At 49.8% G+C, this 56,111-nt stretch carries 61 protein-coding genes (1 of these 61 running past the window's edge); 33 read left to right on the forward strand and 28 right to left on the reverse strand.

Annotated elements, in window-relative coordinates; genetic code table 11:
- The coding region (locus tag NR177_RS20470) for an IS30 family transposase (RefSeq protein WP_256853503.1) at positions 1 to 269 on the forward strand (269 nt) is incomplete at its 5' end.
- 329 nt (positions 270 to 598) lie between these two features.
- On the opposite strand, the gene NR177_RS20475 is transcribed toward NR177_RS20470, so the two are convergent.
- Positions 599 to 1,507: a LysR family transcriptional regulator gene (locus NR177_RS20475; RefSeq protein ID WP_256853504.1), complete on the reverse strand. Its 909-nt coding sequence runs from the start codon at positions 1,505 to 1,507 to the stop codon at positions 599 to 601.
- A gap of 98 nt (positions 1,508 to 1,605) precedes the next feature.
- On the opposite strand from NR177_RS20475, the gene NR177_RS20480 reads away from it, so the two are divergent.
- The gene (locus NR177_RS20480; RefSeq protein ID WP_256853505.1) at positions 1,606 to 2,328 is read left to right on the forward strand and encodes an SDR family oxidoreductase; all 723 of its coding nucleotides are present in this window, start codon (positions 1,606 to 1,608) and stop codon (positions 2,326 to 2,328) included.
- 226 nt (positions 2,329 to 2,554) lie between these two features.
- On the opposite strand, the gene NR177_RS20485 is transcribed toward NR177_RS20480, so the two are convergent.
- Complete coding sequence (locus tag NR177_RS20485) at positions 2,555 to 3,286, reverse strand: sulfite exporter TauE/SafE family protein (RefSeq protein WP_256853506.1); 732 nt, start codon at positions 3,284 to 3,286, stop codon at positions 2,555 to 2,557.
- A gap of 99 nt (positions 3,287 to 3,385) precedes the next feature.
- On the opposite strand from NR177_RS20485, the gene NR177_RS20490 reads away from it, so the two are divergent.
- Complete coding sequence (locus NR177_RS20490; RefSeq protein ID WP_172897639.1) at positions 3,386 to 4,279, forward strand: LysR substrate-binding domain-containing protein; 894 nt, start codon at positions 3,386 to 3,388, stop codon at positions 4,277 to 4,279.
- 39 nt (positions 4,280 to 4,318) lie between these two features.
- The gene (locus NR177_RS20495; protein ID WP_241536681.1) at positions 4,319 to 4,528 is read left to right on the forward strand and encodes a DUF6434 domain-containing protein; all 210 of its coding nucleotides are present in this window, start codon (positions 4,319 to 4,321) and stop codon (positions 4,526 to 4,528) included.
- 128 nt (positions 4,529 to 4,656) lie between these two features.
- Here NR177_RS20495 and NR177_RS20500 read toward each other — a convergent pair whose 3' ends face one another.
- From NR177_RS20500 to NR177_RS20515, 4 genes are all read right to left on the reverse strand, one after another.
- Positions 4,657 to 5,688, reverse strand: a complete 1,032-nt coding sequence (locus tag NR177_RS20500) for a methionine synthase (RefSeq protein ID WP_096012433.1) — start codon at positions 5,686 to 5,688, stop codon at positions 4,657 to 4,659.
- A gap of 25 nt (positions 5,689 to 5,713) precedes the next feature.
- On the reverse strand, positions 5,714 to 6,697 hold the full coding sequence (locus NR177_RS20505) for a DUF1852 domain-containing protein (RefSeq protein ID WP_063879237.1): 984 nt from the start codon (positions 6,695 to 6,697) through the stop codon (positions 5,714 to 5,716).
- A 379-nt stretch (positions 6,698 to 7,076) separates the two neighbouring features.
- Complete coding sequence (gene yajD / locus NR177_RS20510) at positions 7,077 to 7,424, reverse strand: HNH nuclease YajD (protein ID WP_063879236.1); 348 nt, start codon at positions 7,422 to 7,424, stop codon at positions 7,077 to 7,079.
- Positions 7,425 to 7,627: 203 nt separating this feature from the next.
- Positions 7,628 to 7,918, reverse strand: coding sequence for an AraC family transcriptional regulator (locus NR177_RS20515; RefSeq protein WP_256853507.1), 291 nt, complete (start codon positions 7,916 to 7,918; stop codon positions 7,628 to 7,630).
- 39 nt (positions 7,919 to 7,957) lie between these two features.
- On the opposite strand from NR177_RS20515, the gene NR177_RS20520 reads away from it, so the two are divergent.
- The 4 genes from NR177_RS20520 to NR177_RS20535 all read left to right on the forward strand — a co-directional run bounded on the left by NR177_RS20520 (position 7,958) and on the right by NR177_RS20535 (position 10,091).
- A complete protein-coding gene (locus tag NR177_RS20520; RefSeq protein WP_256853508.1) occupies positions 7,958 to 8,353 on the forward strand; it encodes a hypothetical protein in 396 nt (131 codons plus the stop codon).
- Between the two features lie 208 nt (positions 8,354 to 8,561).
- Positions 8,562 to 8,957 carry a VOC family protein gene (locus tag NR177_RS20525; protein WP_256853509.1) on the forward strand — a complete coding sequence of 132 codons (396 nt, stop codon included), beginning with the start codon at positions 8,562 to 8,564 and terminating at the stop codon, positions 8,955 to 8,957.
- Between the two features lie 172 nt (positions 8,958 to 9,129).
- Positions 9,130 to 9,564, forward strand: coding sequence for a bifunctional diaminohydroxyphosphoribosylaminopyrimidine deaminase/5-amino-6-(5-phosphoribosylamino)uracil reductase RibD (locus NR177_RS20530; protein ID WP_256853510.1), 435 nt, complete (start codon positions 9,130 to 9,132; stop codon positions 9,562 to 9,564).
- Between the two features lie 278 nt (positions 9,565 to 9,842).
- Complete coding sequence (locus tag NR177_RS20535) at positions 9,843 to 10,091, forward strand: DUF2543 family protein (RefSeq protein WP_063879232.1); 249 nt, start codon at positions 9,843 to 9,845, stop codon at positions 10,089 to 10,091.
- 69 nt (positions 10,092 to 10,160) lie between these two features.
- Here the strand turns inward: NR177_RS20535 and NR177_RS20540 are convergent, their stop codons facing one another.
- Entirely contained in the window at positions 10,161 to 10,328 is a 168-nt protein-coding gene (locus tag NR177_RS20540) for a hypothetical protein (RefSeq protein ID WP_218996094.1), read from the reverse strand.
- Between the two features lie 70 nt (positions 10,329 to 10,398).
- Positions 10,399 to 11,979: an APC family permease gene (locus NR177_RS20545; protein WP_096012428.1), complete on the reverse strand. Its 1,581-nt coding sequence runs from the start codon at positions 11,977 to 11,979 to the stop codon at positions 10,399 to 10,401.
- A 1,239-nt stretch (positions 11,980 to 13,218) separates the two neighbouring features.
- Between NR177_RS20545 and NR177_RS20550 the strand changes: the two genes are divergently transcribed.
- The 8 genes from NR177_RS20550 (at position 13,219) to NR177_RS20585 (ending at position 19,591) form a co-directional block, all read left to right on the forward strand.
- Positions 13,219 to 14,076: a MurR/RpiR family transcriptional regulator gene (locus NR177_RS20550; RefSeq protein WP_218996096.1), complete on the forward strand. Its 858-nt coding sequence runs from the start codon at positions 13,219 to 13,221 to the stop codon at positions 14,074 to 14,076.
- A gap of 129 nt (positions 14,077 to 14,205) precedes the next feature.
- Complete coding sequence (locus NR177_RS20555) at positions 14,206 to 15,534, forward strand: aspartate aminotransferase family protein (RefSeq protein WP_256853511.1); 1,329 nt, start codon at positions 14,206 to 14,208, stop codon at positions 15,532 to 15,534.
- On the forward strand, positions 15,534 to 16,085 hold the full coding sequence (locus NR177_RS20560) for a carboxymuconolactone decarboxylase family protein (RefSeq protein ID WP_063879227.1): 552 nt from the start codon (positions 15,534 to 15,536) through the stop codon (positions 16,083 to 16,085). Before NR177_RS20555 ends, NR177_RS20560 begins: the two co-directional genes overlap by 1 nt.
- A gap of 126 nt (positions 16,086 to 16,211) precedes the next feature.
- A complete protein-coding gene (gene glnH / locus NR177_RS20565) occupies positions 16,212 to 16,964 on the forward strand; it encodes a glutamine ABC transporter substrate-binding protein GlnH (protein WP_063879226.1) in 753 nt (250 codons plus the stop codon).
- 50 nt (positions 16,965 to 17,014) lie between these two features.
- Positions 17,015 to 17,671, forward strand: coding sequence for a glutamine ABC transporter permease GlnP (glnP, locus tag NR177_RS20570; protein ID WP_063879225.1), 657 nt, complete (start codon positions 17,015 to 17,017; stop codon positions 17,669 to 17,671).
- A gap of 2 nt (positions 17,672 to 17,673) precedes the next feature.
- Positions 17,674 to 18,396, forward strand: coding sequence for a glutamine ABC transporter ATP-binding protein GlnQ (gene glnQ / locus NR177_RS20575; protein ID WP_256853533.1), 723 nt, complete (start codon positions 17,674 to 17,676; stop codon positions 18,394 to 18,396).
- A 21-nt stretch (positions 18,397 to 18,417) separates the two neighbouring features.
- Positions 18,418 to 19,437, forward strand: a complete 1,020-nt coding sequence (locus NR177_RS20580; protein WP_256853512.1) for a C45 family peptidase — start codon at positions 18,418 to 18,420, stop codon at positions 19,435 to 19,437.
- Entirely contained in the window at positions 19,409 to 19,591 is a 183-nt protein-coding gene (locus NR177_RS20585; RefSeq protein WP_256853513.1) for a hypothetical protein, read from the forward strand. Before NR177_RS20580 ends, NR177_RS20585 begins: the two co-directional genes overlap by 29 nt.
- Before the next feature lie 304 nt (positions 19,592 to 19,895).
- Here NR177_RS20585 and NR177_RS20590 read toward each other — a convergent pair whose 3' ends face one another.
- From NR177_RS20590 to NR177_RS20600, 3 genes are read right to left on the reverse strand one after another with little or no spacing between them, the layout of a single operon-like run.
- On the reverse strand, positions 19,896 to 20,999 hold the full coding sequence (locus tag NR177_RS20590) for a M20 peptidase aminoacylase family protein (RefSeq protein ID WP_256853514.1): 1,104 nt from the start codon (positions 20,997 to 20,999) through the stop codon (positions 19,896 to 19,898).
- A gap of 17 nt (positions 21,000 to 21,016) precedes the next feature.
- Entirely contained in the window at positions 21,017 to 21,484 is a 468-nt protein-coding gene (locus tag NR177_RS20595) for a YjiG family protein (protein WP_063879222.1), read from the reverse strand.
- Positions 21,477 to 22,160, reverse strand: a complete 684-nt coding sequence (locus NR177_RS20600; RefSeq protein ID WP_063879221.1) for a nucleoside recognition domain-containing protein — start codon at positions 22,158 to 22,160, stop codon at positions 21,477 to 21,479. The genes NR177_RS20595 and NR177_RS20600 overlap by 8 nt, the downstream gene beginning before the upstream one ends.
- Positions 22,161 to 22,535: 375 nt before the next feature.
- Between NR177_RS20600 and NR177_RS20605 the strand changes: the two genes are divergently transcribed.
- Positions 22,536 to 23,432 (forward strand): LysR substrate-binding domain-containing protein, encoded by an 897-nt coding sequence (locus tag NR177_RS20605; RefSeq protein ID WP_063879219.1) that lies wholly within the window; start codon positions 22,536 to 22,538, stop codon positions 23,430 to 23,432.
- Positions 23,433 to 23,470: 38 nt separating this feature from the next.
- Here the strand turns inward: NR177_RS20605 and NR177_RS20610 are convergent, their stop codons facing one another.
- The 5 genes from NR177_RS20610 to NR177_RS20630 form a co-directional block, all read right to left on the reverse strand.
- On the reverse strand, positions 23,471 to 23,629 hold the full coding sequence (locus NR177_RS20610) for a hypothetical protein (protein ID WP_256853515.1): 159 nt from the start codon (positions 23,627 to 23,629) through the stop codon (positions 23,471 to 23,473).
- Positions 23,630 to 24,707: 1,078 nt separating this feature from the next.
- Positions 24,708 to 25,424, reverse strand: a complete 717-nt coding sequence (locus NR177_RS20615) for a cyclase family protein (RefSeq protein ID WP_256853516.1) — start codon at positions 25,422 to 25,424, stop codon at positions 24,708 to 24,710.
- 1 nt (position 25,425) lies between these two features.
- Positions 25,426 to 26,775 (reverse strand): MFS transporter, encoded by a 1,350-nt coding sequence (locus tag NR177_RS20620; protein ID WP_256853517.1) that lies wholly within the window; start codon positions 26,773 to 26,775, stop codon positions 25,426 to 25,428.
- A 447-nt stretch (positions 26,776 to 27,222) separates the two neighbouring features.
- The gene (locus tag NR177_RS20625) at positions 27,223 to 27,681 is read right to left on the reverse strand and encodes a GNAT family N-acetyltransferase (protein WP_096012422.1); all 459 of its coding nucleotides are present in this window, start codon (positions 27,679 to 27,681) and stop codon (positions 27,223 to 27,225) included.
- 198 nt (positions 27,682 to 27,879) lie between these two features.
- Positions 27,880 to 28,302, reverse strand: coding sequence for a GNAT family N-acetyltransferase (locus tag NR177_RS20630; RefSeq protein WP_241536697.1), 423 nt, complete (start codon positions 28,300 to 28,302; stop codon positions 27,880 to 27,882).
- A gap of 1,150 nt (positions 28,303 to 29,452) precedes the next feature.
- On the opposite strand from NR177_RS20630, the gene NR177_RS20635 reads away from it, so the two are divergent.
- Genes NR177_RS20635 through NR177_RS20655 form a run of 5 tightly spaced genes read left to right on the forward strand, consistent with a single transcriptional unit; the run spans position 29,453 to position 34,515 of the window.
- Positions 29,453 to 29,638, forward strand: coding sequence for a hypothetical protein (locus NR177_RS20635; protein WP_241536698.1), 186 nt, complete (start codon positions 29,453 to 29,455; stop codon positions 29,636 to 29,638).
- 59 nt (positions 29,639 to 29,697) lie between these two features.
- Positions 29,698 to 31,221: a type 2 lanthipeptide synthetase LanM gene (locus NR177_RS20640; protein ID WP_256853518.1), complete on the forward strand. Its 1,524-nt coding sequence runs from the start codon at positions 29,698 to 29,700 to the stop codon at positions 31,219 to 31,221.
- The gene (locus tag NR177_RS20645) at positions 31,199 to 32,056 is read left to right on the forward strand and encodes a hypothetical protein (RefSeq protein ID WP_241536700.1); all 858 of its coding nucleotides are present in this window, start codon (positions 31,199 to 31,201) and stop codon (positions 32,054 to 32,056) included. The genes NR177_RS20640 and NR177_RS20645 overlap by 23 nt, the downstream gene beginning before the upstream one ends.
- Positions 32,049 to 33,836, forward strand: coding sequence for an ABC transporter ATP-binding protein (locus NR177_RS20650; protein WP_256853519.1), 1,788 nt, complete (start codon positions 32,049 to 32,051; stop codon positions 33,834 to 33,836). The genes NR177_RS20645 and NR177_RS20650 overlap by 8 nt, the downstream gene beginning before the upstream one ends.
- Positions 33,820 to 34,515: a DsbA family protein gene (locus NR177_RS20655; protein WP_241536702.1), complete on the forward strand. Its 696-nt coding sequence runs from the start codon at positions 33,820 to 33,822 to the stop codon at positions 34,513 to 34,515. The genes NR177_RS20650 and NR177_RS20655 overlap by 17 nt, the downstream gene beginning before the upstream one ends.
- A gap of 295 nt (positions 34,516 to 34,810) precedes the next feature.
- Here the strand turns inward: NR177_RS20655 and NR177_RS20660 are convergent, their stop codons facing one another.
- Both NR177_RS20660 and NR177_RS20665 read right to left on the reverse strand, forming a co-directional pair.
- Complete coding sequence (locus NR177_RS20660) at positions 34,811 to 35,233, reverse strand: GNAT family N-acetyltransferase (protein ID WP_109716147.1); 423 nt, start codon at positions 35,231 to 35,233, stop codon at positions 34,811 to 34,813.
- 360 nt (positions 35,234 to 35,593) lie between these two features.
- Positions 35,594 to 36,496: a LysR family transcriptional regulator gene (locus tag NR177_RS20665; protein ID WP_256853520.1), complete on the reverse strand. Its 903-nt coding sequence runs from the start codon at positions 36,494 to 36,496 to the stop codon at positions 35,594 to 35,596.
- 394 nt (positions 36,497 to 36,890) lie between these two features.
- Between NR177_RS20665 and NR177_RS20670 the strand changes: the two genes are divergently transcribed.
- From NR177_RS20670 to NR177_RS20680, 3 genes are read left to right on the forward strand one after another with little or no spacing between them, the layout of a single operon-like run.
- Positions 36,891 to 37,553 (forward strand): RraA family protein, encoded by a 663-nt coding sequence (locus NR177_RS20670; protein ID WP_063879211.1) that lies wholly within the window; start codon positions 36,891 to 36,893, stop codon positions 37,551 to 37,553.
- A complete protein-coding gene (locus NR177_RS20675; protein WP_256853521.1) occupies positions 37,553 to 38,764 on the forward strand; it encodes an aminotransferase class I/II-fold pyridoxal phosphate-dependent enzyme in 1,212 nt (403 codons plus the stop codon). The genes NR177_RS20670 and NR177_RS20675 overlap by 1 nt, the downstream gene beginning before the upstream one ends.
- 39 nt (positions 38,765 to 38,803) lie before the next feature.
- Complete coding sequence (locus NR177_RS20680) at positions 38,804 to 40,072, forward strand: cation:dicarboxylate symporter family transporter (RefSeq protein WP_109716144.1); 1,269 nt, start codon at positions 38,804 to 38,806, stop codon at positions 40,070 to 40,072.
- 365 nt (positions 40,073 to 40,437) lie between these two features.
- On the opposite strand, the gene NR177_RS20685 is transcribed toward NR177_RS20680, so the two are convergent.
- Complete coding sequence (locus NR177_RS20685; RefSeq protein ID WP_256853522.1) at positions 40,438 to 42,495, reverse strand: EAL domain-containing protein; 2,058 nt, start codon at positions 42,493 to 42,495, stop codon at positions 40,438 to 40,440.
- An 884-nt stretch (positions 42,496 to 43,379) separates the two neighbouring features.
- A complete protein-coding gene (locus NR177_RS20690; protein ID WP_158086992.1) occupies positions 43,380 to 43,643 on the reverse strand; it encodes a hypothetical protein in 264 nt (87 codons plus the stop codon).
- Between the two features lie 432 nt (positions 43,644 to 44,075).
- Here NR177_RS20690 and NR177_RS20695 point away from each other — a divergent pair, with 432 nt between their 5' ends.
- Complete coding sequence (locus tag NR177_RS20695; RefSeq protein WP_256853523.1) at positions 44,076 to 44,699, forward strand: pyridoxamine 5'-phosphate oxidase family protein; 624 nt, start codon at positions 44,076 to 44,078, stop codon at positions 44,697 to 44,699.
- 240 nt (positions 44,700 to 44,939) lie between these two features.
- Here NR177_RS20695 and NR177_RS20700 read toward each other — a convergent pair whose 3' ends face one another.
- Both NR177_RS20700 and NR177_RS20705 read right to left on the reverse strand, forming a co-directional pair.
- Positions 44,940 to 45,269 (reverse strand): DHCW motif cupin fold protein, encoded by a 330-nt coding sequence (locus NR177_RS20700; protein ID WP_063879204.1) that lies wholly within the window; start codon positions 45,267 to 45,269, stop codon positions 44,940 to 44,942.
- Positions 45,270 to 45,477: 208 nt separating this feature from the next.
- Positions 45,478 to 46,446: a D-2-hydroxyacid dehydrogenase family protein gene (locus tag NR177_RS20705; RefSeq protein ID WP_256853524.1), complete on the reverse strand. Its 969-nt coding sequence runs from the start codon at positions 46,444 to 46,446 to the stop codon at positions 45,478 to 45,480.
- Between the two features lie 328 nt (positions 46,447 to 46,774).
- Between NR177_RS20705 and NR177_RS20710 the strand changes: the two genes are divergently transcribed.
- Genes NR177_RS20710 through NR177_RS20725 form a run of 4 tightly spaced genes read left to right on the forward strand, consistent with a single transcriptional unit; the run spans position 46,775 to position 49,268 of the window.
- Complete coding sequence (locus NR177_RS20710) at positions 46,775 to 47,353, forward strand: cytochrome b (RefSeq protein WP_256853525.1); 579 nt, start codon at positions 46,775 to 46,777, stop codon at positions 47,351 to 47,353.
- 13 nt (positions 47,354 to 47,366) lie between these two features.
- Positions 47,367 to 47,918 (forward strand): tetratricopeptide repeat protein, encoded by a 552-nt coding sequence (locus tag NR177_RS20715; RefSeq protein ID WP_256853526.1) that lies wholly within the window; start codon positions 47,367 to 47,369, stop codon positions 47,916 to 47,918.
- Positions 47,899 to 48,456 (forward strand): sigma-70 family RNA polymerase sigma factor, encoded by a 558-nt coding sequence (locus NR177_RS20720; RefSeq protein ID WP_145394692.1) that lies wholly within the window; start codon positions 47,899 to 47,901, stop codon positions 48,454 to 48,456. Before NR177_RS20715 ends, NR177_RS20720 begins: the two co-directional genes overlap by 20 nt.
- Positions 48,453 to 49,268 carry an anti-sigma factor gene (locus NR177_RS20725; RefSeq protein ID WP_109716138.1) on the forward strand — a complete coding sequence of 272 codons (816 nt, stop codon included), beginning with the start codon at positions 48,453 to 48,455 and terminating at the stop codon, positions 49,266 to 49,268. The genes NR177_RS20720 and NR177_RS20725 overlap by 4 nt, the downstream gene beginning before the upstream one ends.
- Positions 49,269 to 49,300: 32 nt before the next feature.
- Here the strand turns inward: NR177_RS20725 and NR177_RS20730 are convergent, their stop codons facing one another.
- Positions 49,301 to 49,876, reverse strand: a complete 576-nt coding sequence (locus tag NR177_RS20730) for a YceI family protein (protein ID WP_096012410.1) — start codon at positions 49,874 to 49,876, stop codon at positions 49,301 to 49,303.
- Positions 49,877 to 49,997: 121 nt separating this feature from the next.
- On the opposite strand from NR177_RS20730, the gene NR177_RS20735 reads away from it, so the two are divergent.
- Both NR177_RS20735 and NR177_RS20740 read left to right on the forward strand, forming a co-directional pair.
- Complete coding sequence (locus NR177_RS20735; protein ID WP_181377095.1) at positions 49,998 to 50,162, forward strand: hypothetical protein; 165 nt, start codon at positions 49,998 to 50,000, stop codon at positions 50,160 to 50,162.
- A gap of 27 nt (positions 50,163 to 50,189) precedes the next feature.
- Positions 50,190 to 50,747 carry a GNAT family N-acetyltransferase gene (locus NR177_RS20740; protein WP_218996116.1) on the forward strand — a complete coding sequence of 186 codons (558 nt, stop codon included), beginning with the start codon at positions 50,190 to 50,192 and terminating at the stop codon, positions 50,745 to 50,747.
- A gap of 194 nt (positions 50,748 to 50,941) precedes the next feature.
- Here NR177_RS20740 and NR177_RS20745 read toward each other — a convergent pair whose 3' ends face one another.
- Positions 50,942 to 51,370, reverse strand: coding sequence for a hypothetical protein (locus tag NR177_RS20745; protein WP_256853527.1), 429 nt, complete (start codon positions 51,368 to 51,370; stop codon positions 50,942 to 50,944).
- Between the two features lie 383 nt (positions 51,371 to 51,753).
- On the opposite strand from NR177_RS20745, the gene cspA reads away from it, so the two are divergent.
- On the forward strand, positions 51,754 to 51,966 hold the full coding sequence (cspA, locus tag NR177_RS20750) for an RNA chaperone/antiterminator CspA (RefSeq protein WP_063879191.1): 213 nt from the start codon (positions 51,754 to 51,756) through the stop codon (positions 51,964 to 51,966).
- A 178-nt stretch (positions 51,967 to 52,144) separates the two neighbouring features.
- On the opposite strand, the gene NR177_RS20755 is transcribed toward cspA, so the two are convergent.
- From NR177_RS20755 to NR177_RS20770, 4 genes are all read right to left on the reverse strand, one after another.
- Positions 52,145 to 52,330, reverse strand: coding sequence for a hypothetical protein (locus tag NR177_RS20755; protein ID WP_109716136.1), 186 nt, complete (start codon positions 52,328 to 52,330; stop codon positions 52,145 to 52,147).
- 32 nt (positions 52,331 to 52,362) lie between these two features.
- A complete protein-coding gene (gene excA, locus NR177_RS20760; protein WP_306278061.1) occupies positions 52,363 to 53,106 on the reverse strand; it encodes a plasmid IncI1-type surface exclusion protein ExcA in 744 nt (247 codons plus the stop codon).
- A gap of 1,243 nt (positions 53,107 to 54,349) precedes the next feature.
- Positions 54,350 to 55,258, reverse strand: coding sequence for a LysR family transcriptional regulator (locus tag NR177_RS20765; protein WP_063881152.1), 909 nt, complete (start codon positions 55,256 to 55,258; stop codon positions 54,350 to 54,352).
- Positions 55,259 to 55,896: 638 nt separating this feature from the next.
- Positions 55,897 to 56,111 carry the 3' end of a M55 family metallopeptidase gene (locus NR177_RS20770; protein WP_256853529.1) on the reverse strand. It continues 607 nt past the right edge of the window, so 215 of the gene's 822 nt are visible here — the last part of the coding sequence; its start codon lies off the right edge, out of view; it ends in the stop codon at positions 55,897 to 55,899.

The raw sequence follows: 56,111 nt of genomic DNA on the forward strand, positions 1-56,111 counted from the left end.
GGGCTGAAATGACCAGCCACACCCGATTTACTGTAGCGACAGACATTCAGATTTATTTCTGTGATCCACAATCGCCCTGGCAACGTGGCTCAAATGAAAATACGAACAGATTGCTCAGACAATATTTTCCAAAAGGGACTGACTTATCGGTTCACAGCCAGCAAAGACTAAACAGTGTTGCCAGACAGCTCAATGAAAGGCCGAGAAAAACGCTAGACTATGAATCACCCGCAGAGCGGTTTAGCCAGTGTGTTGCATCCATCGGTTGAACTCACAGCCAGAAGCGGACTTAGCAGACATAACTGGCGAACCCACCGTCATGGTAACTACTGGGATTTAAGCGTTTGTTTCCAAAATCCGCAGTCTGAATTGACCCTGAGTTCATCTATCAGAGGAGTTTGTAGAAATAAGGTGGCAGGACATGGGCGTTATATAGAGGAAGTTAAGCAGGACAACAGGACAGCTTGCAACGGTGCATGGAGCCGTGAAGAAAATATGCTTTATCACGTAATACTGGACAAGTCCGCAGCATCTGCATGCGCTAATCTTAGCCTTTACCATGAACTAACTCACTGATTCAAAAATGGAAATGAACCAATCAGAGGGGGCAAGTAAACGTCTGCCGCCATTCTTTGATATGGTCAATCAGAGCACGGAGCTTTGGCGCAATATTGCGGCGCTGGGGAAAATACAGATAGAAGCCTGGAAATTGTGGAAGATACTCATCAAGCACTGACACAAGCTGACCGCCTTTTATATATGGCCTGAATGTTTCTTGAGTAGCCATAGTGATGCCGCCACCAGCCAGAGCCAGTCTTAACATCAGACGCAGGTCATTAGTCGTAATATGCGGTTCAATCGCCAGATCGAAGGCTCTCCCGTTTTCTTCAAATGGCCAGCGATAGGGCTCAACATCCGGGGATGAGCGCCAGCCGATACACTGATGATGAACCAGCTCACGAGGATGACAAGGGCGACTATTGGCTGCAAGATAGGAAGGGGAAGCAACCACCATTTCACGTTGATCACCCGTAAGCGGAACAGCAATCATGTCTTTTTCAATCACTTCTCCGAGCCTGACACCCGCATCGTAGCCTGCAGCCACAATATCAAACTCTTTATCAGTGACAACAATATCAAGCTTCACACTGGTGTTAGCTGCCGCGAAGGAAGCGATTAACGGGCCTGAAAGAAATTCTTCCGCTATCGAGGTCACCGCGATTCTGAGAAGTCCTCTTGGCTTACTGTCAGGAGCAATATTGTCGAATGCAGCTTCGAGACTGGTTAAAGGCAATGAAAGAGATACACGCAACTGTTCTCCCGCTTCCGTCAGATGAACCGAGCGAGTCGTCCGCATGACAAGCATTGTGCCGAAAGCATCCTCGAGCCTTCTTATTCCCTGACTGACCGCCGAACGGGTCACGCCCAGCCGTGCTGCAGCTTTACTAAAATTATGCTCTTCTGCAACCGCAATAAAAACAGGTAAAAGATTGAGATCAATTTTCATTGTTTAGTACTGCTAACCACTGAGTCCAGTGAAAGCAGGATACTGCAACTTATCGTAAAGTTCTATTCTCTCTCCGAAATCAATGACAGGAGAACATCATGGACAAAGTTATATTAATCACTGGTGCATCAAGTGGCATCGGGGAAGGTATTGCCAGAGAACTTGGAACTGCAGGTGCGAAGGTATTACTGGGAGCACGTAGAGTGGAACGTATCGATGCCATTGCAGCAGACATTTGCAGCGCGGGCGGTATTGCTGATGCGCGGGCTTTGGATGTTACCGATCGACAATCCATGTCTGACTTCGTCCAGACAGCACTGGACAACTGGGGCCGTATTGATGTCCTTATTAACAATGCAGGCATTATGCCGCTTTCACCCCTTGCCGCTGGCAATCAGGATGAATGGGAACGAACAATAGACGTTAATATTAAGGGCGTGCTTTGGGGTATTGGCGCTGTGCTACCCGTAATGGAAGCACAGAAATCGGGTCAGATAATTAATATCGGCTCTATTGGTGCCTTTTCTGTCGTACCAACAGCTGCCGTCTATTGTGCATCCAAGTTTGCGGTGCGGGCTATTTCTGAAGGGTTACGACAGGAAAGTCCTAACATACGTGTAACCTGCTTAAATCCCGGCGTTGTAGAAAGTGAACTCGCGTCAACAATTACCCATGAGGAAACCATGGCGCTGATGGATGCCTACCGTTCTGTCGCACTTAAACCCGCTGACATTGCCCATGCTGTAAAGCATGTCATTGAGGCGCCTGAAACCGTTAATACATCTGAAATAACCATAAGACCTACAGCGTCTGCAAACTAGCGTTTCGGCATGGCTTCATGGTCACTTGAAGCAACGACTAAATTCCGCTTTTCGCGCATAGCAGACATTAACCTGACATCAGTCCGCTTTGCGCCATAAGCGGACGTTACCAGCATGGCTTACCCTTCACCGTTATGGCGCAACCACCTGATAAAATCCTGGCGGCGAGAAACGCCAATCTGATTGGCTGTAGTGAAAGCATCAGCCTTGTCCATCTGCAGTAGAATTATTTTACCTGCCAGGCGCTGTATAAAAACCCTGCCCCGGCAATCAACAGCATAACGTCTATCAGGAATGAAAAATGTGTCACCGTGAATCTTCGTACCAAAGCTTTACTGCTGAGGGTTCCGAGCATAATGCCGCCACCGACGAAGAGTCCCATAAGGGCAATGTGTAATGAAAGCGCCCCCTGGAACGAAAAGGTACTGACTTTACTCATGTACAGAAGAAGTGCACTTGCTGCTTCGGTGCCAATAAACGCCCCACCACTCAACCCATATGCCGTAAAAATCGGTACGCTCACCGGGCCTGTTGATAGCACCAGACCGGTCAGGAAACCGACTGTTCCACCACAAAACCCCAACTGCTTTATCGATAATCTCCATCGGTTATTTTTCACATGCCTTCGCATCAGGATCATAACCCAGAAAAAAATGCCTAAAGCACCGTCTATCGTCCATGTGGGCAAAGCGAGCAGGACATGAGCACCCAACGAGGCTGCTGGCACGCCCGGCAGTGCATAAGCCAACGTTGCGCGCCAATCTATCTCTTTCCACCAGGCAACAATACGAGAGAGGTTGCCCAGAATAGCGGCGATGGCCATTATCGGTATGGCTAATTTAGGCCCGAAGGCGCTGACCATGACAGGCAGTAAAAGCAAAGAAGAGCCTGTACCGACTATCCCACTCACCACTCCGGCGAGTATCGCAATTAAGGCTACACACAGATAGATTGCCATGACTTTCCTGATTTTTGACTTCGAAACATGCATCCTACTGTGTGTGTTTAGATCATAATATCGATTAATACTGTCCGTTGATGAGACTAAAAGTCACAGATGAAAAAACGAAACCTACCGCCGTTAAATGCTTTGAGGCTGTTCGAGACGGCAGCACACGCAAGCAGTCTGAGTGCCGCCGCGGAGGAATTAGGGATCACCCACGGTGCCGTCAGCCGCCAAATCAAATTGCTTGAAGAGTGGTTAGGGCAACCCTTATTTGAACGGCAAGGGCAACGCAGTGTTGCGGCCGAACATGCCCGTGCATTTGCAGCCGAAATCAGTGCCGCTTTCGACATTATCAGTGATGCTTCAATTCGCTTCGGAAAAACACAAAATACACGCGTCATAAGAGTAAACGCCCAAACAACTCTGGCGATGCACTGGCTGATACCTCGCTTACCGGAATTCCATCGCCGAAATCCTGACGTGGAAGTCTCGGTGTCCATATCCAACAGCGCGGAGATAAAAGGCCTGTCTGGGTTTGATGTTTTGATTCGACGAGATCCACTGGATAAGTCAGAATGGCGTTATTTTGACAAGCGACCTTTGTTCGAAGAACAACTCACTTTACTTGCTGCCCCGACGCTTTTGTCCAGACAGCCTTTAGCGGAACCTGAAGACCTTTCCAAACATGTGTTCGTCACATCCAATACGCGAGTGGGCGAATGGGAAAGATGGATGAAAGCAGCCAGAATCGACGCGTTGCGCCCACAGCGATTTCAGCGCTTTGAACACAATTATATTAGTCTTCAGGCGGTCATTGATGGTGTTGGCGTCGGTATCGGTGGATTGCCCACACTTAGGCATGTCGTAAAAGAGAAAAGGCTTCTGGCTCCCTTTCCGGTTGGCGTTAAAGGAAGCAAATACGTGGCGCTAATCGCTCCCGATGTTGACAAGTCATCAGCACTAAATCTGTTTCTGGAATGGCTTGAACAGGAAGCATCAAAGTAACGCATCACTCTTTCACCCCGTTTTACATGAGGCAAGCGAATGAGCATTGACTGGCACAGCGCGGAACTGACTCGCATGACGATGGTTGATAAAAACTATAAGAACACGCAAAACGTGCGTCGTTTTATGGTTGCGCAATGCGGGGAGACATTCCGGTTTGATCGGGAGTTTATGGCGTGGATACGCAATGACATTGCCAAAAATCTGGGAGATGTTGTGGATGAGTGGAAGCGCAGGAAAGGCCACTAGCCTGGACTTTACGCCTTTACGAAGCCTGCCGCTGAGGAGGCACAACCTCGCCCGGTGAGTAAAAAAAAGACCCGATCACCGATCAGGTCTCCGTTGATGTGCTTTTACCTAACCGACGACTGACGCGATTATTTAGACAGCAGTTCTTTGCGGACGATTTCAGCACCGGCACTTAAGGCACTCAGCTTGCCCCGGGCAACCTGGCGGGATAAAGGCGTCATGCCGCAGTTGGTCGACGGATAAAGCTTATCGGCATCCACGAACTGAAGGGCTTTACGCAGCGTATCAGCCACTTCTTCTGGCGTTTCGATAGCATTGGTTGCCACGTCGATGGCACCGACCATCACCTTTTTACCGCGAATGAGTTCGATAAGATCCATTGGAACGCGAGAGTTTTGGCATTCCAGCGAAATGATATCGATGTTCGACTTCTGCAGTTTAGGGAACACTTCTTCATATTGACGCCACTCGGTTCCCAGCGTCTTTTTCCAGTCGGTGTTGGCTTTGATGCCGTAGCCGTAGCAAATGTGCACAGCGGTTTCGCACTTAAGACCTTCAACCGCTCTTTCCAGCGCGGCAATGCCCCAGTCATTCACCTCATCGAAAAACACGTTAAATGCCGGCTCATCGAACTGGATAATATCGACACCCGCCGCCTCAAGTTCTTTGGCTTCCTGGTTGAGAATTTTGGCAAATTCCCAGGCCAGTTTTTCGCGGCTTTTGTAATGGCTGTCATACAGGGTGTCGATCATGGTCATCGGACCCGGCAGCGCCCATTTGATCTGTTTATTGGTTAGCTGACGTAAAAATTTGGCGTCTTCAACAAATACCGGCTTCTGGCGCGCCACCTCACCGACAACGGTTGGAACGCTGGCATCATAGCGATTACGGATTTTAACGATCTCGCGTTTTTCAAAATCCACACCGCTGAGGTGTTCAATAAACGTGGTCACGAAGTGTTGGCGCGTTTGCTCGCCATCACTGACGATATCGATACCTGCGCGATCCTGATCGTCAAGAATCAAACGCAGCGCGTCTTTTTTGCCATCGATGAGTTCTTCATTTTCCAGTTTCCAGGGCGACCACAGCGTCTCAGGTTGCGCAAGCCATGACGGTTTAGGCAGGCTTCCCGCCGTCGAAGTCGGTAACAAAATTTTCATAACAGATAACCTTATACTGAGTTAATCAAAGAACGTAATTAGCAGACCATTGCTCAAGAACATGTTTGTAGGGTTTGATGAAGTTCTTCTCAGTAAACTTCCCTTGTTCAATAGCCAGATGGCTACGTTCTTCTCGGTCGTAAACAATTTGCGTTAATGAAAAATCCCGATGGCTCAGGCTCGGTTGATATTCGATACCTGCCGGAGAATTTGCATTATAAATCTCAGGACGATAAATCTTCTGGAACGTTTCCATCGTGCTGATGGTACTGATGAGTTCAAGATTGCTGTAATCACGCAGCAAATCACCCGTAAAATAAAACGCTAAAGGTGCAACGCTGTTTTCAGGCATAAAGTAACGTGCATGCAGGCCCATCTTGCTGAAATATTTATCGGTCAGTGAATATTCATCCTGCTGGTATTCAATGCCCAGTACCGGATGACGGTTGCCGGTGCGCACATAGGTGTTTTTGCTTGAAACGCTCAGGCAAATCACCGGTGTTTTGCTAAAATTCGCTTTGTACGCTTCTGATTTTATGAAGGATTTAAAGATATTGCCATGCAGCTCACCAAAGTTATCCGGGATGTTAAACACGGGATTATTTTTGTTATGCTCTGACAGCAATACGCTGAAGTCGTAATCGCGCACATAAGAGGAGAAGTTATTTCCGACAATACCTTCAATGCGCTCATCGGTTTTTTTATCGACAATATTGGTTTTTAATATTTCGATTACCGGGAAGGCATCACGATTATTTTCGACATTGATATTCATTTCAACAGAAATGATCTCAAGCTCGACAGAATAACGGTCCCCTTTTGGGTTGTCCCAATGCGCCAGGGAATTGAAACGATTATCAATCATCACCAGGGCGTTGTGCAGGTTATCCTGACGGTTCTTACCACGGGCCAGGTTAGCAAAGTTGGTGGTGATGCGCGTATTTTCTGATGGGTTGTAATTCTCATCAAAAACACTGCTCTTAATCGTAAATGTGAAGTTGTTATTCATCGTGTTTTAGATCCTGAATTCTGATGTGAAAACTGCATTGTTCGCCAGAACGGCCTGCTTTTGTCTTGTGGCTTGCGTGTTCGGCAGTCTTCAACGCGTCGGTAATCAATAAGCATATTTTATGCCAGAGTCATGGCATGAGTGAAAGCGACTTAATTTCACATCAACATGAGCCTTCTTCATGTCGTCCTGCCGTTGCTGTACGCGCCGCTTTACCAGCAGAGCGACCGGGGCAAAGCGGGCAACAATGCCCTGCATGAAAAAGAGGCAATAAAGGCTCGCCGCCTGCCCCGCTCACAGCGTGAGACAGGTTTCCGCGCCTTGCGCTTTTCGCTGATAACGACGGGCCGAAATCTGCCAAAAGAGGATATACCCAGCGTTATTTCTTTTTGGTAAGCATCGACTTTAAATCAGCAAAAGGATTGTAGGTGGCTGCACCCACATCGTCCTGCGCATCCTCGCCCGCCACAACGGAGGTGCCGTACTGATCGGCTTCCGTATATTTCGAGTGTTCGTGGTCGTGGCAGTACAGGCACAGTAACTCCCAGTTACTGCCGTCTTCCGGATTATTGGTGTGGTCGTGATCGATGTGGTGAACCGTTAATTCACGCAGGTTCGAATACACAAACTCCCGCGAGCAACGCCCACAGACCCACGGATAGATTTTTAACGCTTTCTCACGGTAGCCACTTTCCAGACGCGTATAGTTTTTGGGGATCAAAGCCATGACCGACGTTACCTGTATGATGAGATATTTTCACTTGTGATAAAGCAGGCTGACCTGCCTGCCGGACTACTTTAACGGGATCTGGGGCCGTCTGGCGATGTAAGTCTGCCAGAACGGGTAAAATATCTTTCTGAAGAAAGAAACGGCCTTCTGTATGGCCCGCCATATCCGCTTTGCCGCTTCACCGGCAAAAAGCACCCACGTTAATCTTTTTCATCTTCCGCAGGCGGCATAACCTCGGTCGAATCAGCCGTTCGCACGGCCTGGGGTGTTTTTCCTGTCCAGGCGTGAAACGCTCTGGCAAAGGAGTTGGCGTCTTCAAAACCGAGCAGGAACGAAATTTCCGCACCCGACATAGCAGTACTGCGCAGATAATGTATCGCGAGAGATTGCCTTACCTTGTCGAGGATCTGCTGAAACGAGGTGCCTTCATTCTGCAGTTTGCGCTGCAGCGTCCGGGAGCTGACTGCCAGCTTGCGACAGACCGTCTGCATTGAGGTTTCGCCAGCAGGCAGACTCTCCAGCAAGATGCAATGTACCCTTTAAGCCATACTCGCCGTTTTATCAAGGTCCGCCAGCCGCTGGCGCAGCGACGGCTCAAAAAATTGCCCGCCGCACGTCCACAATATGTCGTGATTACGCAGACCTTTTCGTGCAGCAAGCATTCAGCGGCAGGATGCGATCCTTTCCCCTTCAGTGTGCCTACAGACGGGCTTTTTCTGACGTTCCCTTTTGAAGGCCAGGTCATGCAACTGATGGAAATGCAGGCCAGGATATATCAGTCAATTCTACCTGCAAGGGCTGAGGTGCGACGAGATGAATATGACCTGCTCACCCTGGCAGAATATCAAGACCCTGCGCTGGACGAGCCTGCCTTCTCTGGCTTTTACCATATCCCTGTCAGTCTGGGTGAAACGTCGAGCCGATGATTACCCCCGAAAGCCTGACAAGACTGTCATCTGTAAAAGCGCGTGTGCGGGTTATGCAGTAGCGGTTATCGCTGTCAGGGTGAGCTGGACTTTGGGGTTTTGTTTAACTCGGCCTCAACAGAGTGAAACCCTCCCAACAGAAAAAGGGGGCTGTTTATGGTAAATGTCTTTATCGGGCAACTTCACCTGAAATCTGACGGAGCAAAAAATGAGAACCCAAAAACGGTGCCTGGGTTATGTCGCCATTGTGGTTGATGACTACGATCGCGCCATTGACTATTACACTGACAAGCTGGGCTTTACGCTTGTGGAAGACACACCGCAGCCGGGTAAACGCTGGGTAGTCGTCACGCCCAATACGGAAAGCGATTGCAATCTTCTTCTGGCCCGAGCTTCCAATAAGCGCCAGGAGAGCGCTATTGGTAATCAGTGCGGTGGCCGCGTTTTTCTGTTCCTGCAGAGCAGCGATTTTTGGCACGACTACAATGCCATGAAAGCCAAAGGTGTGACGTTCTGTGAGGAACCACGCGAAGAAGAGTACGGCACCGTGGTGGTATTTGAAGATATTTATGGCAACCGTTGGGATCTTTACCAGAACAAATAAAATCCAAACTGTTTGCCTGTTAAACATAAAACACAGGGTCAGAAATTAATAATAATGACTCACTTATCCGAACTAAGCGCGGTTGGTGAGTCAACGAAATGGCTGGACATTAATAACAGTAGCCTTAAAGATTGCTGGTTTCAGATCCCAGACATTCAGCAGATAAAATCATATGGATGAAAAGCTCAAATTCATGATGTTGGCGCTTGAATATTCCCGCCGGGCATTGCCAGAATGCAGACCTAATCCCCCTGTCGGCTGCGTTATTGTTCATAACGGCGTTGTCGTTGCTAAGGGTTTTACACATCCACCAGGCCACCACCATGCCGAAATCGATGCGCTCACAAAGCTTACATTCCCCATTAGCGAATGCGAAGTATATGTCACTCTTGAACCCTGCTCTTTTCAGGGCAGAACGCCCTCTTGTGCTTTAATGCTTGCAGAGCTAAAGCCGGGGCACATTTATATTGCCATGGAAGATCCGCACCCTAAAAACAGAGGCGCGGGACTCAATATTTTAAAAAATGCGGGTATCAGCCTTACATCAGGTATCGGAAAACAGGCGGTCGAGACGTTTCTTTTCCCCTATCTGGATAAGTCTTCATGATAAACACCACTTTGTGGTGGCGCACTGTCTGGTTGACCTGGACAGTACTGCCTTCTCAGTAGCAATCGACCTTTTCAATAACCACGCCCATCACGCTTGATCCAGCGCTTCCCCCCTTTTCCGTGCCTGGCCACACATATGTAAACAAGCTCATGCCCATGTGCTACTGACTTTTCCGCCCCAACAGCGCTAACTGGCAGAAAAATCGCTATATGAATGATATGATTACCCCATTCGATTCAGTCAAAAAATACAGGTCGTCACCCTGAGGGCAAGATATGAACAATGAAGTCTCACTGAAATATTATGACATTGCCGATGAGTATTCGTCGGAAACGGAAACGCCGGTAAGCGAATCGGAACGTGACGCGCTGGCGCACTATTTCCAGTTGCTGATTGGCCGTTTAATGAATAATGAAGAAATCAGCGAAGACGCGCAGAAAGAGATGGCCGTTGAAGCGGGCATTAATGAACAGCGCATTGATGAGATAGCGACCTTCCTGAATCAGTGGGGCAACGAGGACTAATTTCGATACATGATGCGCGCTAAGCCGTGCATCATTTTTGCCTATCCGTGGCCTGTCCAGTCTGCTTCCTTACACCAGCTCATCCCCAATATCGTCACTCGTGGAATCCCCCATCGCTAACCGGGTTGATGCGCAGGTATTTTGATCATAGCGATAATGCGCCCTCTGCATGTACACCACGTTATTCGCCTTCTTTCTGCCAAACAGGACTGCGCCATGCCCGGCAAGTGCCGACACGCGCTAATGCGGTTTCCTGGCGTGCGGGAAAGCACCTGTGCCAGGGCACAGGTGCAGGCGATAAACGTTATTATGCGTGTTTGCCAAAGGATGCGGACTCATCGTCCTCATCAGTAATGTTAGGTTTCGACAGGCTGGCTTTAACGCCCCAAAAGTAGCAGACCAGAGACGCGACAATGATGAGGATCATATCTAAGGGTGCACCAATCGCCCCGCTTCCGCCGTAGGTACCGAGCATAGAAATCACCATTACCGCGATGTAATAAGCCAGCAGCCACCATGCGCACCGTAAATCCTGACTGAACTGGCTGTTCTTTTTACCAAAAATCGCATAAGCGACCCAGGCAACAATCAGAATCGGAATGAGGATCTCATTCACGGACCAGCCGCTCCAGTAAATCAAAAGCGTACTGGCTACAAACGCCAGCGGACTGAGAAACGCCGCGACAGGCAGACGGAACGGACGCTGCATATCGGGCAGGTGATTACGGAACGCGCCAAGGGTTATCGGGCCGGGCATGTAGGTAAAGACCGTTGCCGAGGTTACTGCGCCAATTAATCCGCCCCAGACCTGAAACTCAGAGGGCAGCGTCCAGGCAATGGCCAGCACCAGCGATAGCCACAACGCGCCACGAGGTACGCCAGATTTTGCATCCACTTCACCAAACACTTTGAACAGATGACCGTTACGCGCCCAGGCAAACAGCACGCGTGCGGCTCCTGCCAGATAGATGTTGCCGGTCCCGGCAGGCGAAATCACCGCATCGATGAGAATCAGGTTAATCAGCCAGGTCAGCCCCAGGCTGCGCGCCAGGTCGGCATAGGGAGACTGGAATACCTCCTTCAGCCCTGCCCAGCCATGTTGTGACAGTAAATCGGCCGGTACTGCCCCCATAAAGGCATATTGCAGGGCCAGGTAAATCACGAAGCTGACAGCAATGGCAATACCAATTGCCAGAGGCACGTTGCGCTGTGGATCTTTGGCTTCACTGGCAAAATCCACAGCCTGACGAAAGCCGAGGTAGGCAAAGACAATCCCTGCCCCCGTCAGCGAGCTGAAAACACCATGTGCACCGCCAGGTGGTGACGGTGGCACATCAAGGTTCGGCGCATGGAAGTAAAGCAGGAGCGTGATGATAGTCAGCAACGGCACGATAAATTTGAAGGTGGTGACAATGGTATTCACGCGACCAAAGAAGCTGACGCTCCAGTAGTTAAGCAGGAAAAACACCACCAGCAGCCCAATCTGTACAACAAACCCTAACCCCGTAGGGCTGCCGTCCGTGTGCCCCAGCGCGGGCCACCAATAGATTGCATACTGACGCACGGCCTCCACTTCGACGCCGGCAGTGCTGGTATAAGCCAGCAGAGAACTGACACCAATCACGAAGCCGACGATGTTGCCGTGGGAATAATTGGGATAGCGAACAAAACCGCCTGCGCGTGGCAGTGCCGAGGACAGCTCGGCGTAAACCAGGCCAATCATCAGCACGATCACGGCGCCCAGCACCCATGCCCAGCCGGTATGGCTGCCCGCATAACCAGAGCTGTTAAGCGCGGCATATAACCAGCCCGAACCGATCATTGAGCCGATGCCAAGTAATGACAGATCGACCAACCCTAATTTCTTTTTGAGACCTGTAGATGCCATGATATGCCCTTATCTGATTATTAGATGTTGTACGTGGGAATAAAGCATATTGTGTGCCAGCACTATTTTACTGTCGTAACTGTTTATGTAAGAAACATTCTGGATCACAGAACCTGACAGATAAGGGTTTCAGGAAGGCGTTTAAACAGAAATAAAAATATCCGTCGACATTTATAGCGATATTAAGCATGAGATCAGGGTGCAATGCGCACTGCAATGATCCAGAAAATACAACGCGACGCTATTTGAAACATTTCGTCACCAGTGCAAAAGTTGTGACATATATTTGGGCCAAGCCGCTGTCAAAACCGTAGCAAAAAAACGCGGTAATACTGTCATCCTCTGAACAGATACCGGCATTTCGTGGGTCTGCCTCGTCAAAGATCCGATAGATGACATTATGCAAAAAAACGCGCGTGGCTTTCACCCTCCACTATCGCTGCTCACAGGCTGCACGCTCAGGCGCTACAGGTGATGGCGGACACGTTCAGGGTTAAATGAGAACAGCGGCCAGGGCGGATATGGCCGCCGCTGTCCATATTACACCTGATACTATTTTCAGGCTTATTAACGCGTTAATTTCTGAAAATCATTAAAGCCACGGAGAGGGTTATGGATATCAATCCGTCATTTTCAGGAAAAGAATCATGAGAATATCGATTTCTTTGGCACCCATGCTGTCGATTGAGGTGCCTGTTTCTGAGGGTTATGAAAGCCATCAAACCTTTTATCATCGTGCGCCTTAAAAGGTGCAGATATAAACTTTCCTTTGAGCATTGTGTTTAACTGCTCAATTACCTCACAGATGCAGTCAGGGTGTTTACGACTTTCAATCATACCAATGCGAATATGTTGATTAGCCGATTATTCGCCCCATTTCGCCCTTTTCAAATAACGCGTCATGTTCAGCAAGCAGTCGCATTACAGGCGATACAGAAACGCGAGAGCCGTTTCATCCAGATAGCCTGTCGGCGATGATGTCAGCGTTAATAACCTGTTTTCCCTGACCCCGTGATGACCAGCTTAAAAACGTAGCAAGGGCAGAACGGTAACAGCCCGCCCCTGAACACCCTGGCGTGATCAAATACGCCGTAAGAACGCTAATAAAACCTGTACTGCGCTGCGATTAGCCCGCCGTCAGTTATCAGGCGAAGGCATTACGGGGGATTTTCCCGTGTATAGAGTCTCGTTAACAAATGTGTTTAGATACCAGAACTTTAAAGCCTGTGAAACGTGACTATGAATCCAAGGGAAACCATTCTCAGCGAGTTCAATGCGTTGTCTGCTGAACTGCAGCGTGCTGCGGAATACTCACTGCAGAATACCAATCAACTGGTTGTGCAATCGATGCGCACCTTTGCCCTGCAGGCTGGGGTCAAACCTGCCACCCTGCTACGTCTGGCAAAGCGACTGGGTTACAGCGGCTGGGGTGAACTTAAAGATGCTTTCATCGATGATATTGGGCTACGCAATGATACATATGTATCCAAAGCGGAAAAGCTCGTCGCGTCGGGTCCGCAGTCTCAGCTCTACAGCGAGATGTTTCAGGCTCACCAGGCCAATCTGGAATTCACCTATAACCAAAACCGTCCGATGATGGAACAGTCCGTGTCCTTACTGGATGCGGCTGAGAATGTCTACGTCTGCGGTTTCCGCGCCAGTTTCCCCATTGCCTGGTCGCTGTTCTACGTCTACCGGCTGTTTCATCGCAAGGTGTCATTGATTGATGGTCTGGCGAGTAATATCGAAGTCTTTACCCGGGAATTCACCTCTCGGGATTGTGTGTTGCTCATCAGCTTTGCTCCCTACTCGCGTGAATCGCTGGCGGTATTGCGTGCCGCACAACAGGCGGGCGCGAAGATCGTGGCGATTACCGATTCTCTGGTTTCGCCCCTGGCCCAGGCCGCCGACTGTAAAATGTTGTTTTCCATCGACAGCCCGTCCTTTTTCCCTTCCGTTGTTTCTGGCATGGGGCTGGCAGAGTGCTTACTTGCCATGCTGGTCGCGCGCCACGGCCGTGATGCGGTGAATAAAATTGAAAATGCTGAACGCTATTTAATTGAATCGGGTGCCTATGTGGTACAGGGTAAAACCTGACAGAAAGAGACAAATGGATCGGTCATAAGAAAACAGAATACATTTGAATCATAATTTCATTGACCTGATTCAAATGAATCCTGCAAGATGCGCAGAGTGTATACAGCGTATTCAGGAGCAGGGTCCAGCATGAGCCACATCATCCACCGTAGTTTGCGTAGCACGCCCGCCGTGGCAGCGCGCGCACAAGGCGCGTACCTCTATGATACAAGCGGTAAACAGTATCTGGACGCCTGCGGCGGTGCTGCCGTTTCCTGTTTAGGACACGCACATCCCGATGTCCTGGCCGCGATGCATCGCCAGATCGATCAGTTGGCTTACGCGCATACCAGTTTTTTCACCAGCGACACGGTGGAACACCTTGCCGATCACCTGACGCGAAACGCGCCGGGCGATCTTAATTATGCCTATTTTGTCTCTGGCGGTTCAGAAGCCGTGGAGACAGCCCTCAAGCTGGCCCGTCAGTACGTTGTTGAAATCGGTCAGGCTTCACGCACGAAATTTATTGCCCGCAAGCAAAGCTATCATGGCAACACGCTGGGGGCGCTGGCCGTGGGCGGTAATGAATGGCGTCGCCGTCAGTTTGCACCGCTGCTTATCGACGTTATCCGTGTCTCCGCCTGTAATGAGTATCGCGATCGCCTTGCGGATGAAACCCAACAGCACTATACCGATCGCCTGCTCACCGAGCTGGAGCAGGCCATCATAGAAGCAGGGCCGGAAACCATAATCGGCTTTTGTGCGGAAACGGTGGTCGGCGCAACGACCGGCGCGACGCCGCCAACGCCTGGCTATCTGAAAGGCGTGCGCCGCCTGTGTGACAAATACGGCATTCTCTATATCGCTGATGAAGTGATGTGTGGCATGGGGCGTACCGGCACGCTGTATGCCTTTGAACAGGATGACGTGGTGCCCGATTTGGTGACCATCGCCAAAGGACTGGGCGGCGGTTATCAACCCATTGGCGCCGTGCTGGCGAGTGAGAAAATTGTGTCAGCGATCAAGGCCGGTAGCGGGCTGTTCCAGCACGGTCATACGTATATCTGTCACGCCACCGCCGCGTCGGCAGCGCTGGCGGTTCAGCAGGTGATTGAGCGGGATAATTTGCTGGACGCGGTGAAACAGCAAGGTGCTTATCTGCACAACGCACTGCGTGAGGTGCTGGGCGAGTTACCGCATGTCGGCGATACACGCGGCCGCGGTCTGTTTGCCGGTGTTGAGCTGGTCTCCGATAAAGCAGGTAAAACACCTTTTGATCCGGGCCTGAAACTCCATGCGGCCATCAAAGCAAACTGTATGGCACGCGGATTAATGGTCTATCCCATGGGCGGCACGGTGGACGGCCAGTATGGCGACCATATTCTACTCGCCCCGCCGTTTATCGTGACGACCGGCCAGCTTGATTTTGTGGTGGATACGCTGAATACCGTCATTCGTGAAGAGACAGCCAGATTATGATGAACCGTTTACCCCCGCTGAAAGCAGATGAGTGGGACGATGAGCAACGCGTACTGGCTGAAGAGATCATTAACGGTCCGCGCGGCGCACTGCTTCCCCCTTTTGAGCCGCTGTTACGCAGCCCGGAGCTGATGGCGCACGCACAACGCATGGGTGAATATCTCCGCTACCGCAGTGCGCTGGGACAGCGCTTATCTGAGCTGGCGATTTTGATGACGGCTCGGCACTGGTCGCAGCCCGTGGAATGGGCGATTCATGCGCCGATAGCCCGTGAAAAAGGGATTTCAGCGGCAGCCGTGCAGGCCATCAATGAAAAACGTCAGCCCACGGATTTACAGCCGGACGAGTGGGTCATTTACGATTTCTGCCAGCAGTTACATCAGCAGCAAAACGTCAGTGAGACCACCTGGCAGCAGGCCATCGGTTTATGGGGCGAAAAAGGGGTGGTCGATCTGATTGGCATTAACGGTTATTACAGTTTTCTTTCCATGGTCATGAACGGCGCGCAGACGCCGGTGCCCGATTCACGGGATCACATTATTCCTGCGTAAGCTTTGGATTAAATCAGGGCACGTCCTGACCTGCCCTGAATAATTAAATTTTTCCTTTTTTATATCCCGATGCACGCCATCGGGTGTCATTCACTGCACGCTATTACACTGACGCTGAGGGTTATTATGTCTGGATTATTCAATAAGTTAAAAGTTGCATTCGCGCTGATGGCCTGTTCCGCCACCTTTGCTGTGACGGCGCAGGATAAATTAGTGGTCGGGGTTGATACGGCATTTGTGCCTTTTGAATTTAAACAAGGCGATAAATACGTTGGCTTCGATATTGATTTATGGAATGCCATCGCCAAAAAAATGAATGTCAGCTATGAATTACGTCCGATGGACTTTGGCGGATTAATTCCCGGCCTGCAATCCCGCAATCTGGATGTTGCCATGGCGGGCATTACCATTACTGAACCCCGTAAGCAGGTCGTGGATTTTAGTGATGGCTACTACAATGCTGATTTATTGATTGCAGTAAAAAGCAGCAACACGTCAATCACCAAATTCAGCGATTTGGTGGGCAAAAAAGTCGGACTGAAGCAAGGCACTGCCGCCGCCAGCTTTATGAAAGGCAAATATAAGGCAGACTATGTTGAATTCCCCAACATCGATAATGCCTACCTCGATTTACAGGCCGGTAACCTGGATGCTGTCGTGCACGACTCCCCGAATGTCCTCTACTACGTTAAAACCGCAGGCGATGGCAAGATTAAAGCCGTTGGCGAGAATGACAGCATTCTGCCCCAGCAGTACGGCTTTGCCATGCAGAAAAACAGCAGCCTGACACCCAAAATCAATGCGGCCCTTAAGGCACTGCGTGCTGACGGTACCTACAACAAAATCTATGTGAAATGGTTTGCTAAACAACCGAAATAATCCCGCCAGGCCGGTGTACGCCGGCCTCGTTTCGTTCCATGGGTTGAATTATGAACTTTGAAAGTAAATATATTTGGGAATCGCTACCGATTCTTTTGCAGGGATTACAGCTGACGCTGATTATTTCACTGTCGGGGTTGTTGGGTGGTTTTATTATTGGATTACTGGCAGGCACCTGCCGTGCCTTGGGTGGCCGAATAGCAAAAACACTTTCGCTGATTTTTGTCGAAGTTATTCGCGGTACCCCGATCATGGTGCAGGTGATGTTTATTTATTTCGCGCTGCCCATGGTGTTGCCTATTCGTATTGATCCGGTCACGGCAGCCATCGTGACGATTGTGATCAACTCGGGCGCTTATATTGCTGAAATCACCCGCGGTGCCATTCTCTCTATTAATAAAGGCTTCAAGGAAGCAAGTCTGGCCATGGGCTTATCGCAACGGAGTACGCTGTGGCATGTCATCATGCCTTTGGCGCTGCGCCGTATGATCCCTGCGCTAGGTAATCAATGGATCATCAGCATTAAAGACACGTCGCTGTTTATTGTGATTGGCGTGGCCGAGTTAACGCGTCAGGGGCAGGAGATTATTGCCGGGAATTTCCGTGCACTTGAAGTGTGGACCGCCGTGGCGATGATTTATCTGGCCGTCACGTTGTGCCTGAGTTTTCTGCTTAAGCAACTGGAGAAAAGGATGCATATTCTATGAGCATCGTTGAATTTAACGCGGTATCCAAAAACTTTGGCACGACACAGGTCCTGCACGATATCAATTTAAAGATTGAAACCGGTGAAGTGGTGGTCATTATTGGCCCCTCAGGTTCCGGAAAATCCACGCTTCTGCGCTGTATTAATAAGCTTGAGGAGATCTCCACCGGGACGTTGCTGGTCGCCGGAAAACACATTACCGATCCCCATGCCGATGCGTGCGAAATTCGCCGCGAAGCCGGGATGGTGTTTCAGCAGTTTCATCTGTTCCCGCATCTGACGGCGCTGGAAAATGTAATGTTCGGACCGATTCGCGTGCGTAAGCAGAGCAAAGCCGCAGCACGTGAACAGGCGATGGCGTTGCTGGATCGTGTCGGGTTGCGCGAACGCGCCGATCACTACCCTTCTGAACTCTCAGGTGGTCAGCAGCAGCGCGTGGCGATTGCCCGGGCGCTGGCCGTGAAGCCGAAAATGATGCTGTTTGACGAACCTACCTCAGCACTGGACCCTGAACTGCGCCATGAAGTGTTGAAAGTCATGCGCTCTCTGGCCGAAGAAGGGATGACCATGGTCATTGTCACGCATGAGATTGGCTTTGCCCGTGATGTGGCCTCACGTTTGATCTTTATTGATAGTGGCACCATTGCCGAAGATGGCTCACCTGATATGCTGCTCAACGCCAGTAGCAACCCGCGTCTTAAAGAATTTTTGCAGCATGTCTCCTGAACAGAAGTGAATAAAAACGCGATGAAAGCACTCACAGTCCATGGTTCCGCTTTTGCAATCGGTCAACAGCTCGGTGAATTTGGCCGTGAGGCCTGGCACAGCAAACTCACCTTAACGGCGCTATGGCAAACCGTCACGGCGATGAAAGACGCTGAACAGACACAGGCTATGCGCCAGCTGGTTCAGCAGCAGTACCCACTTATCTGGCAGGAGCTGGAAGGCCTTGCAGAGGGTTTACAGGCTCCGGTTGATGAGGTCTTTGCATGGAACTGCCGGGGCGATCTGGTGCGCTCGACCTCTGATGGCTGTACCACGGTGGCGGGAACCAATGCGAAGGGTGAACGGATTATTGCCCACAACGAAGACGGTTTTCCGCAGCTACGGGATGACTGTGCGATGGTCACCGTCATCCCGGAACAGGGCCTGAGATTCACCAGCTTTGCCTATCCGGGTTCGATTTGCGGCCACACCTTTGCCGTGAATGAGAAAGGGATTGTCAACACGGTCAATAACATTCGCGCGGTGCATCGCCCGAAGGGCCTTCCCCGGCAGATACTGGCACGTGCGGCGCTGAATGCGGCAAGCCTGGATGAGGCAATCACTATCCTGACGGCGGCACCGCGTGCGGGTGCGTTTCACCATACCTTAGGGCAACGGGGCGACAGCCGCCTGTTTAGCGTGGAAGCGACCGGTTCCGGCTGTTCTGTCACACCATTGCGCGATGTCTTCGCCCATGCCAATCATCTGATTCATGCAAAACTCGCTACCACTGAACAGGTGATTACTGAGAGCTCCGGCTCACGCCAGCAGCGTTTAAACGAATGGCTGGAGACACAGGCACACCTTGATGGCCCGGCGGCAAAAGCCATCCTCTCGGATCAACATGACGCTGTCCTGCCCATTTATCGTCTGTCACCCGATGATCCGGATGAAGAGAACACGCTTGCGACGGCCGTGTTTATTCTGGATAACGAGAAAACGACCTTGCAGGTTTTTACGCTGGATCGGCACCATGCGGCGCGACAGTACTGGATTGAATGACAGGCTGCACCCCGGCTGGCAGCAGCGCGAGGTAATGCGAGGTCTGACGGCAGGCAAGGTGTGGCACTGGCGACTGAGCGTTTTTAGCAACGTCGATGGATCAATGTTGCCGCTGTATTCGCGCCATCAGCAGGCTGAACATCAAGGTGAGTAGAAGCCTGATGGAGTGAAACTGATGGCGGCGACAGATAGCGTTAACGCCAGGGATAGTCGGAGCCACCGCGCCGCCCCTGTTCGGCGCGGTGGCTGGTCACCTCTTCTCCGCACACCGCCAGAGCCTGTCAGAAAGGCGCATTGGCGATCGCGCCACAGTCAGCGGCCTTCCCGACCAAAAAGGGCCACAATCACGGCTTTTGTCAGGGCCGCACGCCGTGGGACAACATTGTCAGGTCTGTCTCTTCTCCGACACCGATGTCCGACGAGCGCGAGGCGCCTGTCGCGCTGAAAACCCACTATTATCAGCCAAGCACATCCTGCACGCAGGCTTTAAACACTTTCACCCCAAGCGCGAGCGCGTCGCGATCAAAATGCATCTCCGGATGATGCAGGCCGGGCGTCAGGTTAGCGCCCAGCCCCCAGAAGCCGCCTTTGATCTGCGGACGAAGACGCAAATAGTGGAAGAAATCTTCACTGCCCGGCGTTGATTTCGGCGCTGTGAGGCCGGTTTCGCCAAACACACGGCGAATACCTCGTGCGATCACCTCGGTTGCCTCGTCATGGATAATGGCGGCGGGCATCTCTTTCAGAACGCGGATGTCTGCGCGCGCGCCATACGCGGCGGCGCTGCTCTCAATTGCGCGCAGCACCTGCGGCTTGAGGACATCCATCGCTTCGTTTTCTGCCGCACGTAGATCCCAGCACACCTGCGCTTTATCCGGGATCGAATTGGTGACGCCCGCATCGCAGAGAAAACGCGTCGCTTTCGCGCTCCATGTCAGCGACGGTGCAAGATGAATGCCGTTCACCGCCTGCACCGCATGGGCAGCGGCATCCAGCGCATTGACGCCTAAGTGCGGGCGCGCAGCATGGGCCGCTTTGCCATGGAACATCACTTCAACGGTGGCGGACGCCGAGTAGTACATCGCTGGCACGGCCTGCCCCATCGGGCACTCCTCCAGCGGACGCAGGTGGAAGCCGAGCAACATATCGACATCATCCAACACGCCGCCTTCGGTAAGGGCAATTGCCCCGGTGCCCAACTCTTCGGCTGGCTGGAAGATAAACTTCAGCTTGCCGTTTTTCACCAGTCCCTCCGCCATCACCTCCTGGGCGGTAGTCAATACGACCGTGGAATGGCCGTCGTGCCCACAGGTGTGGCGCGCCACATGCTGACCATCAATGATATGCCCCAGCGCATCCATATCGGCGCGCAGCGCCAGCGTCGGACCAGGCTTACCGCTGTCCAGTACGGCAACAATACCGGTGGTGTTATTCACCTCGCGCGTAACCTGGTAGCCCGCCGCCGCCAGCACGTCCGCGATATAGGCGGATGTTTTGTACTCTTCGAACCCCAGTTCCGGGATTTGGTGCAGGTAATTAAAGTGCTCAAGTGTACGTGACACGTCTTACTCCTTAGTGCTCAGGCAATAACGCGCATAATCAGCATGGCGATTACGGCATTGAGAATGCTGACCGCCATCAGTAACGGCCAGTACTTCTTCGGCACATCGGCCACGCCCAGCAGGCGTCCCATGTACTGGAGTTGCGACCCCATCAAAAAGATGGCGGGCGCGAGAATGGTGATCTGCCCCACATCAAGTTGGCCTTTGCTCAGCAGGCTGACTGCCACGCCGGTTCCGGCAGAGGAAGAGAGCCAGGCGGTTAACAGCACGGTGATCGCTTCGCCCGGCAGGCCGAAAAGCCCCATCAGCGGTGCGCAAACGTGCCCAATAATCTGCATCACGCCCAGTAAATTGAGCATTTCGGCGATCACATAGGCCATTAATACATTCGGCATCAAATTGTTAATGGCGATATGAAAACCCTTGCGCGCGCCAATAACGAAAATATCAAACGGATTACTGGAGACTTTTGCTTGATTACTCATTGTCGAAATCTCGCTTATAAACAGTATTTAATGCCAGGCGAACCACGGCTGCGCCAACGAATTTAAGGACGAACATTAAAACCAGCGGAATAATGATCGGGATGGTTAAGGAGGCGAACATTGCCGATCCGATGGAAAAATAGTTATTAATCAACCCGGCCCCGGAATACTGCCATGACCCCATAATCACCACATCTTTGCGGGTGATCTTTTCGCTGTCATAGAGTTCTTTCGTTAATGCCGCACCGGCATCGGTACTTTGCAGATCGGTAATTAATGCCAGACCGGTGTAACCTGGAATGCCGAGCAGCGGTTTTAACAGCGGCGTGAGCAATTTATGCGCCGCACGGATCGCACCGTAATGGGTGAATATTTCCAGCAGGCCGAGCGCCAGCATTACCGTTGGCACCAGCGAGAGCGCAAAAAGAAAACCGGCTTTGGCGCTCAGGCCGCCGCTGCCGATAAAGGTGTTGGTTTCCGGCGTCTTCATCGTGCCGAACGCGCCGCCAAGCGTGGTGAAATCGAACGCGCCCAACCAGGCCATGCCATCCACTTTAAAAAAGAAACCGGAAAAGACCAGCAGCACAATGACCAGTGAAATCCACGCGCCAGGCCCCACTTTCCACTCCTCTGCTGCCTCTTTTTCTGGCTGCTTCAGTGTTTTTGATTCGCTCATATCATCTCTCTTAACATGTATAATGGAAAAGTCCTGATACTAAGCAGGATCCATGCCTGAATAGCCCAGCCGTAAAATAAACGCCTTTCACCAGGCTGATTTTTGCAATAAAACCCCTTCCCGAAAAATAGCGAGAAATTCAAGCGCATTAGCGGGAAAATTATTTCATTGTGCGTGTGTAAAAGCGCAATGAAATACGTTCTCCCCTTTTCTGGGCGCACTTTTGGTGCAGTGAGACTGATTTCCTTTTTCTTTTTTACTGACGCACCAAATTTGGCGGTTAATTTGATTATCACTATTTAAACGGCTTGATAAATAGCCATCAAGTGATGTTATTGTTGCTCTCAGGTCAACAGTAATGAGGGAATGCGGCAGATGTTCCAGGATAAACAGGTGGGTTACCTGTATGAAGTGGGTAACCAAGGCGGTATTCGCCGCGCGGCAGATATCCTTGGCGTTAACGCGTCGGTGGTCAGCCGCCAGATCGCCCAACTTGAACGTGCGCTACAGCTTCCCTTGCTGGAACGGCGCGGGCGTAATGTGGTATTGACCGAAGCGGGACGGCTGCTGGCGGAGGACTATTTTGCCAGCCGCCAGCGGCGCGAAAAGCTGGAGAGCCAGCTTAAAGATCTGCGCCATATGCGCGGCGGAACGCTTTCGGTGCGCATTGGCGGCGGACTGATCACCGCGTTTATCGAAGGAGTCATGCGCGAGTTTGCCCAGTCTTACCCGATGGTGTTTGTCGATATTGTGGTCGGCAGCATGCAGGAGATGATGAACGATATCGTCAGCGGCGAAGCCGATATGGCGCTCGCCTTTGGCCCGATTGGCACACCGGAACTGAAGCGCCACAGTTTCCAGTGGGGGCCGATTTGCGCCGTGGTCGCGCCACAGCATCCTATCGCCGGTCACGCCAGCATCACTATTGAAGAGTTGAACGCTCATCCGCTTATCGCTCTGACGGAGAACTTTGGCTTGCAGCGCCACATGAACGCCATGTTCAAAAGCCAGGGTTTGCAATTTCACCCGGCCTACCGATGCAACCTGTTCTCCACTGCCATGAACCTCAGCCAGGCGGGGCTCGGTGTCTCATTTATGACTGCCTATGCCGCCGCCGACCCCATTCGTCAGGGGACACTTGTCGCCGTCCCGCTCGACCACCCGATCGCCAGTAGCGCCCAGTGTCACCTGTTACGGAACTCGGACAGGCGCTTTACCCCAGCCGCCCATCATATGTGGCGACTTCTGCATAATGCGTTTCGTGACAGATAAAAATAGCGACTCCCGTAAGCGTTGAGCGGCGTGATTTTTTAAATGTCGTCATGCGGGATGGGTGAATCCTGAACCTGGCCTGTAACAGAGATGCGCTCACAAGGCACGGCATCGCCAGTGGTGTGAGCGTCGGGCCTGACAAAGACCGGGTGGCGGGCAACTTTCTGCTGAAGGTGGAGCAAAATGCCTGTGTGCATAATTTCAGCCTGTTAATGAATCGAGGCTTCGGCATCAGTATGACGGGCTTACATCAGTCAGAAGATCAAATTATCGGCATCACAACATGACACGGTCTGGCCCCTTTGTGACTTGCGCGACAGCGGCGGCTGACTCGCTCATTTTGAAAATGCGTTTAACGGAGAGTTGTGCGAGGGGCAGCTAAGAGGGTTAGAGTCGCGGTGAGCGAGGATCGGCCACTGGTTTAGTGCCGGAATGACATTTTTAATTGAACATTACCAAAAAGAACTATTTAGAAAAGCCAGAAAATAAACGCCGCTGCCCCAAAATTTCATTCGGGGAAATCCATTCTCATCAGTGCTTTACTGAACGGGCCGGACAGCGCTAGTGCAGAGTTCCTCCACGTAAAGAAGGAGTAACGCCTGGTTCGGTACAACATATAGCAACACTATCAAATGCAACCAAAACAGGATGAAGTGCCCGGCGCCGTTCAGCAGAGCTGGTGTTTAGCCGGACGACGGGAAAAGACAGTCAAAAAATGTCTGGCAGCGGCCTGTCCAATGTTGTTGCGGGTATTATTAAAGCACCGCAGGGAAACCGGAGCGTTCTACCCTGGTGTCGGCATTTCCGGCTCCCCCGCATTCTCTATAAACACTATCGGCAGCGGAGGGGACTTCTGCAATTAATAAAGGAAATAAACATTTCCTTTATCAGGATTAACCGGGGGAGTCGGTTTCGGTCTTATGCAGGTTCGTGGCCTGGCGAAGCAAAGTACATCTTTTAACGTCCGCTCCTTGTGCGAAGCGGACGTTCACTGTCTAAACATTATTCATACAACCCTGGCTCATCGTAGCTGTAATACCTAAATCACTCATACCAAACCTGAAGCATAAACATCACCATATAACTGTCACGCCAGCTTAGTTGCTTCTGTTTTCACGCTGAGACCAGGATCTTACTCAATCCGCACTGTTAAAATTCATAGGCGGAGCCAGCATGTGGATACCGGTTACTAATCAATATTCCACAGATAAGCTGGCGGAGAATAGCACCTGCTCCCGTTGATTACCCCTGAGCCTCGTTAAAATTGCGTCCTGTTCAGGCAAATTCCGGCACCATTTCCTCTACCAGCGCCACTGCCCGGATTGGCGAAGCCGATGCCCCTTTAATTCTGAGCGGCAATGCCATGAATATAAATTCGGAAGGCAAGGCTTGCAGGTTAGCCAGATTCTCAATGATCAGGCAATCAGAGCCGAGAACGGCAAGATGAGCCGGGTGTGCTTCATTACTATATCTGTCCAGCGACATGGCATCTGTACCGAAAACAGTCACGCCTTTTTTAATCAGATAATGCGCTCCTTCGCCTGATAAGCCCGGCCAGTTTTGCAAAAATGGCGCCTGGTTTGGACGACAGCGCCACTTCTGATCATAACCCGTCCGAAATATCACAATATCTTCTGCAATGATTATTCCTTTATCAGCTTCCCATGACTGGATCATTTCTACAGTGATGTCACTGTTCTCTGCCAGATGTGACATATCCAGGCAGCGTCCCCGTCCGGTGAGCTGGCGCACATCAACCTGCTCAATCGTTTTTCCACCTTGAATGAAATGAACAGGCGCATCCACATGAGTACCGCAATGATCGCCGAGACTGAGCTGACAGTTATAGTTGCCATCACCAGCAATGTAGTCTTCGGCACGGCTGCAGAAGAATTTTCCATGGGTTGGCCAGACTGGCATGAACTCTTCATAGAGATGGCTTAACTCAATAAGTTTATGTTGACGTAATAAAGTGATCAGATCGCCGGTCATATCAGGCCTTTTTTAACATTACGGTTTCTTTAATGAACCAAAGTGGAACACATGAGAGGAGTAATACCGCGACAATCACCAGATAGTGCACGGTGAAACCGTAGCTGTGAATAATCCAACCACTAATGGGCGCGACCAGAATACCGGCGATGCCAACCGCGATGCCGATCATCAATCCCATGCTGGACGCTGCAGCACGAGGAGATGAGTCGATAAGCAAAGCATAAGCCACCGGGTAAGGTGAGTTGCGGAACAGGCCCCAAAAGATAAGAATGGCCCAGCCAAGCGTTGCGGAATGGATGAACATGCATAGCGCCGCTGCCAGAACCCAGCCCGTAATAATGATGCCAAGCGAGCGTTTACGCCCTTTCACATCCGAGAAGCTGCCCCACAAAATCTGCCCAATCCAGCCAGTCAATCCGGATGCACCCGAGATGATTGCTGCGGTCGAGAGATCGAGTCCAACTTCACGCGTCAGTTGCAGCGTCAGAAAGTTAGCTATTCCCATCTCTGCCCATGTAAAACCAAAAATCAGCAGAATACTCAATTGGCAGTTACGGTTTTTCAGACAAGAAGCGGCATTAGCCCATACCGAACTCTTTTCAATGGTGTTCTGCAATGATTCCGTAACGGGCGGCGTCAGCTTGTTATCAACGATCCAGTCATTAACCTTCTGATGATTTTTACGTGTGCCAACGATTAACTGTGCTACCAAAATAACTAAGCCAATCAGTGGAATAAACAAAAATGCTTCACGCCAGGTCGCAAAAGCCAGAATGGCTGCGATCAGGATAGGACCAATAAATTGTCCCAGCGGAAATCCGGTATGATGTACCCCAATAGCAAATCCACGGTTCTCTTTCTGCCACCACTCTCCGAGCAGAGCAACGTTAATTGGTTCTGACCCCCCGGTCCCCATGCCCATGGTGACACGCAGAACCTGAAACGCTCCCAGCGTCTTACAAAAGGCAGTCGCCACTCCTGAGATAATTTCCACAAGCACCGTTACGCACCAGCTGTAGCAGCGCTTATGACCGGCACCTAACCAGTCTGAGAACATACCGAAAACCACAGCGCCAGCTAAAGTCCCAACAAAGCTAAGTGAGTTGAGCCAACCTGCCTGAACTTCGGTCAGGTTAAATGACTGCATAATTGCTGGAAGCAAAGTAGGAAGAATAATCCTGTCAATTGAGTTCATCAGGATCGCAAGCGTCGTAATGACCAGCATCCACCAAGAGAGAGGATGCGCTTTGGGTAGAAAACGATACAGCCCGCTGCGCGGACCGTGTTCACCGGCAGTTGCGGTCACTTTTGATGGTTGTTTTGTCTGTTCAGATGCGGGAGGTGTCATATCTGCTACCTTAGAAAATTATTTATAGTCAGTAACCTACCTGATGCTGTTGGCCAGACCAGGCCATGTTTTGTAGTTACTCTTGTTATGTTTAAAAGGAACGATCAGATCAAAATTTAAACACTTTGCTAACATAGCTATCACGATTACTACCATACAAGTAGCTGGCGATTGATACTCGACCTTGATCACGGTTAGTCAATGATTGAATGAAAAAAGCACAAAAGAGATCACATGAACGTACTAACTTGTCAGGTGATATATAACCAGGCTGTTCAGGTATTAACTTGAGTTTAAAGCCGCAAACTTCGAGTGTCCGCGCCTGGCACAAAGCGGACAGGCTGACTGAGATGACGGTCCGCTATGAGCGAGGAGCGGACGTGTCACTTATGATATGTATCCAACACCTTGAGCATAACTTTCCTGAGTAGCATAAAAAACGTGAAGTTAAGAAAGGTCTTTGCACATAAACACACTCAACGGATCTGCTGCATACGGGGGGAATGCATCGCATATTTCGTACCCGCACTTACGATAAAGTGCGATGGCCGGTTGCTGATTAATCCCCGTTTCAAGCCGTAATAAGCACGGAGTCTTCTCTGAAGCCATCGTCTCGATTGCGCTGATTATCCGCTCTCCGAGCTTCCTGCCCCGGTATTCCGGTCGAATATAAACCCGTTTAATCTCAGCTGAGCCATTTTCCTGGAATAGCAAAGCACCACAACCCGCAGGTGCGCCGCCTTCATCACGTACGATAACGCAGCGGAGCTGCTCGTCATTAACGGTTGAAAGATCAAGGCAGTGATTACTTTCTGCAGGATACAATTCCCTCTGAAAGGCATCGAGCTCGCTGACCAGCCACGCCAGGTCAGAATCACTTTTATCCACTTCTGAAATGCTGAACATTCACTATCCTCGATTTAGTTTTAACTGCTAAATCTACCATGCCTGTTTCACTTGGGACGGCTTTCAGTATTTAACAGAGAACCCGTTTGCGGCTTACGCTTTTGGCGCTAAGTGGACTGACGTCGGGCTTATGTTCGTTATGAGCGAGAAGCAGTCATTCGAACCCTGACACTTATACTTTGAAATGATTCAGGATAATTAGAGATCCTTTTTAAGAAATACACGGCTGGCGCCCTCAGGAAGACAAGGTATTTCACCAAACCGCTTCCAGCCATTTTTTTCATAGAACAGAGGTGCTTGGAATGTAATAGTATATAAAACTGCAGTTTTACATCCTCGGCTTCTTCCTTCATCCTCAACACGTTTAAGAATCTGACTTCCTAAGCCCTTACCTCTTACTTCAGAAGGAAGATAGACCAGGTCAACAAACAAAAGACCGAGATATGTACGACCAATCATTCCACCCAATACAACCCCATACTCATTTCGAACAATTACTGCAAGAGGTTTATTTTCGCTAAATCCAACAGCTTCGTCATTGTACTGGTTAAGTCCCGACTCAATCGGCAAGGCGAACTCAGGTGTAATTGTGTCAGAGACTTCTATGCTCAACGCGCTCATGGCGACACTCCTTTTTTCTATAAATATTTTATTTCATTACGGAACAACCCTACTAATGGCACTTAGATTAATGTGATCGTTATCAATATTGGGGAGAATGACTTGGATAAATACCTCAATGTCCGTTTGGAGCCAGGAGCAGACATACACTAGTGACTACTAAATATTTTCATAATTTTAAACATAACTTCCCTATCGACATCACTAAAAATATGAGCACAATTGAATAATCACAAAAATTAAACGCGTAATTATTGAAAGAATAGTTCACCCCCTATATTAACGAAACACGGTGCAATCCAGTCCCGTCAGTGGCTTATGCCCTGTAAAAGTTAGGGAAAAATAATAGCTAAAGTTCATATAGTTAAAGTTAACAGTCCAGCAGGATGGACACCAAACCCACATCACGCGGTGGAAGAAAAAATACGTCACGCGTTTTTTTTGAATGTGATACTCAGGAAGAGGCCATCGACTGGGCTGTTCTCTGTGGATTCACATATGAAATTCACCGCGAACGTAATAGAAAGCCAACGGATAAACACGGTCAGTTTCGCCGACAGTAACATAGAACACTCAAAAAAATCTCTTGAGATTTTTTTGTATCGTCTGATCACTCTGATCGAACACAAGTATCTCTTGGCCCCTCCCGCAGAGCCGCTCAGCGCGATCCTGCGACGGGATGGCCGTTTCCTACAGCTTACACGCTCCGAACCCTAGAAAACATTCTTAGTAATTTCGGCATGCTGCATGGCTATGCAGTGATATGTGTTCTCTGTATTAGCGCATGCATATGTTGGAGCGTCCACTTCTGGAACATAGCAGCCTGGTTAGGGGTTGTTGCTAACGATCTACCTTCTAACACAATGATTTATTGATTAATTTTAACTCAAGTAGTTTTTATTTATGGTTTCAATGTTAGTAAATAATTAATATTAGGAATGCTCCACAATCGTTACATTTACTTTCAATTTCGTAAGCTTTTGTCAATAAAGGGTTTATTAATAGTTTTATGGCTTAATTTGGGTTAAATCAGCATAAAAAAGATGATTTATTATCGTTATTCATATAAATATATTTACTGTGTACACATGCAGTACTTCGCGAAAAAGTAATTTAATTCATCATTTCAACTTATAAAGTGAGGTTTTAAATGGAACGTATCGTAGAAGTAGCATCTGATAAAATTTCAGAAATCCGTGGTTATATGGCAAACAGCGGGCAGGACTGCGCCAGTGGTACCTGTGACTGCGGTGGAGGTGGCTTTGGCAACTCCATCAGTGCAGAGGATTTCCTCATCAAGGAACTGGAAGAAGTTTCAGCAGAATTCTTCAGCTGAGTGATGGCACAATAAGTGGCACTCTATGCAGTGCCACTTTTCGTTTGAGGGATTCTCAGATGAAATATCATGTCACAGAACCATATAGAGCATATTTGTATTTTCCTCATCTTGAAAATTTTCAATTAAAAATAAATGAGCTTTTATCAGCGTACAATATCACACACATTGATTATAGCGCAGTTCTGACTTACATCGGTGAAACGCTAGATCAGATTTATTTACCAGATTTTGTTATTTCCTTCGATATCTGGCTGAGTTTGCAGCCTGACTCAGTAACTGACCGCTATACGCATTACTTCAAAAACAGTGATGGAAGCTGGCGTTCGTCAATCTCAAAACAAAATGCACACATTGAGAAACTCGCTGCGCATATCTGCGCAAGTACTCTTGGAAACTTGTCCCTTTTTCTTGAACGTCTTAATGCTGATTTCAACCTACTTCAGCAAACGTTCGGTATTCCGGCGCTTACCTTTGCCAGTGCAATCGAGATTCTTGGCGGAGACCGTCATGAAAATGGGCAGCAGCCGATTCTTTTAACTCTGGATGATCAACGTGTCATATATAAGCCAAGAGACTCGTGTATAGAGTCAGTACTCAATGAGATTTGTGAGATTATCGGCATGAAAAGAGTCTGCCCTGAGACTCTGAGCAGGAACACACATTTGTGGCAGAGTTACATAGATAATCGTCCTCTTTCATCTCCGGGTGAAGCCCGGGATGTTTACCGCCAGTATGGAAATATCCTGGCATTAGTCGATCTGCTAAATATCAATGACTGTCATTTCGACAATTTTATAGTGGATCAAAATCGTGTTTTCCTAATAGATGCAGAAACCAGTTTTCAGTATTACTTTGAGGATAACCCTGATCTTGAACGTTCGGTATATCAGAGTGGGTTGCTTCAGAGTCAGGAGGTAGTAATTAACGGCATCGGACATACATCGGCTTTGACGGCGGCGACCAACATATTTCAGTCTTATACACATCCGCATGCCCTTAATGACGCCAGTGAACGTATTCAGGTACGCTATGAACACGGTTTTATAAAAAAAACTCAAAACTATCCTCACTTTGATGGGAAGCCTGTCCAGTCCCTGCAATATGTCCCGGATGTTATCCTGGGATATGAAGAGTCATATGAAAAAATCAAAAAAAAGTCAGATGATATTCTTGCATGTCTTACGATACATGATGAAATTAAACCCCGATATTTAATCAGGACGACAGCCTATTATATGCTGGTGATCAATAAGATCATACATCCTGATATAAGCCGCACCATTGATACTGCTTTCCCGTCACTTGTTAATGAGTATCTTCTTTATGAAAGTGCGCATCCGCGCTTTAAGTCAGTTGTTCCTTATGAAGCACAAAGCCTTAAAAACTTTGATATTCCGATATTTTACATTCGTTGTAATTCCAAGTCTTTATTCGATTCTAATGGTGAAGTTATTAAAAACTTTCTGACTCAGCCTCCACTTGAGCAGATTAAGTCCAATTTTCTTCGGCCTGCCTCTTATCTCATCAGGCAGCGTGAACTTATCGTCAGGAGCATGCATGCCCATCTCGGCACACGATAATCGCAGGATTACTTTCCTTGGGCAGAACAGCCATGGTTCTGATGAAGCCTGGCTGATGAGGCAGACATATATAAACTTAATGTCGCAGCGTGGGCCTGTGGCAGTCGTTGTTGAATGTCCAACTATTGACCTCATTTTGTTTGCACTGAAGCGACATTCTCTTAGCAGTACTGCAATGGCGAAGTTCCTTGCATCATCCACATACTGGTGGATGAGATCTTTTGAATTCAGGATGTTGCTGATGAATCTTCCTCCAGATGCAGATATTTTCGGCATTGATATGCCGCTTACAACAACGCTGCAAAGGAGTTATCTTTCCGCGCTGAATATGCTCCACAATCCTGTCGGATCGGTTTTATCTGAGTTGCTGAAATTTGATGCGATTAACGATGAGGTCTTAAGCAGCGCCACGCCAGAACAACGGGAGAAAACCATGGCAGATAAGCTTTGCGTCATTCTCCGGAATAATTATCCGGAAGTCATTGTCATCTGCCATAACTTTCATGCGAGCCGCTATTCCTGGTTATCATACCCCTCTTTGTGTCAGAGGATAATCGGGCTGAATCAGTTCAATTTATCTGTTAAATCCCTAAGTGTTTTTTCTCAGGACATGAAATTTATTGCCACACCCGATGGAAAAACACTCAACTCATATCAAATAAGCAACGCGTGCATGCACAGAGGCGAATATTACCGAGTAAAAATGATCTCATCTTACTACCGTAATGAGAAACAGGATGCCTTGTTAATGAATATACGGACCTCTCTACATTTTGATGAAATTATTGTGTACCCCTCAGGCAACCCCATTACAGTGGAGAATTATCATGTATAAGATGAAAGATAAGATACTACTGGTAGTATATTCGGTCTCTCTGCTGCTGCGTTCCTCACCGAAGCTTTCTTTCCTTTTTATTGTTTTAATCACACTTCAGGGGCTCCTGCCGACGCTGAGTGTGATGACAAGTATCCATCTTGGGAACGTCATCAGCAGTGATGCTCATAACGGTCTCACAACCATTGCCGTATTGTGGGCGCTGACTTTCGTTATCCCTGGGATCCTCGCGCCGATTATCAGCACTCTGCAGAGTATCCTTAATTCCAAAGCTACCTTTTTGACACAAAGAAAAATAATGGAGGCGGCCTGCCGTATTGATGATTTGATGCTGATTGAATCTCCTGAACTTCATGACGATCTGGAGGTACTTTCCCGTGAAGCGGCGCACCGCCCACTTAACCTGCTGGTCAATCTGATCGATATATTCAGAGGAACCCTGACGCTACTCAGCCTGTCATTGGTTCTGGCTTCAGTAGTATGGTGGCTGCCGCTGGCGTTCTTGCTCCCGCTCATTCCCGTGACCTTCGCTGTAGCGTATTCGCAGATAGATATCTTCAAAGCGATGCTCGGGAAAGGGATACCTGCGAGGAGGATAAAATACTTTCTATCCGTTTTGCTGGACGTGAAACTTGCAAAAGAAATCCGGCTCTTTAACCTCTCCGGTTTTTTCCTTGATAAACATCAACAAGCTTTCAATGAGCTTGAAGACGAACTCAATAAGGTACGAAAGAAACAGTTGATGCGTCCACAGCCCTGGAATCTGCTTTATCTGTTGTGTGCGCTGAGTATGATGTTCTGGTTTGTAAATTACCTTTCAACCGGGAAAATCTCAGTAGGAGGGTTGCTGGGGACTATCCAGTCCATTTCCTTCTTTGGTCTGTCCTGTCAGTGGATGGTGTACTCTTTTGCTAATGTGGGTGTCTGTTTTGGTTTTTTTGCACGGCTGAAGTCTCTTGAGGCCGCAGCTGACGAACCTCAGCAAGGCGCAGAGGAAGAATGGCTGGAGCCGATAAATGAAATTCGGTTTGAAGAAGTGTCATTTGCATATCAGCCAGACAATTTCGTACTGAGAAATATTAACCTGACTCTTCACGCTGGCGACCACCTCGCTATAGTGGGTGAAAACGGAGCGGGTAAAAGCACGTTGATAAAATTGCTTTGCAGACTTTATAACCCCACCTCAGGGCGCATCACCTGCAACGGCAAAGACATCGCCGGAATTGATATTCAGCAGTGGCGCCGCCGCCTCAGTGCTGTATTTCAGGATTTTGGACACTATAACCTCAGCATAAAAGAAAATGTCACCTTCACTGATGTTAACACTCCGGAAACAGAACGGGATTTTCAAGATGCCTGCACAAGAGCCTGTTTTTTACTTGATACGGGGACAACACCAGACACCCTGATAGGTAAGGAATATGCCGGTACTGAACTTTCGGGCGGCCAGTGGCAGCGTCTGGCTCTCGCCCGTGCACTGTATTCCCCCGGAGAGTTGGTTATTTTGGACGAACCCACGAGCGCGATGGATCCTCGTGTTGAAGCAGAAATATTCCGTCAGTTCTCTTACCTGGTTCAGGGAAAAACAGCTGTTATGGTCACCCATCGTCTTGGCGTGGTGAAGCATGCCAGTTTCCTTATTGTTCTCAGAAAAGGTGAGGTCGTCGAACGGGGAACACCGGCAGAACTGGAACAAGCACAAGGAGAATATTACTCTCTGCTGACGTTGCAACGGGAACAATATCAGTTCGGAGAAGATAAAAATGATGAAGTTGCCTGACACCATGCGCTGGCTCGCCGGTATCAGAAGCATCCTGATTCTGATGTGCATGTTCTGGGTGGTGCCGGGACAGGCAAGAGAGTATGTCGCCGATAAGGATTATTTCGAGCTGCCTGATACTGTTCCAGGCGTACCTGATGTATTGAGCTATTTTTCTTTCAACTGTCCGCACTGCTATTATTTCGAAATGAAATCCAATATATACCATTTTATTGTTGATTCACTGCCTTACGGTACGACCTTTGAACATTACCATGCATCAAGAATTGGCACTTTGGGCCGTGATTTGACCCGGGCCTGGGCCGTAGCAATTTATCTACATAAACAGGTTGAAATGACACCTGTTCTGTTCAGGGCAATGCAGCAGTCACATGCTGTACACAGTGAAACTGACCTTCAGAAATTATTTACTGGTCAGGGTGTTTCTGCTTATAAAATAAAAACACTCTGGAATTCTCCAGAAATCACTGCCTCTGTAAACCGCCAAGACATGCTGGCTGCCCAACTGGGCTTAAGATTCGTACCAGCCTTTTTCGTGAGGGGAAAATATCTGGTGAATAATATGGCGCTCGACACTTCCACAGATGCGAGTTTCGAAAAAGACTATGCTGGAGTTATCCGGTATCTGCTTAATAAAAAGCCAAGTGTCACCGAAAAAAAACTGATGAGCAATAAATAAAGATAACGGGAACTGGCCGAGCTTTGCAGACGATGTGCGCCAAAAAAAATATTTTACCGTATTCGTGACAATTATCTTTGGAGTAATGCCTATGGTAAATAACTTAAGCCTTTTTAGTCATATCTGACTTAATTGAGGCTATTTAGCTTAAGTAAAATTCGCTGAATTCTCTTCTTTCGGGCGTCAGCTTCTGACACGAGGCAGTCTGTACGTGGGGGATGTCCGCTATGAGCTGTAAGTTCAACTGATGGATGCAACACACAAATTCCACCATGAGCGAGAAGCAGGCATTGTTTTATGTAGCTTTATTTCGTTTCCAGATCCTTGCCATACCTTCACTTGCAGGGCTGACTCGTATGAAACCAAATTTTTCATACAACTCTGGCACATCAGCCATTAACGTAACATAAGCACCATCACAGGCATTGTTATCGAGCCAGTTTGCCAAACTTTCCATTATTTGGCGGCCCAGCCCCCTGCCCTGATGCTGTGGATCTACAGCTACATCAACAATCTCCATATTGAGGGCGCCGTCACCCACTATACGTCCCATGCCGACGACAGTATTCTGCCAGCAGATATGGACTGCATAACAACTGTTGGGAAGCGCCCGGCGCACGCCCTCTGCGGGACGTGGCGTCAGCCCTGCGATGATGCGTAACCGGCAAAAATCCTCTACTGACGGAACAGTTTCAACAACCTGATAGCAAGCAGACAAAAGGTTATCCTCTGGTTAATAGTCCATTTTTTAGCACAAAATCGACTGATTTAGGCACAAGGTCCACTATGAGTGAACAGCACACATTTACTCATGGCGACTGAATACATTCATTCTGGTAAACATCACATCCCTGCCGTCTCCCCCGCATGCGCGCTCAGTGTGCTCCTGACGCGAGTCGTCTTTTTCCGGTACGCTTCTGTCCGTATACCCAACACTATACCTGATGATTTTTACGCCGCTGCGTGGCTGTGCACAGTGCAGTAGTGTTATGCCGTTCTGGACGTCGGAAAGTGCAGGTTTCTGCGGTCGATAAACTGTTTTTATCGCTTAACGCGTTACCTGTTTTCAGCTCGTAGCTCAGAAACCGAAAAGGAACTTATCGAAACTGCAGCAATTCCTGGCAATATCGGCAATATGAGGAATGATACCGTGTTCACGATCGGCCCGATAAATTGCGCTGTATCTGACAAGAGGCAGTCTGGGTTTGAAATCGAGCTCCCTGAGTATCCCTTTTTCCAGCAAAGGCATTAAAGGTTTTCGGGGGAGATAGGTAATACCCATACCGGCAACCGTCAGCCCAATCTGGGCAAAGAGGTTATTACAGACAATATTGCGGTCAAATTTAATGCCGCGCATTGAAAAATAGCGTTCATATATCAGACCTGTGCCGGACGTGGGACCCTGCACAAAAAAGGAATATTTTGTTGCTTCGTCAATATCAATTTTCTCTTCAGCGGGTATAAGTGCTGTCGACGACATCCAGGAATTTTCGACACTGCTCAGAAGGCACGCGTTGAGGCGAACGTCGTCATACATGTCAGGTGCAATAATCAGATCGAGCTTGTCATTCTGGACGGAATCATACAGAACGGGAGAGGCATCCACGGTAGGTACTATCTGTACCCTGGGATAGACTTCCCGGATTTGCTGAATCAGCTCGGGTAGCCAGGTAAGGGATGTCAGCTCAGTTACGCCCAGCCGGAGTTGTGAAATCAGAACCTTCCTGTCGCTGATCCTCTCAAGCAGGTGGTTTCTTTTCTCTACCAGCTCCTGACTGTAAAAAAGAAGCTCTCTTCCCTTCTCTGTCAGCCGCGCATTTCTGCTCGACCGGTCAAATACCTCAATATCAAAAGAGACTTCAAGTTCATGTATGCGCTTTGATATAGCAGACTGCGTCATATTGAGCTTCTCTGCGGCCGCTTCAAAACTGCCGAGATTAACTATCCATATCAGCGCATCCATTTGTTTGAATGTTATCACCTGGGTTACCTCTTAAAACGGCCGACAAAAAGTCCAGAATGTTGCGAAAGCCGCACCCCGTCTCTGGTGGGGCCTCGCTATGGGAGAAAGAGACCTTTGATAGCAGGGGCGAAAAATTCCTGCTCAGATCACAGAACTGACATAGGAAATTCATATGCCTTCGCCGAAAAGCGCCTTTATTTCCATAAATGAGGCGAGCTTACTGCTTTTACATTCTTAGCTTAACGCCATATGTTTTTGATATTTATCAATTTTATAGCCACAACATCTTTCTTTCATGAAAAAAAGGACTGATTAACTATATCAAAATATCGCTAAAAACAATCTTTCATGGCCGATAGTATCAAACATAACCAGTTTGTTAATTTAATGTTAAAAATCACTGAGGCCATTTATGTCCATCCCAGGAAGCCATATCAATCCGCCCGCCAGACCACTGACACGCGCTGAACGTGAATCTTTCAGAGACGTTGTGACCCCACATCTCAGCGACAACATGTCGCGAAATATCGGTATTAGCGGTCTGCAGCGCTTCAATAAAACCGGAAAACTTATCGGTACCGCATTGACCGTAAAGGTGCGCGGCGGAGACAACCTTATGGTTTACAGGGCGATGACCATGATTGAAGAAGGCCATGTGTTGGTCATTGACGCACAAGGCGATACGAATAACGCCATCATCGGCGAGCTGATTAAACTTGAGTGTCTCCGCAGGGGATGCGCAGGATTTGTTGTCAATGGCGCCATCCGTGATGTTGCCTCTTTTGAACATACCCCTCTCTATGCAAAAAGCATCATTCACAAAGGACCTTTCAAAACCGGTCCCGGTGAAATAAACGTGCCTGTGAGCATCGGCGGTCAGGTTATCTGCCCCGGGGACATCATCATCGGAGACGAAGATGGCATCGTGAATTTTGCATACGAATTTAAGGATGAACTTCTTAGGCTGGCGGCAAAACATGCGCAGAAGGAAGAGGCTGTAAAGGAAATGATTGCTTCAGGCCAGGAAGACCAAACCTGGTACACAGACCTGCTTCGTGAAAAAGGATACCTGTGATGAAACTGAATCAGCGTGTGTCTCAACGATTAAAAAGCATCAAGCCATCACCCAGCATTGCCGCGAACGAGCTTGTCACTCAGTTGCGATCCGAAGGTTTTAATATTATCAATTTCACCATCGGAGAGCCTGATTTTGATACGCCCGAACATATTATCAAAGCGACCGTTGACGCCCTTAAAAACTCGGAAACGCATTACACTCCCGCAGCAGGAACGGTCGTTCTGCGTAAGGCAATCTGTGAAAAACTGGCGCGTGATAACGGGCTTCGCTATGAGTTAAACGAAATTGTCTGTGGTAGCGGCGGAAAGCACATCATTTTTCACGCTTTCGCTTCCACGCTGGATAAAAATGACGACGTCATTATTCATGCTCCTTACTGGGTATCTTATCCGGACCTTGCCATTCTGAATGAAGGCACACCGGTTATCGTAGAGGGTGATGAATCCAATGACTTTAAGCTCACGGCTGAGCAACTGGAAGAGAGCATAACGGCAAACACCCGCTGGGTGGTGCTTAATTATCCGAACAATCCCACTGGTGCGGTATACCGTGCTGAAGAACTCATGGCGCTGGCCGACGTGCTGCGAAAATATCCTGACGTGCTCATTATGCTTGATGAGATATATGAGCACTTTGTATACGAAAACGCTACACACCTTTCACTGGCCGCTGTCGCGCCGGATCTGAAAGAGCGGATACTTATTATTAACGGCGCCTCAAAGGGATACGCAATGACCGGATGGCGTCTTGGATTTGGCGCGGGTCCACAGTGGCTGACCAGCGCTATTACCAAACTGATTTCCCAGACAACCACCTGCCCGAGTTCGGTAAGCCAGGCGGCTGCAGTCGCGGCGTTCGCAGGTGATCAGCAGCCCGTAAAGGAGATGCTCGCCATCTATACCGCGCGCAGAAAGCGCATTGTCGAACTGCTCAGCAATCTGCCAGGCCTTAGTTTTAACCCACCAGCAGGTGCATTTTACCTTTTCATTAATGTGGCCGGGCTGATCGGTAAAATAAAACCCAATGGAAGCCGTATAACCTCTGACGATGACGTCGTAGAGTATTTTTTACGTGACGCAGGCGTCGCAACCGTTACAGGCAAAGCATACGGGCTTTCTCCTTACTTACGCATTTCTTTCGCAAGTTCAGTTGACGTCATTGAAGAAGGATGCCGGCGACTCAAAACGGCCATTGCATTGCTTCGTTAGCAGATTCTTTATTATTAACCAACACCAGGTACGAACTAAATGAAAAAGCCAGGAATCCCCCTTGTATGGCAGATTGTTGTCGGCCTTGTGGCAGGCATTGTAATAGGTTACCTACTTAATCTATATCCCGCGCACAGTGCGTGGCTTATAGAACAGATATTTAAGCCTGCCGGCGATATTTTCATTAAATTAATGAAAATGATCGTTATTCCGGTTGTTTTTTCGTGCCTGGTGGTGGGTATCGCAGGTCATTCTGACAGTAAAGCGGTGGGAAGAATGGGCCTGAAAACCATTTTTTATTTCCTGTGCGTGACAACCACCGCCATTATCGTGGGCTTGATTGTAGGAAACGTGGTGAAGCCCGGCGCAGGGGCCGACCTGTCTTCGATGGTGCAGCATCAGGTCAGTGTCGCTACGCCCGCGTCAGCGAATCATGGGCTTGGTCAGGTGATCCTGAGCATTATCCCTGAGAATATTGTTGATGCTATGGCAAAAGGCAATCTGTTGCCCGTGATCTTCTTTGCCGTCATGTTTGGCATTGGTATTGCTTCGCTTGAAAATGAAAAAAAGGCGAACGTGGTCAATTTCTTTTCTGCCATTGCTGATGGGATGTTCAAAGTTACAGGCATGATCATGGCCTATTCCCCTATCGGGATATTTGGCATGATAGCGGTAACGGTGACCGATTTCGGCGTCGCGTCTCTTCTGCCGCTGGTGAAACTGATTGCCACAACTTATATTACCGCCATTCTGTTTGTTATTATTGTTTTTGGACTCATCGCCCGATCCGTTGGCATTAATATTTTTACCATTATCCGCATTATTAAAGATGAATTGATACTTGCTTTTTCAAGCGCCAGCTCAACATCTGTTCTGCCACAGCTGATTCAGAAAACACAAAAGTTCGGCGTCGATAAAACGGTTTCAGGGTTTGTTATTCCTACGGGGTATTCATTTAACCTTGACGGTGCCTCTCTTTTCCTTGGCATCGGAACGCTGTTTATCGCGCAAATCTATGGCATTCACCTGACCCTTGCCGATCAGATGATGCTTGTTGTGACGATGGTCATTACCTCTAAGGGCGCAGCCGGTGTTCCTGGTTTTATGTTTGTCATTCTTTCCGCCACGCTCTCTAGTGCAGGTATCCCGTTAGAAGGTATTGCTTTCATTGCCGGCGTTTACCGCTTAATGGATATGCCTAATACGGCGCTTAACGTTCTGGGAAATACGCTGGCCCCTATTGTCATAGCCAAATGGGAAAACAAGTTCAGCGATAAACGCTACGCTGAAACTGTGAAACAACTTTAGATTTCAGTCTTTTAGACAGGTTTACGGCGCATTTGGTAAGTAAACTTTCATACATCGACGATAAAGAGGGAACGGCGTAAAGCACAGACCTTAAATTAGCTCAAACTACGCCGTCGGCATTTACCGAATGGCCGGGCGATGCGGGTGCAGAACATTCCCTATAAAGGTTGTGTAACGCACCGCCCGGCACGCCTGTCAGTTATCAGGACAGTAATTGATGGGGCTTTGCCTTAATGGCATCCCTGAAAAGAAGGCATGCGTTTTTTGTTATCGATCCCTCAGGCATGCACTTTCCTTCCAGTTAAAGCCTGACCCGCGGCGCAAAATGTAAGCGCCGCCGGCAGGTCCTGATAAGGGCAAAGACTTCACTTCTGAATCCAGTAAGGCCCCGGCCTGCCAAAGAGATATCCCTGCAGCAAAGGACATTCATATTTTCTGAGCCACTCAGCCTGTGCAGGTGTCTCCACGCCCTCTGCGGTAACTTCAACCTTCAGTTGACGGCAAAGTGAAAGAACGGAACTGACGATAGCTGCCGCTCCGGCATCCCGGTGCAGGTCGCTGATAAATGACTTATCTATTTTTATCCTGCTGAAAAGTCCGGAGCTGAGGTGGCTCAGGGAAGAAAAACCGGTGCCAAAATCATCCAGCACCATATCAATGCCCGTCTCCCTGAATTTCCGTATCACTTCATAACTGAATTCGGGGTTGTCGAACAGCGCGGACTCGGTAATTTCGAGTTCCAGCCTGTTGGGATGCAGCCCACTATGAATCAGGACGTTTTTCACTCTGTTCGCCAGCTGCGGGTCTCTGAACTGTCGGGGCGAAATGTTTACTGCCACCCGCGCCTGTCCCGACCAGCCTGCCATGTCAGTACAGGCACGCGTAAGCGCAAATGCGCCGATATCATGGATAAGCCCGGTTTTTTCAGCAAGCGGTATGAAAACGTCAGGCGGAACGCTTCCCCTTACAGGATGATGCCAGCGCAGCAGGGCTTCATATGACACGACTTCTTCACTTACGCTGCACACAACGGGCTGGTAAAAAAGCTGAAGCTCACCGTTCTCCAGCGCACCACGCAGGTCGTTTTCCAGACTGAAGCGCTCTTTCGCTGAACTGGCAAGCTCATCTGTAAAGATGACCCAGCCGTTACGTCCGGCTGACTTGGCCGCATACAGGGCGATATCTGCTGCCGATAACATGCTTTCAGCATCCCGCGCGTAGCCCGGAAAAAGGCATACTCCGAAGCTGCAACCCGACGTGACCTTGCGGCCTTTCAGCATGAAGGGTTCCTTCAGCACTGCGGTGAGGCGTGATACCGTTTCGCTTGCTTCTGCTGCTGAGCTTATGCCCGGTAAGACGGCAACAAACTCATCACCGCCTGTGCGGGCCAGGATATCTTCAGGGCGCAGGACGGACTGTAGCCGCGCAGAAACATCAATGAGCAGTGCATCCCCTGTGGGATGGCCCAGAACGTCATTGATGCTTTTAAAGCGGTCAATGTCAGAGACCATGACGGCAAAGGGGCTGTCGCCACTCAGAAGCGTCTCCAGTCTGGGCATCAGGCCACGGCGGTTAAGCAGCCCTGTCAGTGGATCATGCAGTGCCAGGTGATTAGCCCTTGCTGCTGCCTGATACTCTGCGGTGACATCCAGTATGGTATAGAGAAGATAGTCCTCTCCGCCGCCCGAATTCAGCCTTTCTGCAGAAATCCGCAGTGAAAATTCCGGTGCGGTATCGTCTGAAGAGACAGTTTCACTGAACCCTTCATCGGGAAGGAGATCATAGGCTTGCCTGAACACAGCACTCAGTTCGGCTGGCAGCGCCTCAGGGATACCTGTCAGGGTATTACCGCTCAATACCAGCGCCTGCAGATGGGGGGAATTCATGGCTGTCGGGTTCGCGCGTATTATGCCACCCGATTTTACGTCACACAGAATGAGGGCGCAGGGCGTGTGGCAGAACACAGCGTCGAGCACCTTATTGGTGTCTGATAACTCCGTTTCCCTTTTCTGGATGACCTGTTGAGCGATGCGTAGGGCCGCCCTTTCCTGATAATCATGCGAAACGTCCCGCACGATTTTAATAAAAGCAGCGTGTTCTTTCTCAGATGGGTTGAGAAATTCTATTTCAACTGATGCACGAAATGTGCTGCCGTTTTTCCGGAGACGCCAGCCCTCGCCTGTAAACTTGCCATGCTCACGTGCATACCCCAGATCGGCCTCAGGTATGTTCCTGGCCTGTTCATCTTCATCGTAAAAAACCGAAATATGTTGCCCTCTGATATCACGGCTTTCCCAACCCTTAATCTCACGGCATCCAAGGTTCCAGCTCATCACCTCTCCGGTTGAAGAAAGAAGGTATATTGCGCAAAGCGACGTTCTGGCCACGGCGGCCCCCAGTTGGTCATTGGTTACGGATTTCATGCGGCTGTCCTTGATGAGTTCATCGACCTGCTCGGAGATGATCCTGCCTGTAAAATGAGTATCGGCCTCGCTCACCTGATATCGAGAAACAATTTTGTAAAACTTTAGCCTGAAGCATAAAGACTACCGTTAATTCACTTCTGTTTAGTCTTAGCCGGTACCAGGCTTCATGACACCACCTAAGGCTGTACCTGTCGGCACCTGTGCGATTGCTACAAACATACCTTCAAATTTTCGGTTTAAGCGCTTTTTATCTCTGAGTATGTAAATAATCGAATTACGCTTTTTAAGGCAACTGTTATGCATGCCCGTCATTTTGAGTAAATAACCCACTGCCAGGAACCCTGCACCGTTAATTAACACGGACTGACGTCAGGCACATCCGCGCCTGGTACACAGCTGTATGACAAAACCCTATTGATTATTCAGGATTTTTACGCTCTGCAAATGGCTTATGCGCTGAGCTGATGCCCTGGCCACAGGTTATGGCAGGACGGCCCGCTGAGTTCCGCCAGACCGCTGCCATTTTGAGATTTTTCTGCCTTAAAGGCTATCCGGCTTAAATACTCACTTCACCTTTCAGAGGCAGCCCGGCGCCTGCCGGACCGGTGATGCAGAAGACAATGAGCATAAATAACGTCACCAGACTCAGACGAATTTGTTCCGGCACAGGTTAGATATCTAACAGGGCTGACCAGCCCCCGCCGATGAGCACATCCCGATTTGAGCAATATGCGCTTCTTGCTCATAGCGGACTTTCTGCTTAGTCCGCTCGTCTGCTTCGTGCCAGGAGTGCACGAGGTAGTTGTGAATTTTGATAACGCTACGACTGGCGTTCGCGCGCGGGGTGACAGGACCGATTAGCCCCCTGCTGGAGGCTGCTCTTAATGGAGGTTTTCTTTAGCGCTGGCGCAAGCTGTGGGGCGCTGAGAGTAAAGGTACTCATACAGCAGCAGCATGCCTACCGGATTACCTTCGAGATTTTCGAAATCAACATGCGTTTTCTCCAGAAGATACTTTCTCAAATCCTCTGGAGAGATATTTTTATGGGAAGCCAGTGCCCGGCACAGTTGTGTCACTATCTCGCATTTTACTGCATAGGGCACTTCAGGATTATAAATTTCCGGAACAGAGTGGGTCTGATTCATTAAAATACCCTCTATAAGCGCTTGAAATGACTAGAGAGGCCAGAGTGCACGCCGATCTGAGATAAGATATAGCAAGTATCGAACCTCATGTAAATGATCAAACTTATTGCTGTCAGGTCCGGACTCAGGACCTGGCTAGTCATCGTTTTATACCATAGAGAAGGTGCAGTAAAAAAAGTAGCTTTTGACGCTGATTGCCCGCTTTCCGCTCACAGCGGAGGGCCATCTGGAGCTATCTGATGTCCGCTGAGTGCCAGAAGCGGACATCACCTAAGTAATATGACTATGCAACGCCAGCGTGCTGTAGGCATATACATTACATCAGAAGTTTTGGCTGGTTCAAACCAGGCAGATCGTATTTCTGGCTCATCCGTCATGTTTTATTCATAGAACTCGTGCAAATTTGTCATTTTGAATGAAGGGAGCTTTAGGATGATTTATAAAGACATGGTGGTAAGAGATACTTTTGAGTTGGACAAGCTTTACGACGCTGTAGCCAAACCTTCCTTAATGAAAGTTACTGATCATATTCATCAGGCATACCGCCCTTTTATAGAGGCATCATCTTTTGTCGTCCTTGCAACTTCAGGGGCTCATGGGCTGGATATATCGCCAAGAGGCGATCCGGCCGGCTTTATGCATATTCATGATGCGAAAACCGTTTTTCTGCCTGACCGCCGGGGTAATAATCGTCTTGACAGTCTGCGTAATATTTTAACAGACAACAGGGTAGCGCTTCTCTTTCTGGTGCCGGGAATTGGAGAAACGATACGTTTAAACGGCACTGCTGAAATCTCTATAGACCCAACCCTACTGGAAAAATTTGAAATGAAAGGCCAGTTGCCTAAAACAGTGTTACGTATTTCAGTACAGAGTGTAATGTTTCAATGCAGTAGGGCTATCATCCGCTCGAAATTATGGGATCCTGCCATTCAGATTGACAGGAAAACCCTACCCAGCACTGGCACTATTCTGAAGATGATCTCACAATCAGAAATCGATGGAGATGCATACGATAAGGCCTTGCCGGACAGGCTGAAAAACACGCTTTATTGAACATTGACTAAAATTACCACTGGTGGACTCACTGATTTCACGGCAGGTCCGCATATTTACGTTCTGAACGGTAAGCCATGACATTAAGCCCCACCTCACTAAACTTACGCTTATCAGGCCGCCCTGGTGCCTTTCTCATCAGAAAGCACCCTTCCCCAACAAGTTACTCTACGAAACCGCGCTTCAATCTCCCTATCGCATGAAAAATCCATCCCACCCGCAATAAGGCTACCAATCCCATCAGTCAACGATAAACAGGGTTGCTCCCGCCGTGGTCGTTGAACGATGTGCTTCAGCATCGTCGGCAACCTGATAACTCACGCCGGGCGTTAATACAAACGTCCGTCCGTCATCCAGCTCTGTCACCAGCTCCCCTTTCAGACACAGAAGAATATGCCCTTTTATACACCAGTGATCGGCGACGTAGCCGGGGGAATACTCGACCATTCTGACCCGGATATCGCCAAACGTTGCCACGCGCCAGAGCGCGAATCCGCTTTCCCCCGGATGCCGTTCTTCCTCGATCTGTGACCAGTCGGTTATCCCAAAGGGGATGTTTTCCATCTTCATTTTTATGCCTTATTATCGAGGTTGAGTGGCTTAACAAACTTAAACCTTAAAAATTAAAAACCTTTCTTATCTTTTCACTTAATAAAAACCCTCATTAATACTCATTTTTTTGCCTTCTCTTAATATTTCTTAAGAGATTTATTATTTACCTTAACAACCGCACGGAATTGCGCTGCGCTAACGTAACGATCTGGCGCAGCCCTTCCAATTATCCCCGCGCCTCCGGGTTGATCACATGGCTTGCATCACCCTCAAAAAAGCGCACCACGTTGTCGAACGCGGTTTTGAAATACAGCCTGTAACTGTCCTTCTCGACATAGCCGATGTGCGGCGTGCAGAGCACATTGGGCATCGATAATAACGGATGCGCCGGGTCGTAAATCGGCTCCGCCTCAAAGACATCAAGCGCCGCAAAGCCCGGATGGCCCTGCTGGAGCGCACTCAGCAACGCATCGGCGGCCACCAGCTCTGCCCGGCTGGTGTTCACAAACAGCGCATCGGGCTTCATCTGCAACAGATCGACGAGCGTAACGTTGCCCTGAGTTTCTGCCACTAAGCGCTGATGAACGGTTATCACATCGCTGGTCGCAAAAAACGCCTCACGGCTGGCAGGCACGATCAATCCCTCCTGCTGCGCTTCCTGCCTGGCGCGATCGCTGCCCCAGACCTGCACCTGCATACCAAAGGCGTTAGCGTAAGCCGCAATCCGCTTGCCGATTTTTCCGTAGCCCAAAATCCCTAACCTCTGATTGTGCACGCCCTGCCCCAGTTCCGCCTGCCAGTGTCCGGCGCGCATGGCGTTAACGGCCTGCACGAACTTTCTGCGGGCCGCCATGATCAACAGCCATGTCAGCTCCGCCGGGGCAACGGGCGAACCCACGCCTTCTACCACGGCAACGCCAGCCCGTGAACAGGCCGCGAGATCGATATTGCGGGCGATTTTGCCGGTCTGGCTGATGAGCTTCAGATTTGGCGTGCGCTGTAAAAAGGCGTCGTCGACGGTGGTGCGCTCACGGATCAGGATCAAGGCCTGGGCATTTGCCAGCGCGTCATCCGCGCCAGAATCCCGGCTGATATCCCCAACGGCAGTGCAGTGAAATTGGGGAAGGTTTTGCAGGCAGTCGAGGCCCGTCGTGACCAGCTGATAATCATCGGGAATGCAAACCTGTATCGTCATGGGAACGCGCCTTAAGAGTAGATTTGGCTTTTAACAACCGGGTGATAACTGCCCTACATCATTAAAACACCCTCCCGATGACGTCAATGTCCTTTCGCAGGATGCGCATCATCCGAATGGCTCACCGGCAACCAGAACATACCTGTGACGGCGCATAGCCCGGCGCGTACTGAAATGGACAACGATTGCAGGCCGGGCAGTTCAGCCGTTTTCTTGCCCTTCCTCTGGTGAGTGACCTCACCCAAACGCAGTACGTTAAAAAAATATCGAATAAAAATCCGCACAGATACGTTCACTCATCATAAACCTGACTGAGAGATCGCAAGCCATGATTCAAACACAACCCAAAAAACCCCGACAGCGCTACGACAGCATGACCCTGGCGCTGCACTGGATAACCGCTGCCAGCGTCATCTTTTTGTTTGCCAGTGCGCACATCTGGGAATGGCTGGACCGCGGGACACCGCTCCGCAAGGGATTACAGTCGGTGCATATTTCCTGCGGGATCATCCTGGCACTGGTGATGGTGGTCCGGCCGGTCTGGCGGCTGATGAGCCAGCGCTCACCGCGTTACGCGATGCCCGCCGCGGCCATTTCTCGTCCGGCAAAATTCCTTTCACACTGCGTGCACGGTGCGCTCTATCTGCTGCTGTTCACACAAGTTGTATTGGGCTTTATGTTTCGCTGGGCACAGCAGGAACCCTTTGGTTTTTTTGGCCTGTTCGATCTGACCGGGCTGGTGCATGTCGATCCCCTGCTCAAACATGCCCTGGGGGAATTACACAACAATGTCGCCTGGGCGCTGATTATTCTGGCCTCGTTCCATGCTCTGGCCGCCCTTATCCACCACTACGTTTTACGCGATAACGTGCTGCGCCGCATGCTGCCCGTTCGAACCTACCGTTAACTGGAGCACTACCATGAAAAACACCTCTTCACTGCTGCGTGCCACAGGCCGTAAGCTGCTGGTTCCGGCCCTGCTGTTTGTTATCCACGCCAACCCGGCCCTGGCCGCAGGCGATGACAGCACCAACAATAACATTCCCGACTGTCCGCGTGGGCAGGTTTACGACAGCAAGAGTAAACAGTGCGTTCCCGACAAGACGGCACGCCTGAGTGACGAAGACAAGACCAACTATGCCTATCATCTGGCAAAAAAAGGCGAATATCAGGCCGCGCTGACGCTGCTGGATAGCCTGAAACAGCCCAATACCGCAGAAGCCTGGAATTACCGGGGTTATGCCACCCGAAAACTCGGGCGTACCGACGAAGGTATCGGGTATTATCAACGCTCGCTGGCGCTTAACCCGCGCTATGCGAAAGTGCGCGAGTACCTGGGCGAGGCGTGGCTGATTAAAGGCCGTCCCGATCTGGCAAAAGCGCAGTTGAAAACCATCGCCAGCCTGTGCGGTACAGGATGCGAAGAGTATCGTGATTTGCAGGCCGCCATTGATGGCCATCCGGAATCCTGATACGTACCATGAGGACAGTCACATCACTACCAGCGAAGTTCGTCAGCAGCTTGCTGCCCATCTGACGCGCCTGTGGCGCTACGGGCTGGTGCTGTCCCGAAACCACGACGTTGCCGAAGAACTCGTGCAGTCTACCTGTGTTCGCGCGCTCGAAAAGAGCGCGCAGTTTACGCCAGGTACCCGGATAGATCGCTGGCTGTTCTCGATTCTTCACTCCATCTGGATTTCCGATCTACGCGCCCGCCGCGTGCGGTTAGGACAGGGTTTTGTGGAAAGCGATGACCTGCTGGCCCCTGATACGCAGGAACGTGACGATGAACGCCTGCATTTTCAGAAAATCATGCAGCGCGTCAGCGCATTGCCAGAAGCCCAGCGCAATACCGTATTTTTAGTGTATGTCGAAGGATTCACCTATCAGGAAGCCGCAGAAACGCTGGCCGTGCCCATCGGCACCATTATGAGCAGGCTGGCAACCGCGCGTTCGGCGCTGGCAAAATCATTTGATGCTCAGGCCGCTGCGAAGGAGAAACGCTCATGAACAGGCTGCATTTTTCGCCCCCTTACAGTGACGAAGCCTTAGTCGCCTGGCTGGATGGCGAGATGGACCCCGAGGATGCACGCCAGTTTGCGTCGCTGCTGGAAAACGATGCGGAGCTGGCTGAACGCGTTGATGAACTGATGAAAAGCCAGCTCGACTTTGACGCGGCCTTTGCGCCCTTACTGGATAAGGCACCGGAAGCCAAACTGCAGCGCCAGCTCGACACGCTATTAGCCGCGCCAGGGCAGGAACCCGCTGCTGCTGCCGTTGCCGCCACATCGGGCGTCAGCCGTCGTTCGCTGATTGCGGCCTCGCTGAGTTTTCTGGTGATCGGATCGGGCCTGGGCTACCTTGCTCGCCCGGCTAAAACCAGGCTGAGTGAGAGCGAGAAAATTCGCGATCTCGAAGCGCAGTACATGTCACTGTACAGCGCAGAAACCCTGCTGGATGCGGATAACTCCCCTGCCGCGCTGCAACATGGCCTGGCGCGAACGGCGCAGGACATTGGCCTGCGTCTTCATGCCCGGCAGCTTGCCTTGCCGGATGCGGAATTAAAGATGGTGCGCATGCTGCGCTATGACAGCACGTCCATTGCACAGATTGCGTGGATTCATGCGGAATACGGCCCGATGGCGCTGTGCATTTCCCCGGACGAGCAGCCTGCCACGAGCGGCCTGCAGCGTGAGCAACGCCATGATATGCGCCTGGTCTGGTGGCATCATGGCGGCTACCAGTTTGTTCTGATAGGCCGCAACCCGGACGGGGAACTGGCCGCCAGTGCTGACGCCCTGAAAAAATCCCTCAACGCTTAACGGCCAGCGGCCTTGCTGGCTGTAACGCCGTTTCACGGCACGTGGCTGGCCTCTGCCTGGATATCAATATTGATGGTCACCGTATCATCCACCAGCGCGGTAAAACGATCCATATGGTAGGCCGAACGGGAAATCGTGGTCATCGCATGCAGTGATATCCTGTCCTCGCTCTGCGCAGTGCGATCGTGCTCTTCCATCGTGGCCTCCAGAATCACCGGCCGCTGCACGTCCTTGACCGATAACGAACCAAAAATTCTGAAATGGCCGTTGCCCTGCGCCACGATCCGGCTGCTGGTAAAAACGATATTGGGATAGCGCGGCGCATCAAAAAACATGCTGCTTTTCAGTTGGTAGGTCAGCAGATTGTTTGAGGCGATCAGCGTGGAGACCGGAATACTGACCTTCACATGATTATCCATTTCATTCGTCGGATTCAGCGCGACCTCGCCGGTCACGCCCGTTAATTTCGCATGTGAAATACCGCCAAAGGCGCGCCATGACAGCCCTATCGCGGTGTCAGGGGTGGAAATCGTGTAATAAAGTGAGGCGGCGTGGGATAACGGACTCAGCAGCAACCCAGCAACCAGAAAAGTAACAGCGCGCGTCATAACGGGATTCTCCAGTGAACAGACAACGCATAAACGCGCCAGGTAGCAACTTTATTCGATTAATACTTACAGTTATATAACATTCGTGGGGATGGGGATCTCGCCCGGATGTGGAAACGGCATGATGGTGTACGAGGTGGACTCAGCATGCTGGGGAGATGAGCGGCTTTTGCTGATGCTGGCGCGCGAGCGCTGTTCGGCTTATCGCGGGCTGGAGGGGGAAGTTTGCTGCTCCCCACATCCTGAAAAGTGGATGCCGCTGTTCCTCGCTTGTGATAAGAAATAAAAATAACCTGTGCACGGGAGATTTAATATGTATCTGGATGATATTCCTTTACATTTTCGGCAGCATGAAAATTTTTATCTGATTGCCCCTGACATGAGCCGTACAGAAGAAATGCAGCAGAAACTGAATGCGTTCAGTTCTCTTCATCATGAATTCTTGCTCTGGTCTCCGGGATTTCATTCTCTTGATTCTGTTAAGAAAAACATGGCGGAGGCGGCTGATAATTTTCTGAATGACAGAGAAGAATATAAATTTTTAATTATTGATCGTCAGTCAGATGAACTCGTGGGCTGTATTAGCTTATTCATCAGAAATCGCGCGATTCCTTACTATGAAATCGGCTACTGGCTCGCTACCGATGTGTTGGGGAAAGGCATAATGTCTGAAGCATGCAAACAGGTCACAAACATAGCCTCAGCATTTTTGCAGGCAAAGAGAATCGAAATTCGTACGGCAGGACGTAACCTGCGCAGTCAGTCGGTTGCGTTGAAATGTGGTTTCAAACGTGAAGCCACTCTCGTGAACGAGCGCCTCGATGGCCTGGGGAGAATTGACGATACCTTTATCTACAGATATGACTGTTGACTCAAACCGCAACGCTTTCAGGTCGGGCTCTTGCGCCTTATCACCTTTCAGGACGGCGACTTTTTGTTGCCGGAATTGCGTTTGATCTTGTTTCTGTCATGTACAGTTTCACTGTAAATTACCCCGAATACAGGGATGCGGGTTTGGCTTTGATTTATGCGCGGTTGGGACAATTTTGAGATTGTTATCTTGCTCTACCACCCGGAAGGTCGAGACATAGGCTTTTCTTGTAGCCTTTTTATTCTCATCCTCTGCTTTTTATTTACTTCAATATAAGTGAAATATTCTTGCCCGTTTTCAAATCTAAATTTTGCTGGCTGAATACAAAAAAGACCTGCTTTTGGTTGTTTTTCAGCCGGGAAAATGACCTGCTTATTATACGTCAGTGCTGATACAACGTCTTCGCAATACCAGTCCCGGAAATAAAGCTCGCCGTCAGGACTCATTGTGGTATTTCTTCCCTGAAGTTTGAAGGGAAAGTCACTGGCATGATGAATCCAGACGCGAGGATAAACGATGGAAGGACTAAAAACCGATCTTGCCAACGCTATCTCACCCAGAGTCATAAGCCTCTGACGCCCTTCATTATCACTCCTGCAATCCACCATAATTTTTCGTTTCACTCTTTCAATGAGAGTTTCCGACTGGCAGCGTCTTAAGAGAACGTTCCCGATTCCTAACCTTTCGTGGACTTTAGCAAAAACAGCCAGCGTCTCTGAGATTCATCACTCTCTTCCAGCAGCGCGTTTCGGATAGCCGTTCAGCCTTCTGAACGTTCAAATAGACAGAAAAATAAAGGGTTTGCAAAATCCATTTCGCTGTGTCTTAATAGCGCATCGGTTTGGAACACAGACCTTATGAAGCAGTTTTAGTAAAGCAGTCCTCAGTTAAAGCGTTATCCAAAGATACCTTTCTTCGAGAGCCTCCTCCTAAGTGCCCAATAAGTAAATCTCAATGACAGGCCATAACCGCCGCACCTAGTGGCTCATCAATTAAGGAAATATCTATGTCTAACAAAATGACTGGTTTAGTAAAATGGTTCAACTCAGATAAAGGTTTTGGCTTCATTACTCCAGACGACGGTAGCAAAGATGTATTCGTACACTTTTCTGCTATCCAGAGTGATAACTACAAAACACTTGATGAAGGACAGAAAGTTTCCTTCACCATTGAAAATGGCGCTAAAGGTCCTGCAGCTGGCAACGTTACGCCGCTCTAACCTGCCTTCGTTATCAGCGGCGCTGACAACCACGAGAAAGACATTGGTCTGCTCAGACCAGCTCTGCCGATAACAAAAAAACCCGCCTTGTGCGGGTTTTTTATTGCCTGATGTCATCCACCCTCTGTTCTGCCTGTCCCCGCGGTCATCATTTAACAGGCAATCCTGTAGGTAACACTCACGCCATTCCCCATCCCGTCATCTGGTAATGTCCTGCCCTACTCGTGTCCTTGTTTTTCTCACCATCGCCCTTACCGGTCCAGGCAGGATTAACAAAGATCGCTTTATAAAGCGGTATCTCTCGGGTATGCGCCATCACCCCGTAAGCGGCACGAAGGTGTCCAGAACAGTAACCAATTTTCATGACCAGACCAGAGGAGCTGTCAGCCGGGTGAATCAGATGTCCTGAGGTGCGATAACATTGTGCGCATAAGGAATCAGGCGACTCTGCCGCCTGACATAGTGAGACCAGGATTCTCCGGCAGGCTCGGGATAACGTCTGTGTCTCATTGCCCTGAGCGTTTCGGCTATCAATCCCACTGATGCAGGATCGTCGTATACGCACAGTGGTGATACATCCGACCGGCAGGTGTGGATACGTAAACATGCCCCGTCCTGTTCACATTTCACCCAGTCCTCCATGGTCAGCGCCACCACATCAGTGGTGTCCCTGTTCACCCTTCGTATGTAAAGCAGGGTGCCGCGATCGGTGTCCACGCCAAAATACTGACCTCGTTTTGTATCTACCACCTGATGCGCACGTGGGCTGAAACGATGGGGACAACTCAGAAGCGCAACCATGTGGCCGAGCACTTTACGGTGACGTAATTTGCTTAATCCGGCTGAAATCAGCGGCACGGCAAAGGCAACCCAGATGGCAACGAAAAGCGACAGCGTCAGATAATCACCTTTCCTGAGCAGTGACGGGATAATGAATACTGAAGGTAAAGTGATTAACAACGCGCAGGGAAAACACGTCATCATGTAGATCCTGAATACCTTTCGCCACAGGGGCTCTTTAACAGGATTTACCCTTTCAACCTGACTCATTATGACCTCTTCTACACCTGTCAAATTGTTCGCCGGGTTACCTAACGCCCGGCAGAGAGAGTTCGGGATACTGTGAGCCAGAAACCCCATCGTCTGGCCGCTTCATCACACGCCGGGAACACGGAATGAAGCCTGACTGAGTCACTCACTGCCAACAACAGTCTCCGTATTAACAAAACGCTGTACTGCTGTCACCCTTTGACAGCTGAGCATTCAGCTCGCTGGCGCTTTCCACGGGCGAAAAACCACCGGCACCCGAATCGGGTCATTCTGCCCTGCTCCTGTTTCCAGGCTACGACCAGTAGCGTTTTCATGGTGATGATTTTTCCATATATTTTTCCAGATACGCAATATAACTTTCTTATTTCGTCCTTAACCGATGTCAATGAAAGGCGCTAAGTCCCGGGCTGAAGAAAATAATGAGCGACGCACTGGAATGCAGGCTTCTGAAAGAATTTGATTGATGTCAAAAAAGCATCCGCCATTTTTCACTGACGTTCGCCCTGGCCCACAGAAATAAAACATTGGGAGCATTCTTAAAGGGAGGCTTTCTATGTCACTGATAATTTAAACATGTTTTTAAAAACAGTATTGACTCGGAGAATAAAACCCGTAGATTAGGTTCCTAACAGCACAGAGAAACGAGCATCATTGTTGTACTAATTGGGGTAAGCCATTTTGCATTAAAGGCCATGAAGTCTGTAGTTTGGGATGCAGTTCGCTTTAAGGCCATGTAGTGACAGTGCTGTGCAGCAAAATGGTAGTAAAAGCGCGACGATGTAAGGCCTTGATTTACCCATCTCGTTGCTTCCCTGGGTTCAGGTGAAGGCAACTGTAGTCAGGCAACGCATCAAAGAGTATATGTCGCGATGGGGAATGTACTTGTTTAAGACGCCATGCTTTAGTCATAAATAAAGATGGCAAGTGATATACCAGGATAACTAATGGGAGGTCTTCACGTTTTAATGCCCAATATTATCTGTAGCAAACGGGTGCATTTATACGCAGTATAAATTGCAGTAGTCATTTAGTAAGTTCATTAATGTCAAATCTGAAGTCTGAAGTACCTTAAAAGCCCTGACTGCAATGGTCAGGGCTTTTAACATTTCTCAGGATAGTAATCTCATCCATTTACAACCTGGCGCAGGTTTACATTGCCGTACCCTTGTAACAAACGCCCAGGTGCGCGCCTTGAATATGCTTATAGCGCGAACAGCGTGATCCACCAGACAGAATAAATCTCAGGATGCCGACCTTCCTCCTGACCTTTTTTAAATGCTCTACAACAGTATTTTCAATAAGCTGCATGGCTGTAAGTGAGTGCATAGCTTGCTCACTCACGGATAAACTGCGCTTCGCACTGGCGGGCAATCTCCCACAGTCTGTTACGAATGACCTGCTTAAGTTGCAGCGTGGACTGCGATTGGGGGCGATCACGACGGCTGATCAGCATCACTTCAAACGGCAACGGTTGTGCGACAGGGAGCAATTTTAACTGGTCGGCATAACGGCAAGCCGTGAACAGATCCACGACACCCACGCCGCCGCCCGCCAGTACCATATCCGCAATCACCGAGTAGGTTTTAATCGACAGCGACACGGCGGGATTCAGTTTTTTATCGCGCAGCGCACGGTGCAGTACGCGCCCAAGCGGGTCCTGTGTCTGCATCATCAGCAGGTTATTACTGCATAACCACTCCAGCGTAACAGGTTCGTGCTGGGGATGATTAAGTGGCAGCAGCGCCACCATCGAAGACTGAAACAGCGGTTCGGCCAGCAGATCGGCGTCCACCTGCTGACCAAAGACCAGCGCGAAATCCAGCTGATTATCCAGAATCATCTGGCACAGGGTATTAAAGTGCTCCGTGACCAGTTCGACACTGACCGAGGCCACCTGTTGCCGCCAGGTGACCAGGGCGGGAGCCAGCACCATTTGACCAAAAGCGTGAGCTGCACCGACGCGGACTGTCTGTCCTTCGCCGCGTCGCAGTTGTTCAGTGAGTTGGGTGATGGATTGTAAGCGTTGGTAGAGATCTTCCACCTCCGGCAGCAGCCGTCGCCCTTCTGCCGTGACGCTCATGCCCTGTATACGCCGTTCGAACAGCGCAAATCCCAGTTGCTGTTCCGCGTGATTCAGCACCCGGCTGACATTCGGTTGCGACACGTTAAGCAAGCGCGCGGCTGCGCTAATGCTGCCGGTCTGAACGATGGCCTGAAAGACTTCTATGTGGCGGAGCCGCATCATTATTTACCCTAAGTGGATTCACCTGCCCGCAGGCCGTTGTCAGAAGCCTTTATTAGCTGTTCGCGCGCAGAACCGCCAATGTCTGAATCACAGTGTACACCTGTAACATCGTTTATCTCGTCAGGCCTACCGGTAAACGGGACCGGCGCGCTCTGTTACGTGGTTCTCCGTTCCCTGCCCTGGATGGCGCGCAAGCAAATGTGTCGTGATCGCGACATGGCAATCCCTGCTCTGTTCCTGCTTTATTGCAAAAATTGTACCGTAACGCTGGCGAAGCTACTGACTGTCGCCTTTAGCTGCCGATCGGGGTGATGTTGCGGGTATGCGCGGAAAATAATGGGGAAAGAGGGCCAGACCGGGCCGGTTTTTGCCCATCCCGGCCGACCGCACCCGTGTTGGCAATCTGGCAGGACAGGTATTCGCACCACGAGGGTGCAACGAAAGGCGCATGGCGGGAGCAACGGTGTTCAGGCGCTGTTGTGCTGCAGCGCGGCTGACCCGGCGGTCATCCGCGTGTGCGCGTGATTAGCAGGCACGGCCTGGCGGTCGCCAGACCGTGGGGTTGCAGGAAACAGTCCAGGTGAGCGCCAGAGGGACGAACATCGTCTCTGCCCTGACGTCACGAACATCCTTCTCTACGATTGGGTACTCGCCAGATAAGAAAACGCGCTGAGCAGGCTGATCACCGTATCCATTCGCTCCGCCTGATATTCCACAGTAACCGCATCAATGCGCGTAACGCCCGGAATCAGGCTAAACAGATCCGCCAATACGGGTTTGCTGGCCTGAAGCTGCATGGAATAAGGTGCCGTCAGGCGCGTCGTGCTGACCGAAGGTTGCTGTTGCAGCG

It is taken from the genome of Pantoea sp. Fr+CA_20, assembly GCF_024520835.1.
Lineage (GTDB): Bacteria > Pseudomonadota > Gammaproteobacteria > Enterobacterales > Enterobacteriaceae > Pantoea > Pantoea allii.

Excerpts from the sequence above, each read along its gene's own strand:
- NR177_RS20545 (WP_096012428.1), bottom strand. The coding sequence starts at position 11,979 with ATGGCATCTACAGGTCTCAAAAAGAAATTAGGGTTGGTCGATCTGTCA.
- NR177_RS20695 (WP_256853523.1), top strand. The coding sequence starts at position 44,076 with ATGATTTATAAAGACATGGTGGTAAGAGATACTTTTGAGTTGGACAAG.
- NR177_RS20580 (WP_256853512.1), top strand. The coding sequence starts at position 18,418 with ATGAAAGCACTCACAGTCCATGGTTCCGCTTTTGCAATCGGTCAACAG.
- NR177_RS20530 (WP_256853510.1), top strand. The coding sequence starts at position 9,130 with ATGGATGAAAAGCTCAAATTCATGATGTTGGCGCTTGAATATTCCCGC.
- NR177_RS20700 (WP_063879204.1), bottom strand. The coding sequence starts at position 45,269 with ATGAAGATGGAAAACATCCCCTTTGGGATAACCGACTGGTCACAGATC.
- NR177_RS20705 (WP_256853524.1), bottom strand. The coding sequence starts at position 46,446 with ATGACGATACAGGTTTGCATTCCCGATGATTATCAGCTGGTCACGACG.
- cspA (WP_063879191.1), top strand. The coding sequence starts at position 51,754 with ATGTCTAACAAAATGACTGGTTTAGTAAAATGGTTCAACTCAGATAAA.
- excA (WP_306278061.1), bottom strand. The coding sequence starts at position 53,106 with ATGGGGTTTCTGGCTCACAGTATCCCGAACTCTCTCTGCCGGGCGTTA.
- NR177_RS20490 (WP_172897639.1), top strand. The coding sequence starts at position 3,386 with ATGAAAAAACGAAACCTACCGCCGTTAAATGCTTTGAGGCTGTTCGAG.
- NR177_RS20585 (WP_256853513.1), top strand. The coding sequence starts at position 19,409 with ATGCGGCGCGACAGTACTGGATTGAATGACAGGCTGCACCCCGGCTGG.
- NR177_RS20595 (WP_063879222.1), bottom strand. The coding sequence starts at position 21,484 with ATGAGTAATCAAGCAAAAGTCTCCAGTAATCCGTTTGATATTTTCGTT.
- NR177_RS20635 (WP_241536698.1), top strand. The coding sequence starts at position 29,453 with ATGGAACGTATCGTAGAAGTAGCATCTGATAAAATTTCAGAAATCCGT.
- NR177_RS20640 (WP_256853518.1), top strand. The coding sequence starts at position 29,698 with ATGAAATATCATGTCACAGAACCATATAGAGCATATTTGTATTTTCCT.
- NR177_RS20680 (WP_109716144.1), top strand. The coding sequence starts at position 38,804 with ATGAAAAAGCCAGGAATCCCCCTTGTATGGCAGATTGTTGTCGGCCTT.
- NR177_RS20685 (WP_256853522.1), bottom strand. The coding sequence starts at position 42,495 with ATGAAATCCGTAACCAATGACCAACTGGGGGCCGCCGTGGCCAGAACG.
- NR177_RS20715 (WP_256853526.1), top strand. The coding sequence starts at position 47,367 with ATGAAAAACACCTCTTCACTGCTGCGTGCCACAGGCCGTAAGCTGCTG.
- NR177_RS20600 (WP_063879221.1), bottom strand. The coding sequence starts at position 22,160 with ATGAGCGAATCAAAAACACTGAAGCAGCCAGAAAAAGAGGCAGCAGAG.
- NR177_RS20620 (WP_256853517.1), bottom strand. The coding sequence starts at position 26,775 with ATGACACCTCCCGCATCTGAACAGACAAAACAACCATCAAAAGTGACC.
- NR177_RS20520 (WP_256853508.1), top strand. The coding sequence starts at position 7,958 with ATGTACCCTTTAAGCCATACTCGCCGTTTTATCAAGGTCCGCCAGCCG.
- NR177_RS20720 (WP_145394692.1), top strand. The coding sequence starts at position 47,899 with ATGGCCATCCGGAATCCTGATACGTACCATGAGGACAGTCACATCACT.
- glnH (WP_063879226.1), top strand. The coding sequence starts at position 16,212 with ATGTCTGGATTATTCAATAAGTTAAAAGTTGCATTCGCGCTGATGGCC.
- NR177_RS20485 (WP_256853506.1), bottom strand. The coding sequence starts at position 3,286 with ATGGCAATCTATCTGTGTGTAGCCTTAATTGCGATACTCGCCGGAGTG.
- NR177_RS20740 (WP_218996116.1), top strand. The coding sequence starts at position 50,190 with ATGTATCTGGATGATATTCCTTTACATTTTCGGCAGCATGAAAATTTT.
- NR177_RS20605 (WP_063879219.1), top strand. The coding sequence starts at position 22,536 with ATGTTCCAGGATAAACAGGTGGGTTACCTGTATGAAGTGGGTAACCAA.
- NR177_RS20615 (WP_256853516.1), bottom strand. The coding sequence starts at position 25,424 with ATGACCGGCGATCTGATCACTTTATTACGTCAACATAAACTTATTGAG.
- NR177_RS20730 (WP_096012410.1), bottom strand. The coding sequence starts at position 49,876 with ATGACGCGCGCTGTTACTTTTCTGGTTGCTGGGTTGCTGCTGAGTCCG.
- NR177_RS20525 (WP_256853509.1), top strand. The coding sequence starts at position 8,562 with ATGAGAACCCAAAAACGGTGCCTGGGTTATGTCGCCATTGTGGTTGAT.
- NR177_RS20550 (WP_218996096.1), top strand. The coding sequence starts at position 13,219 with ATGAATCCAAGGGAAACCATTCTCAGCGAGTTCAATGCGTTGTCTGCT.
- NR177_RS20555 (WP_256853511.1), top strand. The coding sequence starts at position 14,206 with ATGAGCCACATCATCCACCGTAGTTTGCGTAGCACGCCCGCCGTGGCA.
- NR177_RS20535 (WP_063879232.1), top strand. The coding sequence starts at position 9,843 with ATGAACAATGAAGTCTCACTGAAATATTATGACATTGCCGATGAGTAT.
- yajD (WP_063879236.1), bottom strand. The coding sequence starts at position 7,424 with ATGGCTTTGATCCCCAAAAACTATACGCGTCTGGAAAGTGGCTACCGT.
- NR177_RS20710 (WP_256853525.1), top strand. The coding sequence starts at position 46,775 with ATGATTCAAACACAACCCAAAAAACCCCGACAGCGCTACGACAGCATG.
- NR177_RS20505 (WP_063879237.1), bottom strand. The coding sequence starts at position 6,697 with ATGAATAACAACTTCACATTTACGATTAAGAGCAGTGTTTTTGATGAG.
- NR177_RS20755 (WP_109716136.1), bottom strand. The coding sequence starts at position 52,330 with ATGAAAATTGGTTACTGTTCTGGACACCTTCGTGCCGCTTACGGGGTG.
- NR177_RS20560 (WP_063879227.1), top strand. The coding sequence starts at position 15,534 with ATGAACCGTTTACCCCCGCTGAAAGCAGATGAGTGGGACGATGAGCAA.
- NR177_RS20500 (WP_096012433.1), bottom strand. The coding sequence starts at position 5,688 with ATGAAAATTTTGTTACCGACTTCGACGGCGGGAAGCCTGCCTAAACCG.
- NR177_RS20515 (WP_256853507.1), bottom strand. The coding sequence starts at position 7,918 with ATGCAGACGGTCTGTCGCAAGCTGGCAGTCAGCTCCCGGACGCTGCAG.
- NR177_RS20630 (WP_241536697.1), bottom strand. The coding sequence starts at position 28,302 with ATGAGCGCGTTGAGCATAGAAGTCTCTGACACAATTACACCTGAGTTC.
- NR177_RS20725 (WP_109716138.1), top strand. The coding sequence starts at position 48,453 with ATGAACAGGCTGCATTTTTCGCCCCCTTACAGTGACGAAGCCTTAGTC.
- NR177_RS20735 (WP_181377095.1), top strand. The coding sequence starts at position 49,998 with ATGATGGTGTACGAGGTGGACTCAGCATGCTGGGGAGATGAGCGGCTT.
- NR177_RS20480 (WP_256853505.1), top strand. The coding sequence starts at position 1,606 with ATGGACAAAGTTATATTAATCACTGGTGCATCAAGTGGCATCGGGGAA.
- NR177_RS20670 (WP_063879211.1), top strand. The coding sequence starts at position 36,891 with ATGTCCATCCCAGGAAGCCATATCAATCCGCCCGCCAGACCACTGACA.
- NR177_RS20655 (WP_241536702.1), top strand. The coding sequence starts at position 33,820 with ATGATGAAGTTGCCTGACACCATGCGCTGGCTCGCCGGTATCAGAAGC.
- NR177_RS20690 (WP_158086992.1), bottom strand. The coding sequence starts at position 43,643 with ATGAATCAGACCCACTCTGTTCCGGAAATTTATAATCCTGAAGTGCCC.
- NR177_RS20675 (WP_256853521.1), top strand. The coding sequence starts at position 37,553 with ATGAAACTGAATCAGCGTGTGTCTCAACGATTAAAAAGCATCAAGCCA.
- NR177_RS20645 (WP_241536700.1), top strand. The coding sequence starts at position 31,199 with ATGCCCATCTCGGCACACGATAATCGCAGGATTACTTTCCTTGGGCAG.
- NR177_RS20765 (WP_063881152.1), bottom strand. The coding sequence starts at position 55,258 with ATGCGGCTCCGCCACATAGAAGTCTTTCAGGCCATCGTTCAGACCGGC.
- NR177_RS20610 (WP_256853515.1), bottom strand. The coding sequence starts at position 23,629 with ATGCACACAGGCATTTTGCTCCACCTTCAGCAGAAAGTTGCCCGCCAC.
- NR177_RS20495 (WP_241536681.1), top strand. The coding sequence starts at position 4,319 with ATGAGCATTGACTGGCACAGCGCGGAACTGACTCGCATGACGATGGTT.
- NR177_RS20475 (WP_256853504.1), bottom strand. The coding sequence starts at position 1,507 with ATGAAAATTGATCTCAATCTTTTACCTGTTTTTATTGCGGTTGCAGAA.
- glnP (WP_063879225.1), top strand. The coding sequence starts at position 17,015 with ATGAACTTTGAAAGTAAATATATTTGGGAATCGCTACCGATTCTTTTG.
- NR177_RS20625 (WP_096012422.1), bottom strand. The coding sequence starts at position 27,681 with ATGTTCAGCATTTCAGAAGTGGATAAAAGTGATTCTGACCTGGCGTGG.
- NR177_RS20650 (WP_256853519.1), top strand. The coding sequence starts at position 32,049 with ATGTATAAGATGAAAGATAAGATACTACTGGTAGTATATTCGGTCTCT.